The 57,482-nt window shown below is 41.4% G+C and carries 39 protein-coding genes, 1 tRNA gene and 1 pseudogene; 28 read left to right on the top strand and 13 right to left on the bottom strand.

Features of this window, described 5'->3' with window-relative positions:
• The 3 genes from BA1DRAFT_RS11330 to BA1DRAFT_RS11320 all read right to left on the bottom strand — a co-directional run.
• Positions 1-9,647, bottom strand: a 9,647-nt coding sequence (locus BA1DRAFT_RS11330) for a two-partner secretion domain-containing protein (protein ID WP_036779024.1), incomplete at its 3' end; no start/stop codon positions are given.
• Positions 9,644-10,183: a toxin-activating lysine-acyltransferase gene (locus BA1DRAFT_RS11325; protein ID WP_036779021.1), complete on the bottom strand. Its 540-nt coding sequence runs from the start codon at positions 10,181-10,183 to the stop codon at positions 9,644-9,646. The genes BA1DRAFT_RS11325 and BA1DRAFT_RS11330, both read right to left, overlap by 4 nt.
• A gap of 10 nt (positions 10,184-10,193) precedes the next feature.
• Positions 10,194-11,900: a ShlB/FhaC/HecB family hemolysin secretion/activation protein gene (locus tag BA1DRAFT_RS11320; RefSeq protein ID WP_072164793.1), complete on the bottom strand. Its 1,707-nt coding sequence runs from the start codon at positions 11,898-11,900 to the stop codon at positions 10,194-10,196.
• Positions 11,901-12,290: 390 nt separating this feature from the next.
• Between BA1DRAFT_RS11320 and BA1DRAFT_RS11315 the strand changes: the two genes are divergently transcribed.
• Entirely contained in the window at positions 12,291-13,259 is a 969-nt protein-coding gene (locus BA1DRAFT_RS11315; RefSeq protein WP_036779017.1) for an IS30 family transposase, read from the top strand.
• Between the two features lie 333 nt (positions 13,260-13,592).
• Here the strand turns inward: BA1DRAFT_RS11315 and BA1DRAFT_RS11310 are convergent, their stop codons facing one another.
• On the bottom strand, positions 13,593-14,777 hold the full coding sequence (locus BA1DRAFT_RS11310) for a BaiN/RdsA family NAD(P)/FAD-dependent oxidoreductase (RefSeq protein WP_036779015.1): 1,185 nt from the start codon (positions 14,775-14,777) through the stop codon (positions 13,593-13,595).
• Between the two features lie 269 nt (positions 14,778-15,046).
• Here BA1DRAFT_RS11310 and pitA point away from each other — a divergent pair, with 269 nt between their 5' ends.
• Positions 15,047-16,537 (top strand): inorganic phosphate transporter PitA, encoded by a 1,491-nt coding sequence (pitA, locus tag BA1DRAFT_RS11305; RefSeq protein ID WP_036779012.1) that lies wholly within the window; start codon positions 15,047-15,049, stop codon positions 16,535-16,537.
• Between the two features lie 54 nt (positions 16,538-16,591).
• Here pitA and uspB read toward each other — a convergent pair whose 3' ends face one another.
• On the bottom strand, positions 16,592-16,927 hold the full coding sequence (uspB, locus tag BA1DRAFT_RS11300) for a universal stress protein UspB (protein WP_036779010.1): 336 nt from the start codon (positions 16,925-16,927) through the stop codon (positions 16,592-16,594).
• Between the two features lie 464 nt (positions 16,928-17,391).
• Here uspB and uspA point away from each other — a divergent pair, with 464 nt between their 5' ends.
• Positions 17,392-17,823 carry a universal stress protein UspA gene (uspA, locus tag BA1DRAFT_RS11295; protein ID WP_036779007.1) on the top strand — a complete coding sequence of 144 codons (432 nt, stop codon included), beginning with the start codon at positions 17,392-17,394 and terminating at the stop codon, positions 17,821-17,823.
• Positions 17,824-18,084: 261 nt separating this feature from the next.
• Positions 18,085-19,428, top strand: a complete 1,344-nt coding sequence (gene gdhA, locus BA1DRAFT_RS11290) for an NADP-specific glutamate dehydrogenase (protein ID WP_036779005.1) — start codon at positions 18,085-18,087, stop codon at positions 19,426-19,428.
• 51 nt (positions 19,429-19,479) lie between these two features.
• Here the strand turns inward: gdhA and rsmJ are convergent, their stop codons facing one another.
• Positions 19,480-20,223: a 16S rRNA (guanine(1516)-N(2))-methyltransferase RsmJ gene (gene rsmJ / locus BA1DRAFT_RS11285; RefSeq protein WP_036779002.1), complete on the bottom strand. Its 744-nt coding sequence runs from the start codon at positions 20,221-20,223 to the stop codon at positions 19,480-19,482.
• A gap of 6 nt (positions 20,224-20,229) precedes the next feature.
• Positions 20,230-22,272, bottom strand: coding sequence for an oligopeptidase A (gene prlC, locus BA1DRAFT_RS11280; protein WP_036779000.1), 2,043 nt, complete (start codon positions 22,270-22,272; stop codon positions 20,230-20,232).
• 236 nt (positions 22,273-22,508) lie between these two features.
• Here prlC and BA1DRAFT_RS23105 point away from each other — a divergent pair.
• The 6 genes from BA1DRAFT_RS23105 to BA1DRAFT_RS11265 all read left to right on the top strand — a co-directional run bounded on the left by BA1DRAFT_RS23105 (position 22,509) and on the right by BA1DRAFT_RS11265 (position 25,843).
• Positions 22,509-22,603: transfer RNA gene (locus tag BA1DRAFT_RS23105), tRNA-Sec, on the top strand.
• Between the two features lie 142 nt (positions 22,604-22,745).
• Positions 22,746-23,783, top strand: coding sequence for a hypothetical protein (locus BA1DRAFT_RS11275; protein WP_036778997.1), 1,038 nt, complete (start codon positions 22,746-22,748; stop codon positions 23,781-23,783).
• Between the two features lie 31 nt (positions 23,784-23,814).
• Entirely contained in the window at positions 23,815-24,006 is a 192-nt protein-coding gene (locus tag BA1DRAFT_RS21975) for a hypothetical protein (RefSeq protein ID WP_072164792.1), read from the top strand.
• A 171-nt stretch (positions 24,007-24,177) separates the two neighbouring features.
• On the top strand, positions 24,178-24,801 hold the full coding sequence (gene ycaC / locus BA1DRAFT_RS11270) for an isochorismate family cysteine hydrolase YcaC (RefSeq protein WP_036778995.1): 624 nt from the start codon (positions 24,178-24,180) through the stop codon (positions 24,799-24,801).
• A gap of 458 nt (positions 24,802-25,259) precedes the next feature.
• A complete protein-coding gene (locus BA1DRAFT_RS23100) occupies positions 25,260-25,421 on the top strand; it encodes a hypothetical protein (RefSeq protein ID WP_235201046.1) in 162 nt (53 codons plus the stop codon).
• On the top strand, positions 25,418-25,843 hold the full coding sequence (locus BA1DRAFT_RS11265) for a hypothetical protein (RefSeq protein WP_036778992.1): 426 nt from the start codon (positions 25,418-25,420) through the stop codon (positions 25,841-25,843). Before BA1DRAFT_RS23100 ends, BA1DRAFT_RS11265 begins: the two co-directional genes overlap by 4 nt.
• On the opposite strand, the gene BA1DRAFT_RS11260 is transcribed toward BA1DRAFT_RS11265, so the two are convergent.
• Complete coding sequence (locus BA1DRAFT_RS11260; RefSeq protein WP_036778990.1) at positions 25,826-26,104, bottom strand: hypothetical protein; 279 nt, start codon at positions 26,102-26,104, stop codon at positions 25,826-25,828. The two genes, BA1DRAFT_RS11265 and BA1DRAFT_RS11260, sit on opposite strands and share 18 nt — an antisense overlap.
• Entirely contained in the window at positions 26,104-27,003 is a 900-nt protein-coding gene (locus tag BA1DRAFT_RS11255) for a DNA-3-methyladenine glycosylase family protein (protein ID WP_036778988.1), read from the bottom strand. Before BA1DRAFT_RS11255 ends, BA1DRAFT_RS11260 begins: the two co-directional genes overlap by 1 nt.
• A 153-nt stretch (positions 27,004-27,156) precedes the next feature.
• Between BA1DRAFT_RS11255 and BA1DRAFT_RS11250 the strand changes: the two genes are divergently transcribed.
• The 7 genes from BA1DRAFT_RS11250 to BA1DRAFT_RS11220 all read left to right on the top strand — a co-directional run bounded on the left by BA1DRAFT_RS11250 (position 27,157) and on the right by BA1DRAFT_RS11220 (position 35,880).
• Positions 27,157-28,110, top strand: coding sequence for an alpha/beta hydrolase family protein (locus BA1DRAFT_RS11250; RefSeq protein WP_036778986.1), 954 nt, complete (start codon positions 27,157-27,159; stop codon positions 28,108-28,110).
• A 793-nt stretch (positions 28,111-28,903) separates the two neighbouring features.
• Entirely contained in the window at positions 28,904-29,209 is a 306-nt protein-coding gene (locus tag BA1DRAFT_RS11245) for a hypothetical protein (protein ID WP_036778983.1), read from the top strand.
• 723 nt (positions 29,210-29,932) lie between these two features.
• A complete protein-coding gene (locus tag BA1DRAFT_RS11240) occupies positions 29,933-31,033 on the top strand; it encodes an amidinotransferase (RefSeq protein ID WP_036778981.1) in 1,101 nt (366 codons plus the stop codon).
• Positions 31,034-31,041: 8 nt separating this feature from the next.
• Positions 31,042-32,049: a fatty acid desaturase family protein gene (locus BA1DRAFT_RS11235; RefSeq protein WP_036778978.1), complete on the top strand. Its 1,008-nt coding sequence runs from the start codon at positions 31,042-31,044 to the stop codon at positions 32,047-32,049.
• Positions 32,050-32,140: 91 nt separating this feature from the next.
• A complete protein-coding gene (locus BA1DRAFT_RS11230) occupies positions 32,141-33,004 on the top strand; it encodes a 2OG-Fe(II)-dependent halogenase WelO5 family protein (RefSeq protein ID WP_036779036.1) in 864 nt (287 codons plus the stop codon).
• 159 nt (positions 33,005-33,163) lie between these two features.
• On the top strand, positions 33,164-34,045 hold the full coding sequence (locus BA1DRAFT_RS11225) for a DMT family transporter (protein ID WP_036778977.1): 882 nt from the start codon (positions 33,164-33,166) through the stop codon (positions 34,043-34,045).
• A gap of 242 nt (positions 34,046-34,287) precedes the next feature.
• Positions 34,288-35,880 (top strand): serine hydrolase domain-containing protein, encoded by a 1,593-nt coding sequence (locus BA1DRAFT_RS11220; RefSeq protein ID WP_036778974.1) that lies wholly within the window; start codon positions 34,288-34,290, stop codon positions 35,878-35,880.
• A gap of 153 nt (positions 35,881-36,033) precedes the next feature.
• On the opposite strand, the pseudogene BA1DRAFT_RS21970 reads toward BA1DRAFT_RS11220, so the two are convergent.
• Positions 36,034-36,666, bottom strand: a pseudogene (locus BA1DRAFT_RS21970) (transposase).
• A 155-nt stretch (positions 36,667-36,821) separates the two neighbouring features.
• On the opposite strand from BA1DRAFT_RS21970, the gene BA1DRAFT_RS11210 reads away from it, so the two are divergent.
• From BA1DRAFT_RS11210 to BA1DRAFT_RS11170, 9 genes are all read left to right on the top strand, one after another.
• A complete protein-coding gene (locus tag BA1DRAFT_RS11210; protein ID WP_036778972.1) occupies positions 36,822-38,414 on the top strand; it encodes a serine hydrolase domain-containing protein in 1,593 nt (530 codons plus the stop codon).
• 365 nt (positions 38,415-38,779) lie between these two features.
• The gene (locus BA1DRAFT_RS11205; protein WP_036778969.1) at positions 38,780-40,372 is read left to right on the top strand and encodes a serine hydrolase domain-containing protein; all 1,593 of its coding nucleotides are present in this window, start codon (positions 38,780-38,782) and stop codon (positions 40,370-40,372) included.
• Between the two features lie 435 nt (positions 40,373-40,807).
• Positions 40,808-42,397 carry a serine hydrolase domain-containing protein gene (locus tag BA1DRAFT_RS21290; protein WP_051560748.1) on the top strand — a complete coding sequence of 530 codons (1,590 nt, stop codon included), beginning with the start codon at positions 40,808-40,810 and terminating at the stop codon, positions 42,395-42,397.
• Between the two features lie 305 nt (positions 42,398-42,702).
• A complete protein-coding gene (locus BA1DRAFT_RS21285; protein ID WP_051560747.1) occupies positions 42,703-44,295 on the top strand; it encodes a serine hydrolase domain-containing protein in 1,593 nt (530 codons plus the stop codon).
• A 308-nt stretch (positions 44,296-44,603) separates the two neighbouring features.
• Positions 44,604-46,199, top strand: coding sequence for a serine hydrolase domain-containing protein (locus tag BA1DRAFT_RS21280; protein WP_051560746.1), 1,596 nt, complete (start codon positions 44,604-44,606; stop codon positions 46,197-46,199).
• A gap of 306 nt (positions 46,200-46,505) precedes the next feature.
• Positions 46,506-48,101 carry a serine hydrolase domain-containing protein gene (locus tag BA1DRAFT_RS21275; RefSeq protein WP_051560745.1) on the top strand — a complete coding sequence of 532 codons (1,596 nt, stop codon included), beginning with the start codon at positions 46,506-46,508 and terminating at the stop codon, positions 48,099-48,101.
• 144 nt (positions 48,102-48,245) lie between these two features.
• Positions 48,246-49,835 carry a serine hydrolase domain-containing protein gene (locus tag BA1DRAFT_RS11180; protein WP_036778967.1) on the top strand — a complete coding sequence of 530 codons (1,590 nt, stop codon included), beginning with the start codon at positions 48,246-48,248 and terminating at the stop codon, positions 49,833-49,835.
• A 488-nt stretch (positions 49,836-50,323) separates the two neighbouring features.
• On the top strand, positions 50,324-51,823 hold the full coding sequence (locus BA1DRAFT_RS11175; RefSeq protein ID WP_036778964.1) for an anti-phage dCTP deaminase: 1,500 nt from the start codon (positions 50,324-50,326) through the stop codon (positions 51,821-51,823).
• Complete coding sequence (locus tag BA1DRAFT_RS11170) at positions 51,820-51,999, top strand: hypothetical protein (RefSeq protein ID WP_036778963.1); 180 nt, start codon at positions 51,820-51,822, stop codon at positions 51,997-51,999. Before BA1DRAFT_RS11175 ends, BA1DRAFT_RS11170 begins: the two co-directional genes overlap by 4 nt.
• A gap of 186 nt (positions 52,000-52,185) precedes the next feature.
• On the opposite strand, the gene uxuA is transcribed toward BA1DRAFT_RS11170, so the two are convergent.
• The 3 genes from uxuA to BA1DRAFT_RS11155 form a co-directional block, all read right to left on the bottom strand.
• Positions 52,186-53,373: a mannonate dehydratase gene (gene uxuA / locus BA1DRAFT_RS11165; RefSeq protein WP_036778960.1), complete on the bottom strand. Its 1,188-nt coding sequence runs from the start codon at positions 53,371-53,373 to the stop codon at positions 52,186-52,188.
• Positions 53,374-53,439: 66 nt separating this feature from the next.
• A complete protein-coding gene (locus BA1DRAFT_RS11160; protein WP_036778958.1) occupies positions 53,440-54,183 on the bottom strand; it encodes an FCD domain-containing protein in 744 nt (247 codons plus the stop codon).
• A gap of 117 nt (positions 54,184-54,300) precedes the next feature.
• Entirely contained in the window at positions 54,301-55,281 is a 981-nt protein-coding gene (locus BA1DRAFT_RS11155; RefSeq protein ID WP_036778956.1) for a TRAP transporter substrate-binding protein, read from the bottom strand.
• A 296-nt stretch (positions 55,282-55,577) separates the two neighbouring features.
• Between BA1DRAFT_RS11155 and BA1DRAFT_RS11150 the strand changes: the two genes are divergently transcribed.
• Complete coding sequence (locus BA1DRAFT_RS11150; protein WP_036778954.1) at positions 55,578-56,084, top strand: TRAP transporter small permease; 507 nt, start codon at positions 55,578-55,580, stop codon at positions 56,082-56,084.
• A 27-nt stretch (positions 56,085-56,111) separates the two neighbouring features.
• Positions 56,112-57,413, top strand: coding sequence for a TRAP transporter large permease (locus BA1DRAFT_RS11145; protein WP_036778952.1), 1,302 nt, complete (start codon positions 56,112-56,114; stop codon positions 57,411-57,413).
• The last annotated feature ends 69 nt before the right edge of the window (positions 57,414-57,482 follow it).

The raw sequence follows: 57,482 nt of genomic DNA, 5'->3' as shown, positions 1-57,482 counted from the left end.
CCCGCCGTGACACCCGCTGCGCGAAGATTAACATCGCGCCCGGAGCGCAGACTGATCTGTCCGGCACTGTTAATGTCAGTGCCCGTTTCGTTTGATTCCGTGTGAGTCAGATAATTATCCCGGCTCCACTCAAGGTGTTCACTCTGCGCGGTTTTCGCCGTGCTTAACTGAATATCCCGGCCCGCATCTAACTGAATTTCACTGTTTTTCCCCTGTGACGTCAGCTGTGCAGCCGAAGCACGAATATCATTTCCTGCCCGCAGGTGCAGTTTGCCATCCGCACCCTGAACATAAACGCTGGCGACATTATCCACATAGGTGGCACTGAAACGGTTATTGTCCGCCTGATTTTCACCGCTGCGGGTGGTGCTGGCGATATCGATATTGTGGCCTGCGTCTATCGTCAGTGACTGATGGGCTCCGATTGCCCCGCCCCGTTGTACCATATCAGTACGCGCCTGCAAGCTGAGGTTGTTACCCTGTACCTGCCCGCCTTGATTACGGATATTTTCTGCCAGTACGTTAATATCCTGACCGATAATCCGCCCCTGATTGAGCAGGTCGCCGCTTAGTTGTATATTGACTTTGCTGCCACTGAGTAATGCGCCGGAGCCATCCAGTGAACCCGCCTGTATGCGTACATACACCTGAGGGGCCAGCACGGTTTGCTGACGTCCGTCCGGTAATGTCACGGTGGTATTGACCAGCCAGACCATATCCTCGGTGAGTTTTGCCATTTGATCAGGACTCAGGGCAATGCCGGGCGCCAGATTAAAGGCTTGTTGGGCGCGTACTCCGGCATTCATCAGCGCCTTAAATTGCTCCTCATCATTCTGGTGTCCCGGCAGATGACGTTTACCGGTCAGATTAATGACCTGATCACGGATCAGGCGCTGCTCATAGAAGCCATCGCCTAACCGCTTGTGCATGTGATTGTGATCCCAGCGCAGCATCTGCTGCATATAGTCAGTCCCCAGCCATTTTTTCAACTGAGTAAACTGCGGATCAGTTTCAATCAACGGCAGGTTATCGGGTACGGGTGTCATGTAGGTTGATTGGGTGTTTTCCACAGGAAGATGCAGTTTAAACAGGCTGTTATCCGGTAACCGGTAATCCGGTATTTCCGTGCGGATAATCAGCGGTTTTTCGCCCACATTAGGGGTCTTTTCGTCTACATCAGTGAATTTTTCACCCACATTAGTGATTTTTTCATCCGCATCGGCGTTTTTTTCACCAGCACCTGTCAACTTCTCACCCACCGTTGATCTTTCACCCACCGTGAGGGTTTTACCCGGTTCAGTCAGTTTTCCACCTGCGATGACCGGTGTTTCTTCTGTCGAGCGGCTTATTGTCGGCTTTTGCCCCGTGACCGTTTCAGGCTGGCTGATCACTTCCAGCCGCTGTCCCGGTCTTAACGCCACTTCACGCGACGTTGTTTCAGCTTTCGTAAAGCCGGTGTCGATGTGTCCGCCACGGATTTGCGCAATCTGTGCCACGGCTCCCTGATAATCATCCGGTCGCTGACCCTCCAGCGTCACTGTGCCCTGCGAGGATTGTATGGTACCGGGTTTCAGGGTAATGGCTAATTCGCGGGGCGGCGGTGCGTAATCACGAGAACGTCTTCCCTGATCATCACGACCTTTTCTCTTGATACGCCAAAAGGAGGTTGCGCCACGCTGACCATAATCCGTGATCTTCTGGATGCCCGGCACCTCCTCGTTATAGAGGCTACCCGCGGGGATATCTAACATCCCGCCGGCCACGACCTGACTTTTGTCATTGTGTAATGTGTCGGTTTCAATCCGCAGGTTTTTACCCGCGATAATTTTGGCCGGATCGGTTTCCTTGATACGGCTTTCTTCTATCGTGCGGGTATAAGTGTATATTTGAAAATTCTCTTTACATCCCCGTCCTTTGTAACAAACTTCCATGACTTCGCCATCATCACGGTAGATGGACGGGTCATCAAAGTCGAAATGCTCACCCCAGATACCGTATTCTTTCCGGGGGGTTTTTGAAATGAGCTGTACTTCCGTTTCAAAATGATCATTCACATTATTGATGGTGTCTGCCGCCAGCCGCATATCCCCCATTGCTTCAATATAGGCGCTGTGGTTATTGATAACGTTCCCTTTTCCGGCGGCTTGATGCCGGTCATCCAGTTTTCCGCCGAAAGCGAAATCCCCGTCACTGTATATCAGGCTGTGGGTTTGGTTATTTAACTCCGCCACCCCCAGATCAAGACGTTGACGGGCGGCAATCACCGCCGATTTACCTTTGGCAATGATTTCGTTGTAATTGCCTGTTTTTGTTTCGAATAGTTTCTCCAGTTTTGCTTTTGTTTCAGCATCGACCAGATTATTCAGCGTGTCCGCTTCAATGGCGAGATGATCACCGTAAATCCGGCCGGTTCCCTGATTAGTTAGCTCGGCGGCATGCAGGTAGGTTTGGTCGCCATCTAACAACCCGGTGTTGTAGAGTTTATCTTTGACTGTCCATTGATGGTGATTGGCCAGAATCTTACCGCGGGTTTCGTTGGTCAGATTAGCCGCATCGCCGTTTAAGGCAGCGGCACTGATCAGGCCGTTGTTGATCACATTGCCCTGACTGTTCAGTCGCAACGTCCCATTGGCAATGATTTCGCCGGTATGGATAAAGTCTTTCAGCAACGTTAACTGGATATCACCCAGTGAGCGCAATTTTCCGTCACCCGTCACAGAATCAGCGTCTATTGCCAGTGCTTGCCCGGATTTGATCTCACCGTCACTATTGGTGACCGCCAAATGACGGCCTTGTACGGTCGTTTTCTGGTTGGCTTGTAATTGGCCCTGCGAGTTATCAAGCTCTGAAGCGAGCGTTAACGTGGCGTTTTCGGTGGCAAATACTTGTCCTCGGGCATTGTGCAGTTTGTCCGCCGTGATAATGACATTTTTGCCCTCAATCCCTTTATCCTGCTGTTGCGTTTCCTGATTCCGGATTTCCGACGCACTCAGATCGGCATCACCGCCACTGCGGATTAAACCGGCTGTGTTATCAAGATGGTGATTGACGAGCGCTTTCAAATCACTCAGCGCCAGTATCTGCCCTTGGGTATTGAGAAGCTCACCAGTATCAATACGAAGCCCAGTTTCACTTAGGATCTTACCTTGCTGACGGTTATCCAGTTGTTTGGCGGATAAGGTGGTGGATTGACCATGTAATTTCCCGCGCTGGTTTTTCAGATCCCCGCTTTTCACGTTCAGAGCCGCCTGACTTTCAATCACGCCATCGGTGTTATCGAGTGCCTGCCCTTGCGTATCGATAGATAACCCCTGACGGGCGGTGATCCGCCCGGACTGGTTATCCAGCCTTTGGCCTTTCAGAGAGAACCGGGTCTGAGTTTCCAGTAATCCCTGTCGGTTATTGATGTTGTCCGCCGTGATACTCAGGCTGTCTGATGAGGTCAGTACCCCACTTTCGTTATCCAGTGCCCCAGTATTCACGACTGTGGTTTGTTTGCCGATAATGCCGTTATGATCACCACTGTTGCGGTTAATTAAGGATTTCGCGTTGAGTGTCAGTTTACCGCCGCTTTGTAGCAAGCCCTGATCATTATCCAGCTCATCTACACGCAGTTCGGTATCTTTTCCGCCCAGGATCTGCCCGTGTTGGTTGGCAATATTGTTTCCACTGATATTCAGTTGGTCGTAACCTTCAATATGGCCGGAGCGGTTATTCAGGTCAGCGATAGTCAGGCGCAAATTCCCCTGACTGAATACGCCTCCGTCCTGACCACTGTCCCGGTTATCCAGCTTCTGACCGTGAGTATCAATCGTCAGGTTTTGGTTGCTGCGTATCGCGCCATACCGATTCAGTAATTCACCGGTTCGCAACGTCATAGATTGCTCTGTAGCGATAGACCCGGCGGTATTATTCAGTTGTTGCTGATGCGTGTCGATTTCCGCCGTGCCGGCTCTGATTTTGCCTCTTTCGTTATTAATCGCCTGAGTCGTCAGTTGCAGATTATGCTGACCGGTAATTTTTCCGTCAGTATTGGTTAACTGTCCGGTGGTCAGGGCCATATCCCCATTTGAAGCCTTTATCAGCCCCTGCTGGTTATCAATTTCGTCAGCAATCACCGTCATGCCGTTTGAGGCGGCTAACTGGCCTTTCTGGTTGTTCAACCGGTTTTTTACCGTCACCTGAAGCCGGCCATCCTCCGCCGCAATAATCTGGCTTGACAAATGATTCAGCTCACTGTTTTCCAGAACGCCTTTTTGCTTGTTTTCCTCGTCGTTATTCAGTGTGTTTTCCGAGAGGGTGTTGTTATTCAGTGTCTCAGCCTTGATTTTCACCGTGCCATTGGCTGAGATTGCACCGCTGCCATTATCCAGTTCATGCTGGACATCGAGCCTCATTAAATCGGTGCCACGTTGAGTCATCTTCCCTAAACGATGATCCAGTGACTTAATATGCGCCGTGATATGTTGTGCGGATGTCACGTTATTCACCAGATGGTAATCGCCACCGGTCAGTTTTAGCTCACCGTCAGACAGCAAATGACCGGCTTTACCCTGAAACTGGTTGGCATCAATGGACATGACACCGGTTCCGGTATGTTCCAACCGACCTTTTTCATTTGCGATGGTTTGAGCCTTCAGGGTTAAATCCTGCCCGCTCGACTCAATCACCCCGGCCGTATTTTCAATCCCACCTTGGTGATCCAGTACCAGCGACTGCTTGCCGGTCTGGGTGATTTTTCCTTGATTATTTTTCAGTTTCTGGCTGCTGAGCGTCAGTGTCTCAGCACGTAACTCACCCCGATCGTTATTAATCAGTTCCGGTGCAGACAAGGTGAGATGTTGGCGAGCTTTGACATGGGCTCCCTGTAAATTTAATTGCTTGTCAGAAGTGAGTGACAAGTCACCAGCGTTAGTCCGGCTGCCTTCCAGTGAGATATCTTTTGCGTTGACCGATAACTGGTCATGCGCCAGATTCTGCCCGTGAAGCCGGGCAGTCTCTGTGGATTTTAGTGTCAAATTGCCGTTCTGGGTCAGTTTGAGCGTTTTATCCATACCAGCCGCCAGAGTACTGCCTTGATGGCTATACAATGAAGTGCTGTGGCTTTCAAGGTGACGTCCGGCCAGTATACGCCCCTGATTATCGAGGTGATCACGGGTCGTTATCGTAATATCTTGACCGGCGGTTATGTCTTTTTCATTAATCAGATTGCCCTGATCAGGCAGGGTCACATTCCCTGATGCCATGATCACGCCACTGTTGGTCAATTGCTCACGGCTGTGAATAACCAGATTGCCCGATTGTGTTGATTTACTGTGACTGTTAATACCTGCTACCAATATCGCATTTTTTTGGTTGTCCAGTGAGGCGCTGGTGATATCAAGATGCTTGCCAGCCTGTATTTCTCCCTGATTGGTAAGATTATCACGGATTTTGACTGACAGATTCTGGCCAGCGGTCATGTCACCCTGGTTATCGAGTTTGCTCTGCTCTTGAACAGTCATATTATCCGAAGCCGTTATTAGCCCCAGATTGGTCAGCTCACCAGGGCTATGGATCGTCAGATTGCCCGGTTGTGACTGATTGCCTTCTTTATCTACACCGGCAGCCAGTGCACTTTTTTCCTGGTTTACCAGAGAGGCGCTTTGGATATTCAGATGACGGCCTGCTAATACTTTGCCCTGATTAGCGAGGTGTCCGGGCGTTTTGAGTTTGATATCGCGCCCGGTACTTATCTCTCCGGTATTTTCCAGTACCGCCTGATTCTCAATATCGATATCATCCGACGCCGTTATCACACCCTGATTAACCAGTTGACCACGACTGTCGATGGTCAGATTGCCCGGTTGAGTCGGTTTGCCATGATTATCAGTGCCTGCCGCCAGAACACCTTTCTTCTGGTTTGTCAACGCAGTACTGTGGATATCCAGATTGCGGCCTGCCAGCACGTTGCCTTGATTGGACAAGGCTCCGGGTGTGTTGAGCCGGATATCGTGCCCGGAGCTTATTTCTCCTTGATTATTCAGCACTGCCTGATTGTCGATGGTGATATCATCTGATGCCATCAAGACACCCTGATTGGTCAGTTGACCGCGGCTGTCGATGGTCAGATTGCCCGGCTGAGTCAGATTACCATGATCATCCGTACCGGCCGCTAATACGCCATTTTGATGACTGGTCAACGAGGCACTGTGAATATCCAGATGACGTCCGGCCAGCACTTTTCCTGCATTATCGAGATCATCACGCGCTTTTATCGTGATATCGCCACCGGAGGTAATATTACCTGAGTGATTGAAAGCGCCTTCATTCTGAATATGGATATTATCGGAAGCGGTGATAATGCCGTAATTGTCCAGTTTGCCCTGACTCTGGATCTTCAGTTTGCCCGGATGCTTTTTATCTATACCCGCAGCCAGCTTACTTTCTTTCTGGTTTTCTAAATCTGCACTTTGAATATCAAGAGTATGACCTGCCAACATCTTGCCCTGATTGGTCAGATTTCCCGGTGTTTTGATCTTGATATCATGATTAGCGCTTATCTTTCCCTGGTTCTCCAGCGCTGCCTGATTATCGATGGTGATATCATCCGACGCGGTTATTACCCCCTGATTGGCCAACTTACCGCGACTATTGATGATGAGATTGCCCGGCTGGGTCAGATTGCCATGATCATCCGTGCCAGCCGCCAGAACCCCATTCTGATGGCTGACTAACGAGGCGCTGCGGATATCCAGATGGCGGCCTGCCCGCATTTTCCCTTCGTTATCGAGATGATCACGCGCTCTTATCGTGATATCGCTACCGGAAGTAATATCACCTGAGTGACTGAAAGCGCCTTCATTCTGAATATGGATATTATCGGAAGCGGAGATAATGCCATGATTGTCCAGTTTGCCCTGACTCTGGATCTTCAGTTTGCCCGGATGCTTTTTATCTATACCCGCAGCCAGCTTACTTTCTTTCTGGTTTTCTAAAGCTGCACTTTGAATATCAAGAGTATGACCTGCCAACACCTTGCCCTGATTGGTCAGATTTCCCGGTGTTTTGATTTTGATATCATGATCAGCGCTTATTTTTCCCTGGTTCTCCAGTGCTGCCTGATTATCGATATTGATATCGATATCATCCGACGCAGTTATTACCCCCTGATTGACCAACTTACCGCGACTATTGATGATGAGATTGCCCGGCTGGGTCAGATTGCCATGATCATCCGTGCCGGCCGCCAGAACCCCATTCTGATGACTGACTAACGAGGCGCTGTGGATATCCAGATGGCGGCCTGCTCGCATTTTCCCTTTATTATCGAGATGATCACGCGCTCTAATCGTGATATCGCTATCGGAGATGATATTACCTGAGTGACTGAAAGCGCCTTCATTCTGAATGTGAATATTATCGGAAGCGCTGATAATGCCGTGGTTGTCCAGCTTGCCCTGACTCTGGATCTTCAGGTTGCCCGGCCGTTTTTTATCTATACCCGCAGCCAGTACCCCTTTCTGGCCGCTTTCTAACGCCGCACTCTGGATATCGAGGTTATGACCTGCCAGCACCTTACCCTGATTAGTCAGTTGCCCGAGTGTTGTGATATTAATATCACGATCAGCGCTTATCTCTCCCTGATTATCCAGCGTCGCCGGTTCTTCGATAACAATATCATCCGTGGCTGTCATCATTCCCTGATTAACCAGTTGACCGTGACTGTTGATGGTCAGTTTGCCCGGCTGGGTTTTATTTGTTCCCGCAGAAAGTACGCCATTCTGAGCGCTCTTTAAGGATGCACTTTGGATGTCGAGGTGATGACCAGCCAACACCTTGCCCTGATTCGCCAGATTCCCCGGCGTTTTTATCGTAATATTATTTTCGGAGGTGATATCGCCTGAGTTGGTTAACGCATCTTTATTTTGAATGTCGATATTGTCTGAAGCGGTCACAATACCCTGATTATCTAATTTCCCCTTGATATCAAGCGTCAGGTTACCCGGCTGAGTCCGATTACCGTCTTTATCAACGCCTGCGGCCAGTACAATCTGTTGCTGGCGATCAGCCGGAAGTTGAATATTTTTATGGCTTGCCAACGAAGCACTGTGGATATCAAGATGCCGTCCTGCCAACATCCGTCCCTGATTATCAAGATGATTGCGGGTGTTGACGGAAATATCCTGGCCGGCAGTAATATCGCCCTGATTGATGAAATTCCCTTCATTTTCAAACTTAATCTCAGCAGAGGCGTCTATCGTCCCGCTGTTGGCAAGATGACCGCCGCTGTTGAGCTTCAGGCTGCTTGGTTTATTACTACCTGCCGATAGCCGCCCCTGATTCGTTAAATCACCCTGATTTTCGACAGTCAGGTTATCCGATGCTGCTATCGTGCCTTTATTAATGACGATGCCACGACTCTGAATGGTCAGGTTGCCGGATTGAGTTCGATTGCCGTCTTTATCGACACCGGCAATCAATATGCCTTTTTCATCACTTTTTAAGGCAGCGCTTTCAATAACCAGATGACGCCCTGCCAGCATCCGTCCCTGGTTTTCGATCTCATTGCCCGTATTAAGCTTGATATCCTGACCAGCCGTCATATCGCCCTGATTTTCCAGCGCCCCCTGATTATCGATAGTTACATTAGCAGAAGCTGTTATCACACCGCTGTTCATCAATTTGCCCTGGCTATCTAGCGTCAGATTGCCCGCTTGTGCGCCCAGCTGCCCGGCATTATGTACCCCGACGCCCTGTTCTGTGCCGACCAGCTTGATTTTGTTGGCGTACATGCCACCCACCGCCGCTACATCCAGGCTGAATTCGGGTTTATTTTTCTGACGGTCAGACAGCACTTCAGTCACATTGCCTTGGGCATCGACCCGGTTATGTCCGGTCGTCACGGTTAAATCTTTCGCGTATAACTTGGCGTTGATATTGACGGCGCGACCAATCAGACGGGTGTAATCGCTTTTATCGTCATTCAGTCCCATGCCATCAACGGTCAAAATGCCTTTATCGACTTCAAACCCTTCTAGGCGACCGCCTTCCAGTAGGGTTTTACCCGCAGCCAGAGTGGTCTGATTGGCATTAATAAAACCACAGCCTTTACAGGTAATTCCCGCCGGGTTGGCAATAATCACATTGGCTCGTTGACCGGCCACTTCGATAAAACCGTTCAGTTGGCTGGGATTGCTGCTGTTGACCTCATTCAGAATGATCTTCGCTTCACCCTGAGCTAACCACGGGTTTGCGGTGATCAAACCGCCCAGTTTAGTTTCGGTATTGGTGCCACTGTTATTGAGGATCGCACCCCGTTGTTCCACATCAAACTGGCTGTACTGGTTGCGGGAAACTCCATCACTGTTCGGTGTCTGGATGTTGATTTGTGGTATGCCGTTGGCGGTGGAAATGACCGAGGGCTGCTGCGTACCGGGCGCATTGTTGTCCGCCACAATGTCGGCTTGTGCGTTCAGGCTGACCAGCCCCAGAGCCAGTGAAACCCCGAACACTAGAGGCGTCAATGTCACACGGGCTGACGATAATGAAGGAACCGATATTCTGTCTCGTACCTGTCCAGCTGTATGGCTGCTGACTAATTCTGATACCACCATCAGCATCTGGCGGGTTTTATTGAAAATCACGCGGTAGCAATGTTTATTCATCGCGCAGCACCTCTTTCGGGTAAGTCTATGGTCAGGGGATGGTTATTCCACCATTCGGCGGCTTGTTCATGACTGACGCCTGCCCCTCGAAAACGGAGCACTTGTGCCCCACGAGCTGAGCCTTTGTGATAAAGCGCTCGGAAACACTGATAAGGAAAAATGTCATGTTTGATTAAATTAGCCATCACGCGGCTATGGCCAAACGGGGCTACCCAGTCCAACAACCAAATCCGTGCGCCCCGGTTTGATGACAGATGGCGATTGTCTCCGTCATTTGTCGTCAGGTAATGGCGTTCGGTTTCTTCATCAAACCGTGACCAGCTCAGATAAAATATGGGTTGCTCATGCTGACTGACCAGCACATACTGCTGGGCTTTGATAAAAGGCAGAAGCAGTGTGGCAAGCGAACTTAACGGCGCATCCCGGTGCAGGGGGGAGTGCATCCACAGCCAGCTCGCGGCTCCCAGCATCTCCGTGTCATTTTCGTTTCCGCCGAGGATCAGAGGGGCACGTACATCATAATCACCGATTAACATCGCTGCTCCCTTAGTACTGCCAGTTCAGGCTGAAATTGATGTGGGCAAAGTCGGTTTTAAAGCCATCCGGTTTAGAGAGCGGGGTACCAACCGACACGTCATACGCCAGATGCGCTGGGCGGATATTGCCTTTCAGTCCCATTACTCCACCTGCCAATGTGCGACCGATAATGGTTTCCGAACCGTGTCCACCGACCCGGCCGTAATCTGCCCCCAGATAAAGCTGTTGGTCAGGCGCCGGAGTTTGCCATGAGAGCGTATTGCGTAGTGTCCAGCCTTCATCGGCACTGAGTGTACGCTCGCCGTCAAAACCGCGCACCGTCCAGCGGCTGCCAATACTGAATTGATCCTGCGGCGTCAACGGGGTGTTGCTCCATTGCTTCTGGTATTCAATATTGTGCTGAAAGGATTGGCTGCCCAGCTTAAATGGGGTATTTAGTGTCACAGACAACTGGATAATTTCTGATTTTGCTGTGGCGTAATCATAAGAAGATTTATCACGTCGCTCTTCATAAGCCGGTAATGCGCCGAACCAACGGGTACCTTGCTGATAACGTACCCCGGCATCCAGTACGGTAGCGCCGATATAATGGCGGTGATTCAGCCCCAGACTCCAGCTGCTGGTACGGCGTTTCTGGCTACCAATTTCAGTCTGTTTCATAAAATTACGGGTTTCGCGCACATTCACGCTATAAATCAATATGGTTTTTGAGCTGGCATTACGATGCAGGACACGGCTTAATTGCGCGTTCAGGTTGCGGTTTTTTCCGCGATATTTGGCATCTCCGTTTAATTCCGGCACGGTTTGCATGTAGTTGTATTTGCTACCGGTGACCGCAAATTGCCAGTAACCGAACGGCGCCGAATAATGCGCGGTATAGTTGGTGGAATCCTTGCGGTGGGAAAAGGCCAAATCGCGGTTCATCGAGAGATAAAACAGGTCACTCAGCGACATCGGATTATCCAGCGCAAACATCAGCCCGCCTTGAGTCTGCCCGGTGGTTTTGGTACCGCTGTTATCTACCCAAGCACCCACATGCCAGAAGCGTGACTGCTGGCGTTTAATCACGATATCACTCTCACCCGGTTGCTCTCCCGGCACCAGTTCCATCGATGCCTGAACATTCGGGATACGCTGGAGATTTTCCAGACCTTGCTCTATGTCGCGTAGATCCAGTAAATTTCCATCATGGGCAGGCAGTGCGGTATACAAGGTCGCGTATTTATCTGCCTCGTCGGTATAACGCACCTGACGTATTTTGCCGGCCACCAGGTTGAGTTTCAGTTCGCCCTGACTCAAATCCTGCTCCGGTGCCAGAATGCGTGTCGTCACCCAGCCGTGGGAAATCAACCGGTTCTGCATATTGCTCATCAAGAGGTCAATTCCTTGCAAACCCAGACAGTGGCTGTTGGCCTGATCTGCCAGACGTTGCAACGGCACCCAATGTGGCAGGTCTTCCCGGCCGGACAAGGTGACTTTATGGATCACAAAACAAGGCGATTCGTTGGGAAAGCTCAACCCAGAAATGGACGATATTTCATCCGAGAGTCGAACTGTCGGTGCCTTGGCTTCCAGACGCTGCTCTAATGCCTGCTGTTGTTGTTTTTGGTGTTGCTCTTGTTGTTTGAATAAAGGTTGGTCATCTGCATATACAGGCTGAATAACAAATACAGCCCATCCGGCCAACCCTGTCATTATTTTGCTGGGGGATACCATTGCCATAATTAAACCGATTCAGATTCTTATAATTGTGATTAAAATTTTTAGGGGCAGTATTTTAGATTAAGTTATGTTATTTTCAATATAGTAATTTGATTTTGAATCAAAAATGGAAATATTTAGATTAATCAGCTTTAAAGGCACAAAAATACTGCACTAAATTAGCATTAGATCAATCCATTACGAGTCAAGCTAAGTGATTATGTAGTGGCGTATGAATTTTGGACATCTCACAAGCCTGCTATTAACCTTTATCATGTAATTACTATCTCAATTAATTATTACCTAAATTATTATCACAGGCGGATTCGACTAATAAGTGCAATTTTTCAGAAGGGCGGTCAGTTGCTATAAGTAGGCATCTTTCCCGCCACAGGAAAATGCACAATGACCTATATACAACTGACCGAAACAGAAAGATACCAGATTTCCAGTTTAAAAAAAGCAGGTTTTTCACAGCGTTTCATTGCTGAGTCACTTAAGCGAAGCCTGTCGACCATCAGCAGAGAATTGAAGAGAAATCAAGAAGTTCAAACCTATTGTCCTGAACAGGCTCATTTGAAGGGATTAGCTCGTCGTCATTTTGCTAAAAAAGCCGTAAAAATAACGCCGGAAGTCAAAAAATGGATAAAACGGTTAATTTGGCAAGATTTGAGTTCTGAACAGGTGGTTGATTATTTGAAGCGGCATAAAGGGATATTTTTGCATCATGAGACGATTTATAGGCTGATTTATCAAGATAAAATAGAGGGGGGTGATTTATGGCAACATCTGCGAATTGCCAGAAAACCCTATCGTAAACGCTATGGTCGCTATGAAAAAAGAGGCAAAATTAAAAATCGGGTCAGTATTGATGAGCGCCCGGAATTCGTTGATAAAAAAGAACGTATTGGCGACTGGGAAGGTGATACGATAATGGGGAAAGATAAAAAAAGTGTCTTATTAACCTTGGTTGACCGCAAAACGTTGTATACCATAATTGTTAAACTTGATAGCAAGCGGGCATCAGAAGTCGCAAAAGCGGTAGTGAAAGTATTATACCAGTTAAAACAAATGGTTAAGACCATCACATTCGATAACGGTTTGGAGTTCGCAGAGCATGAAATCATGAGTAAAAAATTAGAAACCCAAATTTATTTTGCTCACCCTTACTCGCCCTGGGAAAGAGGGATAAATGAGAATATCAATGGACTCATCAGACAATACTTTCCAAAGGGAACGGATTTTAATGAAGTCTCTGATCAGGAAATAAATTTTGTGGTAAACCGATTAAATAATCGCCCCCGAAAAACACGGGGAGGGAAAACACCGAATGAATTATTTAAAGGAATACGAACATGTTTACTTCCGGATTAACGATGTTGCACTTATTATGTGAATCCAAGCTTTTTTAATCAAAAAAAATAATTAATGGTGGATGTATGAATTGCAATTTTGATGTTGTATTCGATCGTTCTGTTTTTTCATCCACTAAATGGACATACCCTCAAGACCCACTGTATACCGATAACAAGCCAACACCATTATGGGTAGTAGCTTATCAACATTAAATGCGATTACAGACTGGCCAAAAAACAGGTATGACTGGACAATTGAACCTGACTGGATTGTTCAGATCACATATGGTTGCCAGTAAGAACATAAGGAAAATTGCTCTTACGGGCAAACTTTATTGTCTCTCCACAACAGTTACAACGCTTGCGCACATGCCCAGGCGGAGCTCCATGCCCACTGGAAGTTATAGCCACCAAGCCAGCCGGTGACGTCTACTACTTCGCCAATAAAATAGAGTCCTTTTACTTGGTTAGCTTCCATCGTTTTGGATGAAAGCTGGTGAGTATCAATACCGCCCATCGTCACTTCGGCGGTGCGATAGCCCTCCGTACCGTTGGGTTGTACCCGCCATGATTGGAGGTTAGCGGCCAACTGTTTTTGCTGATTTGGGTTCAGTTGTTTAAGAGCAATATCTGGGATTTGGCCGAGTGTTTGCAGGCTCTCTGTCAGCCGCTTTGGTAATAATTTTGCCAAAGTATTTTTTACGCTTTGGTTTGGATGAGAACTCCGCTCTTTCTCCAGAAAAGCTTCCAAATCACTATCTGGAAGTAAGTTAATACTTACAAACTCTCCTGGTTGCCAGTAACTGGAAATTTGTAAAATTGCTGGGCCAGAAAGTCCTCGGTGGGTAAACAGAATATTTTCTTTGAACAGAGTACCGTTTTCGGCGGTGACAATAGCGGGAACGGATACACCAGAGAGCACATGAAGTTGCTCCAGTAGCGGTTTATGCAGAGTAAAAGGCACGAGAGCGGCGCGGGTTGGCAAAACTTTCAAGCCAAACTGTTCTGCAATCCGATAACCAAAAGGAGTTGCTCCAAGACCAGGCATAGACAATCCACCGGAAGCGATAACAAGTGAGCGTGTACTTACTTCTTTTCCGTTAACGATGATAACGAAACCCTGCCCATTTTTTTCTACCTGGCTAACTTCACTGCGCAGGCGAATAGTAACCTGACCGGTTTCACACTCTTTCAGTAACATATCAACTATCTGTTGGGCAGAGTCATCACAGAAAAGCTGTCCCAGTGTTTTTTCATGGTAAGCAATGCCATAACGTTGAACCAGTTCGATAAAATCCCATTGTGTGTAACGAGCCAGAGCAGACTTGCAAAAATGGGGGTTAGCAGAAAGATAAGCTGATGGTTCTGTGTACAGATTCGTGAAGTTGCAACGTCCACCACCGGACATCAAAATTTTACGCCCGGCTTTTTTGCCATTGTCCAGAACAAGTATCCGTAAACCGAGCTGCCCAGCCTGAGCTGCGCAGAACAAACCTGCTGCACCGGCACCAATAATAACCGCATCAAATCTTTCCACTGTTTTTCTCTTTATGACTAAATAATTTAGTGGGGAATTACCCCTAATATGTTGCATTTTTGATAAGTTTGCGGGGAAAAATTCCCTTATAACTTAAATCTGTCAATTTTTTAGAAGATATGTAATTTTATGATATATAAGGAATATTCCTATTTCTTATTGTTACCTAGTTGTCATGAAATCAAAAAAAGTTCATATTTCACTTCCCCCGCTAGCATTTGTCACTGATAATGCGCCGCGTTCATGTCCAACTAACTGGCTTAACGTTTATGCTACATCTTTTTACTGGCTTGGATTTTCACACCAGCCTAATGTTAGTACTGGCACTACTGTTTGTGCTGTTTTATGAAGCCATTAATGGCTTTCATGATACCGCGAATGCGGTAGCAACAGTTATTTATACCCGTGCTATGCGAGCACAGTTCGCCGTCGTTATGGCTGGGGTATTTAACTTCTTTGGTGTTCTTCTTGGTGGATTAAGTGTCGCTTACGCGATTGTGCATTTACTTCCGACCGATCTTCTTCTCAATGTCAGTTCTGCTCATGGTCTTGCTATGGTGTTTTCCATGTTGCTGGCTGCGATTGTTTGGAACCTTGGTACCTGGTATTTCGGCTTACCTGCATCCAGTTCCCATACCCTGATTGGTTCCATCATTGGTATCGGTTTAACCAATGCCATCGTAACCGGTTCTTCTGTGGTTGATGCGTTGAATGTGCCGAAGATGATACAGATTTTCCTGTCGTTGATCCTCTCTCCTTTAATCGGATTGATCATCGCAGGGGCTGTCGTGTTTCTGCTGCGTCGTTACTGGAGTAGCACCAAGAAACGTAAACGTATTCATCTGACTCCCGCTGAACGTGAAAAGAAGGATGGTAAGCGTAAGCCCCCTTTCTGGACACGTACAGCGCTGATTTTGTCTGCGGTAGGCGTAAGCTTCTCTCATGGGGCGAATGATGGTCAGAAAGGTATCGGTTTGATTATGCTGGTGCTAATTGGTGTAGCGCCAGCGGGATTTGTTGTAAACATGAATGCCAATGGTTATGACATCGCCCGTACCTACGACGCTATTACTCACTTGCAACAATATTATCGGCAGCATGGCTCAGCGTTATCCCATGCAATTGAGCTGACGCCATTGGTCGCTGTTGCGGAAGATGAACCGGAAGGGCGATTCCATTGTGATATTACGCGTGCTGTCGTTGTTCTTGATCAGACAGAAAGCCTATTGAAGGGTATTCAGAGCTACAGTGAGCTGAATGCTGAACAGCGTAACAATATGCGCCGTATGTTGATGTGTATTGCTGATACGGCGGAGTCTCTGGCTAAACTGCCGGAAACTCGTGCTGAAGACGCCCGTTTCCTGAATAAATTGCGGAAAGACTTATTACACACCGTTGAGTATGCGCCTGTCTGGATTATCATTGCGGTAGCACTGGCTTTGTCTTTGGGAACGATGGTTGGCTGGAAACGTGTTGCAGTCACTATTGGTGAGAAGATTGGCAAAAAAGGTATGACCTACGCGCAAGGTGTTTCAGCTCAGATGACTGCTGCTGTTTCAATTGGTGTTGCGAGTTATACCGGCATGCCGGTCTCTACTACGCAGGTGCTTTCTTCTGCGGTGGCTGGAACGATGTTGGTCGATGGCGGTGGGGTTCAGGGTAAAACTATCCAGAATATCATGCTGGCTTGGATACTGACGCTGCCGGTTTCAATCGGGCTGTCCGGTACGCTTTATTGGTTCGCTTTGAAACTGATTTAATTGTTTTAATGGATAATTTGAGGGCGGTATGGGTCAACTATACCGCCTTTTTATTTAATACCAAATCAACATAGAAATCAGGCAAATAACAACTAATCCACTCAGTGCGCTGGTCAAAATAAATTGTCTTCTCAACCTTTCACAACGAAGAACAACTTCTGGATCATGATGATCAAGGTAACGTTGTGAATTGATATAGTTCACTAGTCGTATTTGCTTATTAAGTTGCCCATGAGTAGTGAAAAAGCCGTTACCGTCTACTGATTGATAAAGCAAGGGATCAGATTGACGAAGAATGGACAGCAATGCTCGTAGTGAAGAGAAGTAGCGCATCATATTGATAATGCAGACAAAACACAGCGCCCAAAACAGTGCGATTGTACTGAACATAATCCCCTCCTTAGAATGGTTAGCCAGAGCTGTCACAAAAAAGAAAAAATCAAAATCGCAGGTGGTGACACCTTTATATCTATTGTAGGAAAGATAACCAGATAGTACAAAAAACCTGTTCTGCATGAGTTGGGACAAAACTAACAGAAAAACGTCATAAACACTCATCTAGTCAGTTTTATCCAGCCATGAAACCTCAGAGAGACTGGTTAGTTGTTCACGTAACTATATTGGGTATCAAGAAAAGTCATAAATTCAGAGTAGGATTTTGCTATACATCAAGTGGCAGGAAGAGCAATTGTGGTATATGTTGTTTGTTTGGTGGATGTTCTTTGCTCAGTCGCTAAATACGATGAGCTGTGATCGAAACAATCTTGAAGAACATTCTAAGTAGTAATAAACATAGGATAGTGGCAATTTGCCCTGCCAACTCACTAACTCGGCATTATGGAAGGAGTTCGCTTATGGCTTACAAACATATTCTTGTTGCGGTTGATTTATCCCCGGAAAGTCAGGTTTTGGTGAGAAAAGCTGTTTCTATGGCTAAACCGGACAATGCCAAAGTTTCCCTGATCCATGTTGATGTTAACTATTCCGATCTCTACACCGGTTTGATTGATGTTAATCTCGGTGATATGCAGCAACGTATTACTGACGAGACCCGCAGTGCGCTGAAAGCGCTCTCCGCAGATTCAGACTATGACATTCAGGAGACCCTGAGTGGTAGCGGTGATCTGGGGCAAGTACTGGTTGATGCAATCAAGAAATATGACATAGATATGGTTGTTTGTGGTCATCATCAGGATTTCTGGAGCAAATTGATGTCTTCTGCTCGTCAGTTAATTAACACGGTTCATGTTGATATGCTGATTGTTCCTCTGCGTGATGATGAATGACAATAGATTGAAAAGTTATTCGATAAAATCGCCTGCTTATGCAGGCGTTTTTTTTGGTGAAATGGGGGGGTGTTTGGCTTATGCTCGGTGCAATCAAGAAATTTTTTTTACCTTTCTGCGAAAAAACTTCTTGAAAGATGAATATAGAACAATGATATATTCAAAGGGCAAACACAACTTATCTCACATTTTCAACAAAAATAATGATTAGAAAATGACTGAGAATCCATCACAACCGAAGTAGAAATAAGGAATAACTAAATGAGCTGTTTACTATCTTTGTCTTCATTTCTTGGATCGATTCAACGCAGGGATGAATATCAACCAGAATATCTCCAAGCTGTTCGGGAAGTATTCACCTCTCTTTGGCCGTTTCTTGAACAAAACCCGAAATACCGTGAACATAGCCTACTGGAGCGTATGGTGGAGCCAGAAAGGGTTATCCAGTTTCGGGTTTGCTGGGTGGATGATCAGGGTAAAGTGCAGGTAAACCGGGCATGGCGAGTGCAATTCAACTCCGCCATTGGCCCATACAAAGGTGGCATGCGTTTTCATCCATCGGTGAACCTCTCTATTCTAAAATTCCTGGGCTTTGAACAAACCTTGAAAAATGCACTGACAACTTTACCAATGGGTGGTGGTAAAGGAGGTTCAGACTTTGATCCTAAAGGAAAAAGTCAGGGTGAAGTCATGCGTTTTTGTCAGGCATTAATGACAGAATTGTACCGCCATTTGGGGCCAGATACTGATGTTCCCGCAGGCGATATTGGTGTAGGTGGCCGTGAAGTGGCTTTTATGTCAGGGATGATGAAAAAGCTTTCTAACAACACGGCTTGTGTATTTACTGGCAAAGGGCTCTCTTTTGGCGGTAGTTTGATTCGCCCGGAAGCAACTGGTTATGGTCTGGTCTATTTCGTCAATGCCATGCTGAAACGTCATGGCATGGGCTTTGAAGGTATGCGCGTATCGGTTTCCGGTGCGGGTAATGTTGCACAATATACGATTGAAAAATGCATGGCGTTGGGTGCGAAAGTAGTAACCGCTTCTGATTCCGGCGGTACTTTAGTTGATGAGGAAGGGTTTACGCCGGAGAAGCTGGCTCATCTTGAAGAGATAAAAAACCAACGCTATGGCCGTGTGGAAGAATACGCCAGAGAGCGGGGTCTGACTTTCTTGAAAGGGCTACAACCTTGGTCTGTGCCGGTTGATATCGCTTTGCCATGCGCCACTCAGAATGAACTGGACTTGGATGCGGCTAAGGTCCTTATCAAGAATGGCGTCAAAGCGGTTGCTGAAGGGGCGAATATGCCAGCAACTATTTCAGCGACGGAAGCCTTTATTGAAGCAGGTGTGCTATTCGCACCCGGTAAAGCGGCCAATGCTGGTGGCGTGGCAACATCTGGTCTGGAAATGGCACAAAATGCGGCTCGTTTAGGCTGGAAGGCTGAAAAAGTGGATGCGCGTTTGCATCACATCATGCTGGATATTCACCACGCCTGTGTTGAGTATGGTGGCGAGGGAAAACAGACCAATTATGTTCAGGGTGCGAATATTGCCGGATTTGTGAAAGTTGCTGACGCTATGCTTGCTCAAGGCATTCTTTAAACTACATTCTTTAAACTAAAAGATATCAGCCGCAATAACGGCTGATTTTTTTCAACGAGGATAAATATCAAAACGGTGATTTTTCGTGGTGATAGCCGCTGATGCAGCGACTCCAGCTAAGGGTTCTGCATAATCAGGTCGCTTTACCACGACACGGCGTTTTGCCAAAGCGCGTGCAGGGGCTAGCAAACTATCAGCATCTTCATCAGTGCCAACCAGAGATTGGAACACTCGCATCTCTTTTTTCACCAGTGCACTTTTCTGCTTATGTGGATACATAGGATCAAGATAAACGACATCGGGCTGTGGCGTAATATCGGCCAGCGCTGTAATGCTGGAGGCATGGAGCAGCGTCATGCGCTCTTGCAACCAGCCACCAATTTCTTCATCCTGATAACCTCGTTGCAGTCCATCATCCAGCAATGCCGCGACCACAGGATGGCGTTCCAGCATTCTTACATGACAACCCAGTGATGCCAGCACAAAGGCATCGCGCCCCAGGCCGGCGGTAGCATCTACGACTGTTGGTAGATAATCTTTTTTGATTCCTATGGCCTTAGCAACGGCTTCGCCGCGTCCGCCGCCAAAGCGACGGCGATGTGCCATTGTACCTGATACAAAATCGACATAGATGCCGCCTAGCTTTGGCTCATCCCGTTTACGAAGTTCAAGACGTTGAGGGGTAAAGACCAACGCCATAATCGCGCTTTCGTCATGCATCAGCCCCCAGCGCTCTGCCAGTTGAGATAAGGCGCTGTTATCAGCGCCTTGTTCACAGATTAAACAGATTCCCACCTTAAATTACCCTTTAATACCGGCCTTGCGCAGCATTGCATCCAGTTTTGGTTCACGGCCACGGAAGCGTTTGAACAACTCCATTGGTTCTTCTGAACCGCCACGGGACAAAATGTTATCAAGGAAAGATTGCCCGGTTTCGCGGTTAAAAATGCCTTCTTCCTCGAAACGAGAGTAAGCATCGGCTGCCAACACATCAGCCCACAGATAACTGTAGTAGCCAGCGGCATAACCACCGGAGAAGATGTGGGTGAATGAATGTGGGAAACGGCCCCATTCAGGTGAAGGCACTACGGAGACCAATTTCTTCACTTCTTTTAAGGTCTTCATGGTTTGAGCGCCTTTCTTTGGATCGTAGTTAACATGCAGACGGAAATCGAACTGACCAAACTCAAGTTGACGTAAGATCCTCATGGCAGCCTGATAGTTTTTGGCTGCTAACAGATTATCCAACATGGATTGCGGCAGAGGTTCTTTAGTCTCATAGTGACCAGAGATGAATGCCAGTGCTTCTGGCTCCCAGCACCAGTTTTCCATGAATTGGCTTGGCATTTCAACCGCATCCCACGGTACACCATTGGTACCGGAGACACCGGCAGTTTCAATCTTAGTCAGCATCAGGTGTAGACAGTGACCAAACTCGTGGAACAGCGTATTGACTTCATTGTGGGTGAACAGCGCTGGTTTATTGCCAACAGGTTTGTTGAAATTGCAGTTCAGATAAGCAACCGGCTTTTGCAGTTCGCCGTTAGAACGGCGCATGCTGCTGATACACTCATCCATCCAGGCGCCGCCACGTTTATTCTCGCGAGCATACAGATCCATATAGAAGCTGCCGCGCAGCTCATTAGTGTCATCGTACAGATCAAAGAAACGGACATCTGGATGCCAGGTTTCTACATCATGGCGCTCTTTGGCAGTAATACCATAGATACGGCGAACAACTTCGAATAGCCCTTCAACAGCCTTTTGTTCAGGGAAATAAGGACGTAACTGCTCATCATTGATAGAGAACTCGTACTGTTTTTGTTTTTCGCCATAGTAAGTCATATCCCAAGCTTCTAGCTTGTGGGCGCAATGATGCCATTTAGCAAAACCTTTTAACTCATCTACTTCCTCTTCGCCCTGTGGATGCGCGCGTTTTGTCAAATCATTCAGAAAATCCAACACTTCCTTAGGGGTTTTTGCCATCTTGGTTGCAAGGGATTGTTCTGCATAATTTTTGAAACCAAGCAATTGAGCTTGTTCGTGACGCAGCGCAAGGATTTCGGCGATCACTTCGCTATTATCCCATTTACCTGCGTTTGGCCCTTGATCGGATGCGCGGGTATTGTAGGCGTGGTAAATTTCCCGACGCAGTTCACGATTATCTGCATAGGTAATAACCGGCTGGTAACTTGGTGCTTCTAAAGTCAATAGCCAGCCTTTTTGTCCTTTGGCTTCTGCCTGAGCTTTAGCGGCGGCAAGAGCGCTTTCTGGCAGACCAGCCAGATCTTTCACGTCAGTAATTAATTTGGTCCAGCCCATAGTGGCATCAAGCACATTATTATTGAATTGCGAGCTTAAATCGGACAAACGTGCACTGATCTCGCCATAGCGTTTCTGCTTCTCTTCAGGCAGACCAATACCGGATAGTTTAAAATCACGCAGAGCATTTTCGACAACTTTGCGCTGAGGCACAGAGAGCTTCTCAAACTCAGCACTTTCACGTAATGACTTATAGGCTTGATAGAGTCCCTTGTGTTGACCTAACCAGGTACTGAATTCAGACAGTAATGGCAAACTTTCTTCATAGACGGCGCGTAATTCTGGGCTGTTTTTAACCGAATTCAAATGATTGACTGGTGACCATGCACGGGATTGTTTATCACCTGCTTCGGCCAGTGGTTGACACAGATTATCCCAGGTAAAAACGGTATTCTCGGCCAATATTTTTTCGATGGTTTGGCGATAATTGGCAATGACTTCTTTTACAGCGGGAACAACATGTTCGGGTTTAATAGAAGAAAATTTGGGTAAACCTGATGGAACGAGTAACGGATTAGTCATATAAAGCGTCCTTTTTATGTGTTGGGTACATTGCTGAGTGGAGCAACCTTGTATCGTAATGGGTATCGGCTAATAAGATGTAGGTAAAATTCGACAAACTCAACGCGAATGTTGAGTTTATGAACAATAAAATTTAATGCTTTTTAGGAAATTGAGAATGATTTCAGCAAACGGATTCAGAAGCCAGATAATATGCGCTATGATTAGCCCCTTTTCATAATTCTTTGTATTTATATGGAAGATCATCGTCCCCGGTGGGGCGGCTGGATTTCAAATCCAGATGGGGCCGCCAGCGGTCTCTGGCAGGTTCGACTCCTGTGATCTTCCGCCAATTGAGTTCTTTTGAACACCATCAAACTCAACAAATTGTTGTAACATTAATTGGGTAACGTGTGCATCGTTCAACGGATCGCCATTTGCATCTTCCTCTCATTGCCTTAAACTTTTCCTATCTTTGGTACAAGGAAAATCACATGTCGCACTACTGGTGGAAGGATCTTCTCGACCGGAACAACACTTGGCAGGGGCTGGAACTGCATAATCAGGCGGATCCTGCTGCGGTTGCAGCGATGGAAATGTGTAGCGGCCATAATGGCCGCATGACACTGTATATTCGCGAGACGCCGCTATTCTGGGCCTCGATGTTAAAAGATTATTCCGGCGTTTGGCTGGTGTTTAACACAGATCATCTGGACCAGCGCGCACTGTTGCCGCCCATGACTTCGCAGGAGGTGGGGTCGATTCAACGTGCTGGGCCGCAAGCATGGACCGGTGAATGGTGCCGCTATTTTGCCCGTCATCTGCTGGAGTCCTCCGTTACGCTTTTGCCCGCCCGCCGCTGGTTGTTGCGGCCCATGTCACCCGTCGCGCCCACTGCGCCTTATACCCTTGAACGACAGATACCGGTTGAGTGCTGGTGTTTTCACGCGCCTGCCAGCGCCGGGAATATCGGTTGCGATTGGGCACTATACGGCGAAGATTTCCCCGATCTGATAACCCCTAAGCGCATCTCGCTGGTGGATTGGTGGTGGGGCGGCAATCTGTTACTCGGGCGATATCCTCTCCAGCCGGAGGCGGGGCGTCTGAAATGGTGGCGTAAAAAATGCCGAGAAGGCACGTTGCCGCCCATTCTGCTCTGGTACATCGCCGGGCTAGCATCGTTTATCATCCTCGATGGCCACTACCGTTTGCAGGCGGCAATCGAAGAAGGGATCCCACCGCAGTTCCTAGTGCTCAGCGAACTCAGTGAACGGACGTGCGTGCCGGATCCAGAGTATCAGGTACGGGTGCTGCGGGCATTAGAAGTGCAGCAACGCAATAACCTCGGCTGCAATATCGATGGCATTAACCAGACACTAATCAATCTATATGACACGCGCTATCTTTATGCATCTACCCATAGCCGTGCCGTGCTGGGTGATGGCGAATCTTGGGAGAGGGAAGTGAAGGACTACCTACATAGACATCATGCCAATGACTTTCTGGAGAAGATCTTACATCGTATCGCGTAATTCAGGGTAGGGAGACAACATTTATGCGTCTATGCGTCATGTTTTCAATGAGTACCGGGACACTATCCTCGCATTTGTCGGCATCATTATCGTCAGCATTTCACTCGGTTTTGCTCTTTGGCAGGAGAGGGTAGAGATCAAACATCATCATGTTTCCGTTGAACCGCGAATAAATGCTTATTTCTCCAATGATGGTCGGAAAAATATGTCGGGGCATAATTGAGGACTCACGTCAAAATTGCATAGAGAAATAACCAATAAATTCAAAGGGATTGTTGCTCACATACGACTCTGTGATTCAATAAGTGGTAAATCCAACTGAATGGTCTACGTTTAAGTAAGAAATGTTTCATCTGATTTTTTAGTAAAAACGTCCCCAATGAAGGAGGTTAATATGGGTGTACCTTACGTCCGACTCGATAAAAATAATGTAGCCGTTCTGCTGGTTGACCACCAGACCGGATTGATTTCTCTGGTACGTGATATTGAGCCTGACAAATTTAAGAATAACATTCTGGCATTAAGCGATCTTGCTAAGTACTTCCACCTTCCTACAATTCTTACCACTAGTTTCGAAACCGGACCAAATGGGCCACTGATCCCTGAGTTAAGGGAGCAGTTCCCTGATGCGCCTTACATTGCCAGACCTGGTAACATTAATGCTTGGGACAATGATGACTTTGTTAAGGCTGTTAAAGCAACAGGTAAAAAGCAGCTTCTTATTGCAGGTGTTGTCACCGAAGTGTGCGTAGCATTTCCGGCATTGTCAGCGATTGAAGAAGGGTTTGATGTTTTTGTTGTAACCGATGCATCAGGTACATTTAATGAAATGACACGAAACGCAGCATGGGATCGTATGTCACAAGCAGGGGTTCAGTTGATGACCTGGTTTGCAGTTGCGTGTGAGCTGCATCGTGACTGGCGAAATGATATCGAAGGACTGGCAAATCTATTCTCCAGTCATATTCCAGATTATCGTAACCTGATGACCAGTTTTAATCTTCTGACAAAGGAGTAACAACGATGTCATGCAACAGGAAGGGCTGAGTCATGATTACATTAATGGATAATTATGTTACAGGAACCCTATCCGATTACAGTGATAATCCTGCCTTGCAGACTTTCCGGGGATATTATTGATTCTAATAACTGACAGTATATAGTTAAAGGATCTCTATACAGAGGTCCTTTTTTGTTTTCATGAGAGGGGGAATATAAAGATGTAATATCCTTACAATTTCATCTTATTAGGTAATTAAATTATTCATAGGATTATATACTGTGAAATATTATTGTGTTTTCATTGAAATGGATAGCGTAAATGAAACAATTAGGAAAAAGTGAAAAGTAATCTATTGAGCGGCCAAGTTATAAATTCCGTGCTATTAGTCAAGATTTTGTCCATACTACATAGACTATTTTACATGAATATGGGTTTAATGGTGATTATATGATTGGTAGAGTAAAGGAATATGTATGTCTTATTTTTTTGATACAGCAGTTAATATTGAGGGAAATAAGAAATTAAGAACGCCTCAGATTGAGGCATACATCAAGATTAGAGAATATTTTAATAAATCAGATAATAAAAAGGCATTAGCGGGAATACTTGAAGAAGTTAAGAGGATGATACGATGATCGACTCATTAAAAGTAAACGAGATTATAGAAAGAATGGTAGCCTTTTGCTTAGTGAAAGGTGTTCAGCCTGATGAGCTCATAACTGCTATTTTTGAGAGTGAATACGATAGCATTGAAACCATTAAGAAATCTAATGATATTTATATGATTATCACCTATAAAGAAAATGTAGATAACGAGATGAATATTATTAGAATGAAATATATATATAAAGAAAATAAACAGTTACAGAGAATAGAACAAAAGATAAATTCGGGAGCTTATAAAGTCCAATGGGATAGAACGGAGAAGCTAGAATCTATTATTAATGAGCTTTTAGAAGCTATCGGGGCAGACAAAAAAATATTATCAGATATTAAAGACAAAATTCCGGCAGAGTTTCAAAGTATTGTTTATCCTAAGTTAAAACTTGTTTGCTAAGTGTGCACTGATTAAGGAGGGAACACCTCCTTTTTTATCGATAGAATTTTCAGTAGTATATTTAAGAGTATTAGAAATTCTTTCTTTTAATAAATCATCTAAAGAAGAAATGAGAATAGACTCATAACAATTTGATTTATTGGAAACTTTGTCGGTCTTATCATAGAGTTTATATTCACGAAAAAAGTTGTTTTCAAGGTTAATCGTTCTATAACAACAATACACCATACCAGCTAAAGAAATGAAAACTAACAACAACATCAATACCCTGCACTTGATTCTTGTCGCCATAAATGTGCAGCTAATAGGGCTTTCCAGGGAGCGAAGTCTGCCAACCATTTTTCTGCCTGTTCTGCGGAAACTTTTTCATTTTGATTGAATAATCTTTGGATATTACGTCTTACTGCGACGTCGCCATGCAGTGAGCCATTTAAATAGTTAAATCCCCGTAACAGGGAATAATTAATTGTCCACATACCAATGCCTTTTATAGTGAGTAGATTATTTGTTAATTGCTGAATATCTTGCTCATCATTAGAGATGGCTAATGTTAATTCACCAGATTCAATTAATTGGCTTAAGCGGAGTAATGCTTTGGCTTTGCTGACAGAAAATCCGCATTGGCGTAATTCATCTTCTGAATGGTTGATGATTTGTCTGGCGGTTGGAAAGCACCATAGCCCGGAGGAATGCTGAACTCCTATTGCCTGAATAAATCTCCTGCGAATAGAGATGGCTGCGCTAACACTGATCTGTTGGCCTATAACCGCCCAACTTAATGCTTCAAACGGTGTGGCCGATTGATAAATTCTTAGACCTGATTGTCTGGCAATAAGTGAACCAATAACCGGGTGTTCTTTATATAAACACTCAAATATATGAACTGGTTGTAGAAGCCCTAGCATATGCGATGCTAAAGCAGATAAGCGCTCATCAGGGCCTGTGGTGTCACCATCAACTTTAAGTTGTATATGTGCGGTTTTTGCATTAATCGCTATGGTTAATTCCGCCGGTTTGTCATCCCACATCATTCCTTTTTGAACTTTATTCTGTTCCACAATTTCAGCGATATTTTGTTTATCTCTTTGATGAAGGGCGAAAAAATCGTGGGTATGATAATTATCGGGTAATGCGATTTTGCTGGATAAGGTGGTTTGCATTTCTTTTCTCCAAATGTATGGGTATTTTAGTGATTATAGTTAGCATGCTGGATAAAAAACTCTGAAGCTTGTTCGCAAATTTTAAAAATTTTTCTGACAGGAACAATATCGTAAATTTGTGGTCTTTGTATATGTCAATTAAAGGAGAGACTAATGAAAACATATCGTTTTAATCTACGACAGAAAATTATGACATCTGTTTTGCTTTTTTCATGTTGTATAAGTTTCGCTTACTCAAATACAAATGTACATAAACAGTTTTTGCGTCATGATGGTAGTGAAATAACTTACTATCTTAAACAAAGAGGTGGTAAAAATCTATTAGTGCTGATACAGGGCTCTGATTGTAATAGTATCGCTAATAATAAGTTTGTGAATGATACGTTCAGTGATATTTATCCTGATAGTGATGTTCTGACTGTGGAAAAATATGGCATTAATTCATCACTCCCTTGGTCTGATGCTGTTGAACGTTCAGATTGTCCTAAGGCTTATATGAGCTCGGATACACCAGAACAAAGGGTTAGGGATTATATTCAGATCATTGATTATCTGAAACATCAGAATAAATATAAGAAGATCGTTATTTTGGGTGGAAGTGAGGGGGCAATTGTTGCTAATTTAATTACATCACAAGTCAATTATATTGATAGAACCGTGTCACTGAATGGTGGTGGGCGGTATTTCGCTGATGATGTTATTCATAGTATAAGGAGTGAGGTGTCACCAGAATATCTCAATGAGGCAATTAAAGGGTTTAGGGATTTTCAGCAAGAAATAGCTACCGGGAAGAATATGAGTCATATAGAAATGAGTAATCACGGTGCTAATTGGTGGAGGGTTTCTCTTGGTATTGATCAATATAAAGTGTTAAATCAGACTAAGAGTCCTATCTTGATTATTCAAACGCTAAATGATAATTCAGTCAGCTCTGGTTCAGCGATAAAAATGAAAGAACAATTAAAGAAAGATAATATTACCTTTTATCAATACCCAGGTTTAAATCATGGATTCAGGAATAGTGAAGGTGTTTTGCAGATTACTCCTATTGTTGAAGATATAAAGAATTGGTTATCTAGGGATTATGGAGAAAAGTCTGTTATCTAAAATGGTATTAATTCGTTGGTTTTTATATATTGGGAGGTGATATTAAATTTGGAAATAAAACGTGGTATAGTAAAAATTGACACCACGTTTTTTTAGGATTATTTTCGCATAGTAACTGTTGTTAATTTTATATCTCATTTGGCAATAAAGATATATATAAATAAAAAGTTGGTGATTAATGGTTTATAATAAATTTAATAATAATATAATTTCCTGAGATTTATTTTATATTCTTGTTATTATAATGGAAAGATGGGGTGAAATTATAATATTTCCTATAAATCATCACTTGATTAATATACCGCTTGTTATTTCAAAAAAATATAGTGCTAAAACGTTATGAATTATTCTTCGTTTCTTAGGTGATTTTCTCGGTTTTACCTTTTGTAGTATAGAAGGGAAGTAGCTGTTTATTTTCCATTATCATTTGTCTCTGTCATTATATTCGATTGAAAAAATTACTAAAATATCCGGTTCATTACAGGATGTAATATCTTTTTTATTTTTTGTTGGGTAATAAAATATTGATTTTAAATTAATTAAATTTATTTTTTTATTTTATTGACAATACATTAATCGCATCTATAGTTATATATATTAGATAAAGCGTCAATATGGCATAAAAAATGCTGTATATGTTATCTAAGTGCTGGATAAATTCCTGATAAACACCTTGTTTTCTAGTGAAAATGGTTACCGTTTTGTATGGGCAAGATGAATGGCTTATTGTATGTATTCTTGAATGATATAAGTTATTTATCAATTGGTTAGATTAAATTTTGGAGTTTATGTCATGATAATTAAGAAAGATATTTTGTTAAATGAAGAGCTGATTGTCGATGATGAGCTTAAAGTGGGTAAAGTTGAGAAGGTCAATATTGATATTCTGTCACCCAGTTCAGTTATTGTTAGTCTGAATATTTTAGGCGTAGTTGATGATTTTCATCTATTACTAGTTGACGGTGATAAAGATAAAGACAAGATTGTGCTGCTCTATCTTTCTCTTTTACGTGTTCTTCATGAAAAATTAGAAGTGAAAGTAAAAGTCGCAAAAAGTAATCTTACTAAGCTAAAATATATAGTAGGTGTTGAAATTTAAGAATTATTTGTTAAATTTCTAAATGAGTGTTTGAAAAAATATTCTGTAGAATAACCTGATTTAGTTTGAGTGATATAATCAGTTGCCAAATACAGCATGATTGCTAATTGAAATTAAATGTAGTGTTTCTTTATAGCATGGGACTGGTTTTATTAAAAACATAAATGTGTTTTCTACCAAATGCACCTAAAATTAGGAAGAACGTAAATATTTACGTTCTTCCTGTTACTATTTAAATAAATTATTTTGAAATTAAAGAGTCTATATCTTATAAATAAATGTGGTTTATTTTAGGTAATGTTTTAACGGTAATAATTATATAGCAAACAATCACATTAACTCTATTTTACAATCCTTAAATTTAATTCCTTTACAAATTTAAATGTCCATATATTATTGCTCGCAGACAAATTTATATTCTTATTTTAGAGTTATAAAATTACAGTGAAACTATAAAGTTGTTTTTTATATTATTACCTTGGTTGAACGTTTTATAACGGAAAAATAAATTTTTTAACAGTTTTTTACTGTTTTAAATAGCCAATATTATGATTTGTTGTTGGATTTTTTAAGCGAGAAGATATGTAAATTCACAATATTATGTATGATGATATATTGAAATTGAATTTTTTCTAAGAGGTTTATATTGATGGAAATAGGGTCGCGATTAATACAATTGTTATAGTTTTAAAGCGACATAATATTAAAATATCAGGAGACGACATGCTTGATTCAAATGTAACAGATTGTAATAGTAAGAATACTTCCCCAGTTTGTTCTTTTAATGAATGGGACCCACTTGAGGAGGTTATTGTCGGTGTAGTTGATGGCGCCAGATTTCCCGGCTGGCATATGGCGATAGAGCCGATATTGCCACCGAATCAAATTACTAATTTTTATCGGTATGCAGGTCGGGCATTTCCGCAAGAACAAATTGATGCAGCATCTAGAGAGTTAGAAGAATTTGTCCATATTCTTGAAGGTGAAGGTGTGACAGTACGTCGTCCAGATCCGCAAGACCAATCTCAGGTATTTGGTGCGCCAGGCTGGAGTAGTACAGGGTTTTATTGTGCAATGCCTCGCGATGTGCTGTTAGTTATTGGAAATGATATTATTGAATGCCCGCTAGCATGGCGTTCCCGTTATTTTGAGACGGCGGCATATAAGACTTTACTTAAAGATTACTTTAAGAAAGGTGCAAAATGGAGCGCCGGGCCAAAACCACAGCTGATCGAGGAACAATATAATTTCGAATGGCATCAGCCTAATAGCGAGGAGCGTGTTCCCCTTGCGATAACTGAATTTGAACCGACTTTTGATGCTGCGGATTTTATCCGATGTGGGCGAGACATCATTGCTCAAAAGAGCCATGTCACAAATGAATTTGGTATTGAATGGCTTCGTCGTCATATAGGTGATGAGTATCGTATTCATGTTTTTGAATTTAACGATGATAGCCCTATGCATATTGATGCTACCTTTGTTCCTATGGCGCCAGGAAAACTGTTGATTAACCCCAAAAAGGTGTTAAAAATTCCTGAACTGTTTAGGAACTGGGACGTATTACATGCGCCTGATCCAGTTATTCCTGATGATCACCCTCTATATACCACCAGTAAATGGATCAACATGAATATTCTGATGTTGGATGAGCAGCGAGTGATTGTTGAAAAACAGGATGAGCCAATGATTGCTGCCATGAAACGTTGGGGCTTTACGCCTATTCCATGTAATTTCAGGAATTTTAATACCTTCGGTGGTTCTTTCCATTGTGCAACCGTGGATGTAAGACGGCGCGGAACTTTACAATCTTATCTTGACTAGGAGTAAAGATGGCTATCTGGAGATATTCCCTTTGGGATGCAGGAATGTTTGCATTAAGTATCTTGCATACGGTAGCCACTATTACGCTAGTTGTGTATTGGAATGGTTTCACTATTATGGGGTGGTTGACTAATGTTATTCTCCTTACATTGATGATAACTTACAACATAATAGTGATCTCGCATTTTTTTACCCATACTCCCTGGTTTGTTTCTAATGCTATGAATATGTTTGTGTCTATATTGAATTCAATGAATATTGGGCAATCTATACAGTCTTATCATTTATCCCATGTTCGTAATCACCACAAATATAATAACGACCGGGGAGTCGGCGAAAGTGGACCTCAGGATACTTCTTCAACCTTTATCAATGGAAAAGAAATAGGGGAACATAATACTCTTTGGAGTTATTCTACCATTGGTGGAATATTTACTCTTTATAACAGTTTAATTCGTATGTTATGGGCTATATTTATATGGCATAAACCGCTTAGTAAAGCTGATAAAGGATATGAAAAACTTCTTTCAAGAGTAAAAGTTAGGAGAATGAAAGAGTTGTGGCAATTGAGACTGGATAGACTATTTCAAGCGATGTGGGTTATTATCTTATTCACTTGCTCTTGGGAATGGACCTTATTTTGCTATCTACCTTCTCTATATTTTGCCTTTGTTCTGGTTAATATACAAAATTATTATGAACATTATGGTGCATTGCCGGAAAATAAATTTTCAAATTCAGTGAGTTACTATGGTCGTGTCTATAATTTTTTGATGTTTAATGATGGCTATCACCAAGAACATCATATCTCAGGAAACACGCATTGGAGGCTATTACCTGATTTACGTAGGAAATATTCGACTCAGCTTTCTGCACAGAAGAGAGTTATTAGTCCGGTACCTGCAATATTGGGTTTTTTACATAGACGTAGATCTTTACTTCATAGATCTATAAACCCTATGGATTTTAAGATGGATCGCGACGGCAAGGGAGTGAATCCCCGGGAGCATAGGTAACTATGTGACCGGGGTGAGTGAGTGCAGCCAACAAAGAGGCAACTTGAAAGAGGACGGGTATAAACCAAAAATAATGGGTGAATCGACTATAATGCAAAAAAAATTCGAGATTAGAGGAGCAACGCTGGCAGAATCGGAGTTTATGATATATGAAACATCAAACAATATATCTATACACGCACTTTCTGCCCTTTTGGATGGTCGCCTTGCGGCTTGTCGGGTTCGTAATTTTCTTCCGTCAGAACAAAGCAGGAAAATAATTGAGAACTTTTGGCGTTCCTCGGCACGGACTCCTCGTTACGGAGAAGGTATTGAAGGTGTTGAGGGATATTTCATTGGAGCATCGCATATTGAAAAAGATACCCGCCAATATATTGAAGAAGCGGAACATTTCCGTTCTTCAATTAATGAGGTGTTTCAAGATACGATCAATCCAATTGATCGTTTCATTGATCAAGTAATTCATTTTAGTAGTAATGCCTTACGGGTAATACGTCCTGCAATGTATCATGGTGTTGCGGCGGGTAATGTAAAAATTGTGTATTGGAATAATTTTGGCGAATTCCTTTTATTACCTCATGATGATCTTGCACAGTTAAGTGATCCGAGCCAGAGTGATTTTGAGATCCAACAGATTAATCGTGTTATGGCGGTAAATTTTTACGCTGACGTTCCTCAAAATGGCGGACAATTAAAAGTATGGAATATTCAACCTGATGATCAATCGCGTAGTGCCCTTGGTTTAGCTTACAGTGGTTTTCCATATCCGTCGGAGTTATTGGAAGATCATGCAAGTATGGTGATTAATATTGAGGCGGGAGATTTGGTATTACTGAATGGGAACTTGGTCCATGCGGTACTGAATAGTAATACTATCTCTGCACCAGAAAGGCGTTTACTGGTGACCTGTTTTATGGGATTACAGCAAAATGGTGATCTTATTTGGTGGACCTAACGTAACGTGATCATAGAGATTGAAAACTGCTCACAGATATTTATCCATAATCGTGTAATATGATTGCCTCTGGGAGAGGGTTGATATTTAATCGGTGTCAGATTTGGCTAGCTGCGTTGACTTGTGTACATTAAATGTAAGACAGGGTGTGGATTCTCTATGATTTCTAAAGCTCAATGGATCTCTTATAGCTCGACTTTGATTTTTGTTTTATTGTGGAGCAGTGGTGCGATTTTTTCTCGGTGGGGACTCGATCATAGTACCGCGTTTGCCATTCTCACGATGCGTTTTGCTATTGCGCTTATTTTTTTGATATTTCTGGGATTATTATTCAGGCATAAGGGCTATTATTTACCTGAGCATGGTACTCGCAAACAGATAGCGGGCACCGGTATTTTGTTAATTGGCGGTTATTCTATTTGTTACTTTTTTGCTTTGGATAATGGGATCACGCCTGGCGTTTTGGCTACAGTTATGGGAATTCAACCGATTATCACATTGTTGGTGATCGAACGTCGTTTCTCGGTTGTACGTTTAGCGGGTTTATTATTAGCATTACTGGGCTTGGTATTAGTGGTGTATCAAAGCTTGGTGCTGTCTCGGTTTTCTATTGCTGGTATTACTTTTGCCTTAGCAGCATTGGCTTGTATGAGTATTGGTGCGATTTTACAGAAACGAATTCATCAAGCTCCCTCTGCGGTTTTACCCCTGCAATATAGTGTTAGCCTACTACTTTGTTTATTGTTTGTTCCTTTCCAACCTTTTGAGTTTCAACTGGTGCCTGGCTTTATTATTTCATTGCTATGGTTAGGGTTAATTATCTCTGTTGTGGCTCAGTTATTACTTTACCGACTCATTCGAGCAGGTAATTTGGTGAATGTAACCAGTCTTTTTTATCTCGTCCCTGGTGTAACCGCTGTAATGGATTATTTGTTTCTGGGAAATTCGTTACCTGCTCTAAGTTTGTTGGGAATGGTAGCCATTTTATCAGGACTTGTATTAGTCTTTCGTACAAAGAGAGTCTCCCTTGCCACTGAATAAATCTGGGTTACCGGGCTTACAATTAGTCCGGTAATTGCTTTTTTATGAATGTTGAAATCAGTACTAGCACGAATTCACCTATTCCGATGAGTGACCGCAGTCACTTTCTGTTTCTCTTTGATATTAAATGATAATCATTATTGCTTGGATGTTGGTTATTTCCGTCTTACAGTACTGCCCATATATATTGCTATTAGATTGCATATATATGTCTTGTTTTATAAATTTATATAAGGAAATTAATGATGGGATCAATGATATCTACAGATAATGTTCAATTGTTTATCAAAAAAATAGATGAACTGGTTAATATTGAAAATGAAAAAAAAGGTGGGGCTCTCGCAGTCGCTATTATTCACGATGATAAGATAATTTATCAGCGTCATATCGGGCAAGCTAGCATTGAACATGCTGTTGCTATACAGCCTAATACTAAGTTCTATTTAGCGAGTGCTTCAAAGCAATTCACAGCTTTTTGTATAGCTTTGCTGGAGAAAGAAGGAAAGCTCAACGTCAAGGATAAAGTCAGACAATATTTGGATTATTTACCCGCGCATTTCTCTGATATTACCATTGAGCATCTTATTCATCACAGCAGCGGATTACGGGATGTATTTTTACTTTATAGTCTGGCAGGTAAAAACTCAAGTTTTGACTACTGCCATGCAGATTTAGTGAAAAAACTGATCCAACGACAACAAACACTTAACGCCCCCATTGGGGAATATAATATTTATAGCAACACGGGCTATTATTTATTGGGGGAAATCGTCAGCGTAGTTTCAGGAAAGTCGTTAAAAGAATATGCAGAAGAAAATGTTTTCGCTCCATTAGAGATGAAAGATACTATTATCTGTGATGATATAACCGAGATTATCTCTAATCGGGCGATGGGTTACACTTATAATGAAAATTCGCAACAGTGGATAAGAAGTGATATTAACAATTCTGTGATGGGTAGTGCAGCGGTTCACTCCACAGTGAATGATTTATGTCGTTGGGCTAAAGCGTTTTATTCGCCATCTATTGTTCAGGAGCTACTGCCTCAATTATCCCGTACACCAGATTTAACTAATGGCAATCGTAACAATTATGGTTACGGTTTGATTATCGACCAACGTGCAGGGCAAACGATAATACAACATAGTGGTACCTATGCTGGTTTCAGAGCTAGTATTTGTATTTTACCAAACGCTAAATTAGGTATCGCGATGACTGATGCACGCGATGTTGATGTTGGTAAATGGACGGATCAGTATATTGATATATTGCTTAATACTGATGTTGAGCCAGAAAAACCACATTGCCTAACCAGTGATATTGATATCACCGGTATTTTCCGAGGGTTAGAGCCTTATCCTTATATTATTACCAAAGAAGATGTTTATTTATTAGGTAATTTATTTACAAAAGGTAACCCGATTATTTTTAACTCTGACGGTACATTTCAAGAACAAGGAAGTAGAATCCAGTTCAGGCCCGTCGTTGAAAATGACAGTGTTATCGCACTGGAACATATTGATGAAGTTGGTAACATTTTTTATTTGAAGAAGATGAACAATGAAAGTAGCGTCGATATTAAACTATTGTCAGGGCGCTATTATAGCCATGAAACAGAGGCGATAATTAATATTATATCGTCTGGTGATGACATTTATATTGATGGGATTATCCATCCTGTAAAAAAAGAGGCTTTGCGACATATTTATGGGAATAGTTATTTCTCACCCAGTGCTGAGTTTGTTGTTGATTTTAAATTTGATCCTGATACCAATAAACCTCGTCTCTATGTCGGTAATGCGCGTTGCTTGAATGTAGAATTCGTTGCAGTTTAATTGTCAGATTAGTAAATATAAATTTAGAACAGCATTTCATTAGCAGGATAGAACTAATGTTATTGAGGGCCTAAAGATATTTTCTATTAGATGCACTTTGTTCCAGACAGAACTATTATATTTATGTTCTGTCTGTTTTTTATAAATAAGGTCTTATAATAGTGCTACACTCATTTTTTGTCTTCCTGGCTTTGGCTGTAATGAAAACGATGCCAAAAAGGCATTAACATAATTAAGCAACTGCCACATCAAATTGACAACAATGATTTCGCGTTATTGTCTCATGGAGCGATTGCCATAACCGTTCTATTTTATTTAGCCACGGTGAATAGACGGGTGAAAACAACAGGGTAATTTTGGGGTGTCGTGCCGGCCAGTCCTATTAGTCCGCGCCGATTTTCGGGTTTGAATCAATATCCACCTCATCTTCATAGAAAACGGGATGTTTTTCTGAAATATTCGCTTTGGCTTCCGTGATCTTTGCCATTTTCTCATCATATTCAGGATCGGGTTGTTTTATTGTTGTGCCGCTCTGCGCCAGACAATACCCATCTTAGCAAAGCAGAGAGAGGGGATATCCCAGACAGCAGGTCGGCTAGCCGGTAAACTTTTGAGCCCTTCGAGTCCATATAATGTAAACCACTCAACCCAACGATTGATGGAAGAACGTGCGGCATGAAGAGTTTTGGCGATATAAGTTACCGTCAATCCCTCATTGAGCATCAATAATGTCGTCAATCGACGGGAATAATTCTTATCACAGGTTTTATGGATAAGTTTTCTCATTTTCTGGCATTCATTTTAAGGTATGGGTACTATGATAGGCATCACTCAGTCCGTGTTGAGGTTTGAGATTTTTCGCAATTAATCAGATCGCAAAAATCAGACTGAGTTCCCTTCCAACGATCTACTATTTTGAAAGTTTATTTATTAGGAGATTGATGATGAAACTGACAATATCCGCAGATAATATTAAACTCTTTATCAAGAAAATAGACGAATTAGTTAATATTGAGAATAAAAAAAAGGGGGGCGCTCTCGCCGTTGCGGTTATCCACGGCAATAAAATCATTTATCAGCGTCATATCGGAAAAGCTAGCATTGAACATGCTGTGGTTGTAAAACCTAAAACTAAATTCTATTTAGCGAGTGTTTCAAAACAATTCACGGCTTTCTGTATAGCTTTGCTGGAGAAAGAAGGAAAGATTAACGTCAAGGATAAAGTCAGACAATATTTGGATTATTTACCCGCGCATTTCTCTGATATTACTATTGAACACCTTATTCACCACACCAGCGGGTTACGGGATATATTTTTACTTTATGGTCTGGCAGGTAAAAACTCAGATTTTGACTACTGCCATGCTGACTTAGAGAGAAAGCTGATTCAACGACAACAGGCACTTAACGTCCCGTCTGGGGAATATTATCTTTATAGCAACACCGGCTATTATTTGCTGGGGGAAATCGTCAGCGTGGTTTCAGGCCAGTCGTTGAAAAAATATGTAGAAGAAAATGTTTTCGCCCCATTAAAGATGAAAAATACCTTTATCTGCGATGATGTAACCGAGATTATCTCTGACAGGGCGATGGGTTACGCTTATAATAAGGATTCAAAACGGTGGATAAGAAGCGATATCAACAATTCCGTGGTGGGTAGTGCAGGGGTTCACTCCACCGTGAATGATTTGTGTCGTTGGATGAGAGCATTTTATTCACCATCGATTGTTCAGGATCTGTTGCCTCAATTATCCCGTACACCAGATTTAACTAATGGTAATCGTAACAATTATGCTTATGGTTTGATTATTAACCGACGTGCAGGGCAAACGATAATACAACACGGTGGTACTTATGCTGGCTTCAGAGCGAGTATTTGTATTTTACCGGATGCTAAATTAGGTATCGTGATTACCGCTGCAATAGGTGTTGATGTTGCTAAATGGATAGATCGGTATATTAATATATTGCTTAACTCCGATGTTGAGCCAGAAAAGCCGCATTACCTAACCAGTGATATTGATATCACCGGTATTTTCCGGGGAATAGAGTCTTATCCTTATATTATTACCAAGGAAGACTGCTATTTATTAGGTAATGTATTTGAGAAAGGCAATCCGATTATCTTTAACGCTGATGGTACATTCCAAGAGCAAGGAGGTAAAGCTCGGTTCAGTCCTATCATTGAAAATGACAATGTTATCGCACTGAAACAGATTGATGAAAATGGTAATATTTTTTATTTTAAAAGAGTGAACGATGAAGGTAGTATCGATATTAAGCTATTGTCAGGGCGCTATTATAGTCACGAAACAGAGGCGATAATTAATGTTATAACGTCTGGTAAAGATATTTATATTGATGGGATTATCCATCCTATAAAAGAAGAGGCTTTGCGGCATATTTATGGGAATAGTTATTTGTCCACAAAAACTAAGCTTATTGTTGATTTTAAGTTTTATCCTGATGAAAATAAATATTGCCTCTATGTCAGTAATTCGCGTTGCTTGAATTTGGAATTCATTGCAGTTTAATGGACAGGTTAGTAAATACAAATTTAGAACAGTATTTCGCTAGCAAGATAGGATTGATGCTATTGTGAGAGTCTGGAGATATTTTCTATTAGATACACTTCATTCTAGGCAGAACGGTTATATTTATGTTCTGCCTGTTTTTGTAAATATTAGATCCAAAATGATTTCTGAAAGAAAATAATGTTTATAAAATTTAGATAATTTTAATTTTCGTCCGCAGTTACTTTATATTGTCATTCACACATTAAATGATAGTCATTATTACTTGGATATTTCTTGTTTACGTCTTACAGTACTGCCCATATATGTACTGATATCAAGTTGTATATATATGTTCTGTTTTGTAACCTTAAATAGAGAAATTAATGATGGAATCGATGATATCTAAAGATAATATTCAGTTGTTTATCAATAAAATAGATGAGCTGGTTAATATTGAAAATGAAAAAAAAGGTGGAGCTCTCGCAGTCGCTATTATCCACGATGATAAGATAATTTATCAGCGTCATATCGGGCAAGCTAGCATTGAACATGCTGTTGCTATACAGCCTAATACTAAATTCTATTTGGCGAGTACTTCAAAACAATTCACGGCTTTTTGCATAGCTTTGCTGGAGAAAGAAGGAAAGCTCAACGTTAAGGATAAAATCAGACAATATTTGGATTATTTACCCGAACATTTCGCTGATATTACTATTGAGCATCTTATTCATCACACCAGTGGATTACGGGATGTATTTTTACTTTATAGTTTGGTAGGTAAAAACTCAAGTTTTGACTACTGCAATGCTGATTTGATGGAAAAACTGGTCCAACGACAACAGACATTTAACGCCCCTGCTGGGGAATATTATATTTATAGCAATACGGGCTATTATTTATTGGGGGAAATTATCAATGTGGTTTCAGGTAAGTCGTTAAGAGAATATGCAGAAGAAAATATTTTCGCTCCATTAAAGATGAAAGATACCATTATCTGTGATGATATAACCGAGATTATCTCTAATCGGGCGATGGGTTACACTTATAATGAGAATTCGCAACAGTGGATAAGAAGCGATATCAACAATTCTGTGATGGGTAGTGCAGCGGTTCACTCCACTGTGAATGATTTATGTCGTTGGGCTAGAGCGTTTTATTCGCCATCGATTGTTCAGGATCTACTGCCTCAATTATCCCGTACACCAGATTTAACCAATGGCAATCGTAACAATTATGCTTACGGTTTGATTATCGAACAACGTGAAGGGCAAAGGATAATACAACATAATGGTACCTTTGCTGGCTTCCGAGCGAATATTTGTATTTTACCGGATGCTAAATTAGGTATGGCGATGACTTCTGCAACTGATGCTGATGTTGATCAATGGACGGATAAGTATATGGATATCTTGTTTAACACCCATATTGAACCGGAAAAACCATATTGCCTAACCAGTGATATTGATATCACCGGTATTTTCCGAGGGATAGAGCCTTATCCTTATATTATTACCAAAGAAGATGTTTATTTTTTAGGTGATTTATTCGAAAAAGGTAACCCGATTATTTTTAACTCTGACGGTACGTTCCAGGAGAAAGGAAGTAAAATTCAGTTCAGACCCGTCATCGAAAATGACAGTGTTATCGCACTAGAGCATATTGATGAAAATGGTAATGTTTTTTATTTGAAAAAGATGAACAATGAAAGTAGTGTCGATATTAAGTTATTATCAGGGCGCTATTATAGTCACGAAACAGAGGCAATAATTAATATTATATCATCTGGTGATGATCTTTATATTGATGGGATTATCCATCCTGTAAAAAAAGAGGCTTTGCGACATATTTATGGCAATAGTTATTTCTCATCCAGTACTGAATCTGTTATTGATTTTGAGTTTGTTCCTGAAACAAATAAATATCGTATTTATATTGGTAATTCACGTTGTTTGAATCTGGAATTTGTTGCAGTTTAATTGGCTAGTTAATATACCCTATGGATTTCAAGATGGATTGCGACGTCAAGGGAACGAATCCCCGGGAGCATAGATAACTATGTTACCGGGGTGAGTGCAGCCAACAAAGAGGCAACTTGAAAGATGGCGGGTATAAATATAAATTTAGAATAGAGTTTCACTAGCAGGATAGCATTAATGCTATTGAGAGATTAAAGATATTTTCTATTAGATGCACTTTGTTCCAGACAGAACTATTATATTTATGTTCTGTCTGTTTTCTGTAAATATCAGCTTCGGTAGTTACTTTATATTGTCCCTCATATATTAAATGATAATCATTATCGCTTGGATGTTTCCTGTTTACATTTTACAGTACTGCCCGCATATGTATTGCTATTAGATTGAATATATATGTTCTGTTTTATACCCTTAAATGAAATGAGGAAATTAATAATGGAGTTCACTATATCTACAGATAAGATTAAGTTGTTTCTCAAGAAAATAGACGAATTAGTTAATGTTGAAAATAAAAAAAGAGGTGGCGCTCTTGCCATTGCTGTTACCCACGGTAATAAAACCATTTATCAGCGTCATATCGGGCAAGCTAGCATTGAACATGCTGTAGCGATAAAACCTAATACTAAATTCTATTTAGCAAGTGTTTCAAAACAATTCACCGCTTTTTGCATAGCTTTATTGGAGAAAGAAGGAAAGCTCAGCGTCAAGGATAAAGTCGGACAATATTTGGATTATTTCCCCGCAGAATTCTCTGACATTACCATTGAACATCTTATTCACCATACCAGTGGGTTACGGGATGAATTTTTACTTTATCACCTGGCAGGTAAAAATTCAGACTTTGATCACCGCCATATTAATTTGGTGAGAAAACTGGTCCAACGGCAACAGGCACTTAATTTCATGTCTGGGGAGTATTATCTCTATAGCAACACGGGCTATAGTTTACTGGCGGAAATAGTCAGAGTAATTTCAGGTAAATCGTTGAGGAAATATGCGGAAGAAAATATTTTCGTCCCATTAAAGATGAAAGATACCTTTTTCTATGATGACATAACCGAGATTATTTCTGATCGAGCTATGGGTTGTGTTTATAACGAGAAGCTGCACCAGTGGGTAAGAGATGATATCAACAATTCTGCTGTGGGTGGCGGCGGGGTTCACTCCACCGTGAATGACTTGTGTCGTTGGATTAGAGCATTTTATTCACCATCGATTGTTCAGGATCTGTTGCCTCAATTATCCCGTACACCAGATTTAACCAATGGTAATCGCAATAATTATGCTTACGGTCTGATTATCAGTCAACGCGAAGGGCAAAAGATAATACAACATGGTGGTGCTTATGCTGGCTTCAGGTCTCACGTTTATATTTTACCGGATGCTAAATTAGGTATCGCAATTACCGCTGCAACAGGTGTTAATGTTTCTGCATGGGTGGAGCAGAATATTGATATATTGTTTAACACCCATATTGAACTGGAAAAACCGCATTGCTTAACCAGTGATATCGATATCACCGGTATTTTCCGAGGGGAAGAACCTTACCCTTATATTATTACCAAGGAGGATTGCTATTTATTGGGTAATGTATTCGAAAAAGGCAATCCGATTACTTTTAACTCTGATGGTACATTCCAAGAGGAAGGGGGTAAAATCCGATTCAGACCTATCATTAAAAATGACCGTGTTATCGCATTGGAACAGATTAATGAAAATGGCAATGTTTTTTATCTTGAAAAGAGGGTTGATGAAGGTGGTGTCGATATTCAGCAATTATCAGGACGTTATTATAACGGTGAAACAGAAGCAACGATGATTGTTTCCGCTTCTGGCAATGGGATTTATATTGATGGAGTTGTCTATCCTGGCAAAAAGGAAGTCTTACGTCGGATTCACGGGAATAGTTATTTTTCTCCCAGCACTGAACTGATTATTGATTTTGAATTAGATCCTAATACCAATAAACCTCATCTCTATGTCAGCAATTCACGTTGTTGGAAGATAGAATTTATCACAGTTTAATTTATAAAGTGATAAATTAGAATGAAGAACGACATGGTTATAGCAGAATGGAATTAATGCTATTGAGGGACTAAAGATATTTTCTATTAGATGCATTTTACTCCAGGCAGAACTATTATATTTATGTTCTGTCTGTTTTTTTAAACATCATCTCCGGTAGTCACTTTATATTGCCCACCATATATTAAATGATAATCATTATCACTTGGATGTTTCCTATTTACGTTTTACAGTACTGCCCACATATGTATTGCTATTAGATTGAATATATATGTTCTGTTTTATAACCTTAAATAAGGAAGTTAATGATGGAAGTTACTATATCTACAGATAAGATTAAGTTGTTTCTCAAGAAAATAGACGAACTGGTTAATATTGAGAATAAAAAAAAGGGTGGAGCCCTCGCCGTTGCTGTTACCCTCGGCAATAAAACCATTTATCAGCGTCATATCGGACAAGTTAGCATTGAACATGCTGTTGCAGTAAAACCTAATACTAAATTCTATTTAGCTAGTGTTTCAAAACAATTCGCCGCTTTTTGTATTGCATTGTTGGAAAAAGCAGGGAAGCTTTGCGTCAAGGATAAAGTTGGACAATATTTGGATTATTTCCCTGCCGAATTCTCTGACATTACCATTGAACATCTTATTCATCATACCAGCGGGTTACGGGATGAATTTGGGCTTTATGAGTTGGCAGGTAAAAATTCAGACTTTGACCACCGTCATATTGATTTGGTGAGAAAACTCACTCAACGGCAAAAAGCGCTTAATTATACGCCTGGCGAATACTATCTCTATAGTAATACGGGCTATAATTTGCTGGCAGAAATAGTTAGAGTGGTTTCAGGTAAATCGTTAAGAGAATATGCGGAAGAAAATGTTTTTGCCCCATTAAAGATGAAAGATACTTTTTTCTATGATGACATAACTGAGATTATTCCTGATCGAGCGATGGGTTACGCTTATAACGAGGAGTTGCACCGGTGGGTAAGAGATGATCTCAACGATGTGGTAGTCGGTGGTTCAGGGCTTCATTCTACGGTAAATGATTTGTGTCGTTGGATGAGAGCATTTTATTCACCATCGATTGTTCAGGATCTGCTGCCTCAATTATCCCGTACACCAGATTTGACTAATGGTAATCGTAATAATTATGCTTACGGTTTTATTATCAGCCAACGAGAAGGGCAAAAGATAATACAACACGGTGGTTCCTATACTGGTTTCAAATCCCATATTTGTATTTTACCGGATACTAAATTAGGTATCGCGATTACCGCTGCAACAGGTGTTGATGTTTCTGCATGGGTGGAGCAGCATATTGATATCTTGTTTAACATCGATATTAAGCCAGAAGAACCGTATTGCCTAACTAGTGATATCGATATTACCGGTATTTTCCGAGGGGCAGAGCCTTATCCTTATATTATTACCAAGGAAGAGACTTATTTGTTAGGTAATTTATTCGAAAAAGGCAACCCGATTACCTTTAACTCTGACGGTACATTCCAAGAGAAAGGTGGTAAAATCCGGTTCAGGCCAATTATTGAAAATGATAGTGTTATTGCATTAGAACAAATTGATGAAAATGGCAATGTTTTTTATTTTAAAAAAATGATTGATGAGGGTGGTGTCGATATTCAGCGATTGTCAGGGCGTTATTATAATCATGAAACAGAAGCAACGATGACTGTTTCCGTTTCTGGCGATGGGATTTATATTGATGGAGTTGTTTATATTGGTAAAAAGGAAGTCTTACGGCGAATTTATGGGAATAGTTATTTCTCGCCCAGTACTGAACTGATTATTGATTTTAAATTAGATCCTGATACCAATAAACCTCATCTCTATACCAGTACTTCACGTTGTTGGAGGATAGAATTCGTTGCAGTTTAATTTTCAAAGTGATAAATCAGAATGAAGAATGGCATTGTTATAACAGGGTGTAATTAATGCTATTGAAGGTCTAAAGATATTTTCCATTAGATGCATTTTATTCCAGGCAGAACTATTATATTTATGTTCTGTCTGTTTTTTGAAAATATCAGCTTCTGTAGTTACTTTATATTGCCATTCATATATTAAATGATGATGATTATCACTTGGATGATTTGCTATTTACGTCTTACAGTAATTACTTGTATATGATATTGCTATCAGATCGTATATATGTTCTGTTTTATAATCTTAAAATAAGGAAGTTCATGATGGAATCTACTATACCTACAGATAAAGTTAAGTTGCTCCTCAAGAAAATAGATGAATTGGTTGATATTGAAAATAAGAAAAAGGGTGGCGCTCTTGCTATTGCTGTGACCCACGGTAATAAAACGATTTATCAGCGCCATATCGGAAAGGCTAATATTGAACATGCTGTGGCTGCAAAACCTAATACTAAATTCTATTTAGCGAGTGTTTCAAAACAATTCACCGCTTTTTGCATAGCCTTATTAGAGAAAGAAGGAAAGCTCAGCGTCAAGGATAAAGTCGGGCAATATCTGGATTATTTCCCGGTAGAATTCTCTGATATTACTATTGAACATCTTATTCATCATACCAGTGGATTACGTGATGAATCTTTACTTTATCGTCTGGCAGGTAAAAACTCGCGTTTTGATTACCATAATATTGATTTGATAAGAAAGCTGACGCAGCGGCAACGAGCACTTAATTTTACACCTGGCGAATATTATGCTTATAGCAATACTGGCTATTATTTGCTGGCTGGAATAGTCAGTGTGGTTTCAGGTAAATCATTGAGAGAATATACAGAAGAAAATATTTTCGCTCCGTTAAAGATGAAAGATACTGCTTTCTATGATGATGTCACAGAGATTATTTTTGATCGGGCGATGGGTTACACTTATAACAAGGAACCGAACCGGTGGGCAAGATATGATCTCAATGGTTCCGTAGTAGGTGGCACAGGGCTTTATTCTACGGTGAATGATTTGTGTCGTTGGATCAGAGCATTTTATTCACCATCGATTGTTCAGGAGCTGTTGCATCAATTATCTCGTACACCAGATTTAACTAATGGCAATCACAATAATTATGCTTACGGCTTGATTATCAGCCAACGAGAAGGGCAAAAAATAATACAGCATGATGGTTCCTATGCTGGTTTCAAATCTGATGTTTGTATTTTGCCTGACGCTAAATTAGGTATCGCTATTACCTCTGCAACAAATATTAATGTCATTCAATGGATTGAACAGTGTCTTGATGTGTTGTTTAACACGAATATAATTGAACCGGAAAAACCACATTGTCTAACCTGTGATATCGATATCACAGGAATTTTCCGAGGGGCAACGCCTTATCCTTATATTATCACCAAGGAGGATTGCTATTTATTGGGTAGTTTATTTGGAAAAGGCGAGCCGATTACTTTTAACTCTGATGGTTCATTCCAACAGCAGGGAAGTAAAACCCGATTCAAACCTATCATTGAAAATAATAGTGTTATCGCATTGGAACAGATTGATGAAAATGGCAATGTTTTTTATTTTAACAAGATGACTGATGACGATATTATCGATATTAAGAGATTGTCAGGGAATTATTATAGTCATGAAATAGAAGCAACGGTGACTATTTCTGCTTCTGGAGATGAAATTTATATTGATGGGGTTACTTATCCTGAGAACAAAGAGGTTTTACGGCGGATTTACGGTAATAGTTATTTCTCCCCGAGTACTGAATTTGTTATCGATTTTGAATTGGACTCTGATATGAATAAGCCTCACCTTTATATCAATGACTGGGGTTGCTGGAGGGTAGAATTTGTTGCAGTTTAATTTTTAAAGTGATAAATCAGAATGAAGAATGGTATTGTTATAACAGGGTGTAATTAATGCTGTTGAGGGCCTAAAGATATTTTCCATTAGATGCATTTTGTTCCAGGCAGAACTATTATATTTATGTTCTGTCTGTTTTTTGAAAACATCAGCTTCCGTAGTTACTTTATATTGCCATTCATATATTAAATGATAGTCATTATCACTTGGATGTTTCCTGTTTACGTCTTATAGTACTGCCCATATATGTATTGCTATTAGGTTGAATATATATGTCCTGTCTTATAACCTTAAATAAGGAAATTCATGATGGAATCAACGATATCTGCAAATAATATTAACTCTTTTATCAAAAAAATAGACGAACTGGTTAATATTGAAAATAAAAAAAAGGGAGGCGCACTCGCTGTTGCTGTTACTCACGGTAATAAAACAATTTATCAGCGCCATATCGGAAAGGCTAACATTGGACATGCTGTTGCTGTGAAACCTAATACTAAATTCTATTTGGCGAGCGTTTCAAAACAATTCACGGCTTTTTGCATTGCTTTGTTGGAGAAAGAAGGAAAGCTTTGCGTTAAGGATAAAGTTGGACAATATTTGGATTATTTCCCCGCAGAATTCTCTGATATTACCATTGAGCATCTTATTCACCATACCAGTGGATTACGTGATCAATTTTTACTTTATAGCCTGGCAGGTAAAAATTCAGCCTTTGACCACCGTCATATTGATTTGGTGAGAAAACTGACGCAACGACAACAAGCGCTTAATTTTACGCCTGGAGAATATTATCTCTATAGCAACACGGGTTATAATTTAATGGCGGAAATAGTCAGAGTAGTTTCAGGCCAGTCGCTGAGAGAATATGCAGAAGAAAATGTTTTCGTCCCATTAAAGATGAAAGATACCTTTTTCTATGATGACGTTACCGAGATTATTTTTGACCGGGCAATGGGGTACTCCTATAACGAGGACTCGAACCGATGGATAAGAGAAGATCTCAATGATGCGGCGGTAGGAGGTTCGGGGCTATATTCTACAGTGAATGATTTGTGTCGCTGGATGAGAGCGTTTTATTCGCCATCGATTGTTCAGGATCTATTGCCTCAATTATCTCGTACGCCAGATTTAACTAATGGCAATCGTAACAATTATGCTTACGGTTTTGCGATCAGCCAACGTGAAGGGCAAAAGATAATACGACATGATGGTGGTTATGGTGGCTTCAGATCAGAAGTTTGTATTTTGCCTGATGCTGAATTAGGTATTGCTGTTACTTCTGCAATGAATACTAATGTCTCTAAGCTTGTTCGACAATGTTTTGACGTATTGTTTAATCCCAATGGTACTAAACTAGAAAAACAGCCTTGTCGGACTGGTGATATTGATATTACGGGTATATTCAAAGGAATACAACCTTATCCTTATATTATTACCAAAGAAGATTGCTATTTATTAGGTAATTTATTCGAGAAAGGCAACCCGATTATCTTTAATTCTGATGGAACATTCCAAGAGGTGGATGGGAAAATTCGGTTCAGACCTATCATTGAAAATGACAGTATTATTGCATTGGAGCAGATTAATGAAAATGGCAATGTTTTTTATCTAGATAAGATGATTGATGATGGTGGTACCGATATTCAGCTACTATTAGGATATTATTATAACCACGAAACAGAATCTGTGCTCACTGTTGCAGCTTCTGAAGATGAGCTTTATATCGATGCCATTATTTCTTCTGAAAGAAAAGAGGTCTTACATCGGATTTATGGGAACAGTTATTTTTCTCCTAGCACAGAGATTATTATTGATTTTGAATTAAACTCTGACACGAATAAACCTTATCTTTATCTCAGTAATGGTCGTTGCTGGAATATAGAATTCGTCCCAGTTTAATTGATAGTGTTGTGAACACGAGTTGAGAATAGTGTTTTTCTGGTAGAATTGATTGAATTATATTAGGCAGAATTTCCATATTATTATTCTGCCTTATCACACTGTATGTATGTTATTTTTATATAACCTTAAATAAGGAAATTAATGATGGAATTGACGATATCTAGAGATAATATTAAGTCTCTTGTTAATAAAATAGACAATTTAATTGATATTGAAAATAAGAAAAATGGCGGTGCCCTCGCGGTTGCTGTTACCCACGGAAATGAAACCATTTATAAGCGCCATATCGGGCAGGCTAGTATTGAACATGCTGCTGTCATAACCCCAAATACGAAATTCTATATGGCGAGTGTTTCAAAACAATTCACCGCTTTTTGTATTGCTTTGTTGGAAAAAGAAGGAAAGATCAACGTCAAGGATAAAGTTGGAAAATATGTGGATTATTTCCCGGCACATTTCTCTGATATTACCATTGAGCATCTTATTCATCATACCAGTGGGTTACGGGATAAATATGCCCCTTATGGCTTGGCGGGTAAAAACTCAGATTTTGATCACCGCAGTATAGATTTATTAAGAAAATTGATTCAACGGCAACAAAAGCTTAATTTCATGCCTGGGGAATATTTTCGCTATACCAATATGGGTTATAATTTGTTGGCAGAAATCATCAAAGTGGTTTCGGGTAAATCGTTAAGAGAATATGCGAAAGAAAATATCTTTATTCCATTAAAGATGAATAATACCTCTTTCTATGATGATGTTACTGAGGTTATCTCTGACCGGGCGATAGGTTATGTCTATAACGAAGATTCAAATCAATGGATAAGATCGGATCACAACGATTCAACTATAGGTAGTGCGGGGCTTCGTTCTACAGTGAGTGATTTATGCCGCTGGATGAAAGCATTTTATTCACCATCGATTGTTCGGGATATGTTGCCTCATTTATCTCGTATGCCAAATTTAGCCAATGGCAATCGGAACAATTATGCTTATGGTTTGATGATCAGCCAACGTGAAGGGCAAAAGATAATACGGCACGATGGCGCCTATGGTGGTTTTAAAGCTGATGTTTGTGTTTTACCTGATGCTAAATTAGGTATTGTGATTACGGCTGCAACAGGTATTAATAGTGTTGAGTTTACTAATCAATGTCTTAATGTATTATTTAACACTGATATGACTGAACCAGAGCATTGCCGAACTAGTAATATTGATATTACCGGTATGTTCAAGGGGGCTGATCCCTATCCCTATATTATTACCAAGGAAGATTGCTATTTATTAGGTAATTTATTCGAGAAAGGTAATCCGATTATCTTTAACGCCGATGGAACATTCCAAGAGAAGGGCGGAGAAATCCGGTTCAGACCGATCATTCAAAATAACAGTGTTATCGCACTGGAACAGATTGATGAAAATGACAATGTTTTCTATTTGAAGAAGATGACTGGTAAAGGTGATATTGATATTCATCGATTATCAGGTCGCTATTATAATAACGAAACGGAATCAATTGTCAATATTGAAGCATCCGGTCATGATCTTTATATTGATGCAGTTGTCTTGCCTGGAAAAAAAGAGGTCTTACGATGGGCTTATGAGAATAGTTATTTATCTACCAGTACTCAACTTATTATTGATTTCGAATTAAATCATGACACAAATAAACCTCGTCTTTATGTCAATGATTCACGTTGTTGGAAGATAGAATTCGTCCCGGTTTAATTGATAGGGTTATAAATATGAATTAATGGCCGTGTTTTTTGGGAAGGATGAGAAGATTAGATTGAGATCATAAAGATATTTTCTATCTAATCTATTTATTTTCAGGCAGAACTATTATGACGATGTTCTGCCTGTTCGGCATGATTACGATATTTTAATTGCTTCATAGATTGTTTTTGGTTTATATTCTCATCGTCCTTGATAGGTTAAGGATAAATCTTCCCTCTAATTAGATATATAATTTAGTCTTTATTATAATAGAAGGGAGGTAAATTTATGAAAAAGGGTAAATCATGTGATGTTAATTCATATTTCCTAATCTGGTGTTAGAGGAATAATTTAAATCAGAATGTACAGGGTATAGTAAATAAAAAATCTATATTTAGTTACGAAATTATATTTGTTCGAATGTTATTGTCCATTTTTTATAAATGTAATTAACGGCTATTTTAAATAGAGTAAAACGATAATAGGCAGAAATATTTAACATGGTTAATATAAATAAAACATATCTATCTGAGGATGATCAGAGATCTTGGGATTTTGATTCTGAGGTCGTTATTGGGTTAGTTGGCGCTGTAGGAACGGATCTGGAAATAATTAAAGATTCTATAACACAGAAACTTAATGCATTCAGGTATGATGTACAGGAATTAAGAATATCTTCTGAAATTATTTCAGTATTAAGAGATATTCCCTCAACAAAGGATAATTACGAAAGGATAAGTTGTTTAATGTCGGAGGGTAATTACTTAAGAGAGGTTAGTCAGGATAATTCTATATTGGCGTTAGCCGCAGCAGCAAAAATAAATAAAGGAAGAGATAAAAGATCTTGTTTTTCAACGCCATCTTATAGAAAAGCATATATTATAAATTCTCTTAAACACCCGGATGAGGTCAATGCGTTAAGGGATATTTATGCAAATGGTTTTTTCCTGATAGGTGTATATACTGGCGAATCGCAAAGATTAAAAAATCTTATTGTTGATAAATGTATTGATGAGGTAAAGGCTAAAAAGTTGATCGATCGTGATTCCAATGAGGGGAATAAGTGGGGACAGCATACCAGAGATACCTATGAGTTATCAGATTTCTTTATACATTATGATGGAAATAAAAATAGGACCGACAATAATATATGGAGAATATTAGATCTTATTTTTGGTAATCCATATGTCACACCAACCTTTGATGAATACGCAATGTTTATGGCTTTTTCTGCTTCTTTACGATCAGGGGATCTTTCCCGTCAGGTTGGTGCTGTATTAACGAAAGATAAGAACATAATCTCAACGGGAGCTAATGATGTACCACGATTCGGCGGAGGATTATATTGGCCTGATTATGTAGGAGATGCAATTGAAGATGCTGAAAATGGTAGAGATTATAAGATAGGCGAGGATTCAAATGCGAAACAGAAAAGGTTAATTATTGAAGATGTACTTAAAGATATTGTAGATGAACAAAAGGAAGTATTTAAGGAATATCTCCTAAAAAGCAAGATAAAAGATATTACCGAATATGGAAGGGTTGTGCATGCTGAAATGGAGGCAATCTTGGCATGTGCAAGAAGTAATATTAGTACTCATAATGGAATATTGTATTGTACTACATTCCCTTGCCATAATTGTGCAAAACATATTGTTGCCAGTGGTATAAAACGAGTTGTCTATATTGAACCTTATCCTAAAAGCAAAGCTTTTGATTTTCATCCTGATTCTATTTCAATACCTGAAGAAGATATTTCTGATAGTAAAGTGATTTTTGAGCCATTCGTGGGAATTGGACCTCGCTGTTTCTTTAACTTGTTCTCAACAAATCTAGGGATAGGATATAAAGTAAGAAGAAAAGATAAAAATGGTAAAGCTGTTAAATGGTATAGAAAAGATGGCAGACTTAGGATGCAGATGCTACCATTATCTTATGTAGAAAAAGAGTCACAATCAGTAATTAACGTAGATAACTTAATAAAGGAGTTAAAAAAATGACTGAGAAAGAAGAGTTTTTGGCTTATATAGCGGAGATGAGAAAAATAGTTGAGCAATGGCCAGATTGGAAAAAAGTTGGATTGAGAACTCCTCGTAACCCGTATATATCCGGTAGAGATAATATTGCGTTAAAACCTGGAGATCATGAGGCTTTCACTAAAAATAAATTGGTATAACTTATTTTTACTTATTGAAAAGCAGAGTACTTGATGAGGTCTTTTTGTTTTCTGTTGTTAGAAAACTAATTAAAATAATAGAGTAAGATTTTATTTCAACACCTTGATAGCCACATCGATGTGGGAAAACATAAAAAGTAACCCTTTTTAGGGTTACTAGTAAATATAGTGAATAACGTAAACTCATTATTTATTTTCAAAAAACGCTCGTCTTAAACCTAATTCCAGACCACGAATTTCTGCCAAACCTTTTAATCGGCCAATACAGGAATAGCCGGGATTAGTCTGTTTTTTCAAGTCATCAATTATTTGATGGCCGTGATCAGGGCGCATAGGTATCAAACGGCTATCTCCAGCCTTCTTACGGCGATATTCTTCACGCAGGATTTCCATAACGACATTATACATATCCACATCACCTGCCAGATGAGCGGCTTCATGGAACGTTTTGCTGTTTTCTTCCCGTTGGGTGGAGCGCAGGTGAGTGAAATAGATTCGGTTGCCATAGCGTTTAATCATCTCAACCAAATCATTATCACCACGAACGCCATAGGAGCCGGTACACATCGTAATTCCATTAGCCGGGCTTGGTTCAATGGTGGTCAGCCATTCAATATCTTCAATAGTGGAAATAATACGCGGTAAGCCCAGAATAGGACGCGGCGGATCATCCGGGTGAATTGCCAGACGTAAACCATATTCTTCACATACAGGAACAATCTGGTGCAGGAAATAAGCCAAATGTTCACGCAGTTTATCGCGGGTAATATCTTTGTAGCGATCTAATTGCGCCTGAAATTCTGCTAACGTATAACCTTCTTCGGCTCCCGGCAGACCGGCAATAATATTAGTGGTGAGTTTCTTAATATCAGCAGCAGACATGTTGTCGTAATAGACTTTTGCCTGAGCTTGTTCTTCGACGGTGTAATCAGCTTCTGCATCTGGACGTTTGAGGATATAGATTTCAAATGCGGCAAAGGCAATTTGATCAAAACGTAGGGCTTTAGAACCATCAGGGAGTGTGTATTCCAGATCGGTGCGTGTCCAGTCCAGCACAGGCATAAAGTTATAGCAGACGGTATCGATGCCGCATTCCGCTAAATTTTTCAGTGAAGTTTTGTAGTTATTAATCCATTGCTGATAGTGACCGGTCTGGGTTTTAATCTCTTCATGGACAGGCACACTTTCAACAACTGACCAGATAAGCCCCTTATTTTCGATGAGGGTTTTACGGGCCAGTATTTCATCTTTGTTCCAAATGTGTCCGTTAGGAATATGGTGTAATGCGGTAACGATGCCGGTTGCACCAGCCTGACGGATATCATCTAAAGAAACGGGATCATTTGGGCCGAACCAACGCCAGGTTTGTTCCATTGTTATCTACCTTATATACAAACGTCAGAATAAAAAACAGTCATCAGAACAACTGGATATAAAAACTTATTTACAGGGATATGAGTTAAAGAGATAACCGTCGAAATAGGGATCGTCAACATCAGACAATTCCAGTAAACGTAATTTCACATTCTCCAAATGTTGCCACATTGCTTGTTTGGCTGCCGCCGGATCTTTCTTGATCATGGCGGATAAAATGATCTGATGGTCATGCAGCCACTCTTTACGATAATCTTTATCGGTAATTCGCGTGTGCAGTTTCTGCCACATGGGATTATTTTCCCGCCATGCCCAAGATTGTTTAAGCAGTTCAACTAACATACTGTTATGGGTTGCTTCCGCAATCGCCAGATGGAATTCTCTGTCGCCGGATTCATCTTCACCGGAGGCCAAATCTTCGGATTCCTTTTGCAATGCCCGACGCATATTAGCAATGTTATTTGGTGTCACTTGCATAGCGGCAAATTCGGCAATATTACTTTCCAGTAATTGGCGAGCTTGTAATAGCTCAAAAGGCCCGGCTGCGTTAACTGAGCATGAAGAGGAAGCTGGCAGGTGAGGGCGGTTAATAATATAGATTCCGGAACCTTTACGGACTTCAATAAGGTTTTCGAGTTCGAGCATAATTAATGCTTCACGCACAACGGTTCTGGAAACTCCTAATAATTCAGCAAGCTCTCGTTCTGGGGGGAAGCGATCCCCAATACGATATTTCTGGTTGGCAATCATCTCTCTTAATGAGATGCCGACTTCTTGATAAGGACGTTTTGGCTCAAATAAGTGCTTCATGGTGTCACTATTGTTGTCATGATTATTGATGTTATTGTGTAGATAATAGTCAAAAACAGAAATTGGTCAACCAAAAGTGCCGCTTAAAGGCGAAGGCCATTTGGCCTTCGCCAATGATTATCTGACTGCGCGGATGCGTTCTACCATACGGTAAAGCATTGGATCGCTTTTCTTCATGTCGTCATACATAGGTTTGACCGCTTCTTCAAACGATTTTTGATCTACATCGACGAATTGGACTCCAATTTTCTCTGCATTCTGGCGCTCTTTCTCTTCTGATTTTTCCCATAATTTCGTCATATATTCCGAAGAGTGGGTTGCCGCATTGATGAGGATTTTTTGTTGTTCCGATGACAGCTTATTTAGCGATTTAGTAGAAATAACAAGAACGTCTGGCACCATCGTATGTTTATCCAGTGAGAAGTATCTGGCAACTTCACTGTGACGGCTCAGGCTAAAAGAGGGAATATTATTTTCTGCGGCATCGACGACACCTTGTTGTAGAGCAGTATACAGTTCACCGTAAGCCAGCGGAGTTGGATTACCACCTAAATTTTTCACCATTGAAATGGCTGTTGGGCTAGGCTGAACCCGAATTTTCATGCCTTTTAGATCCTCGGGCGTGCGGATCGGTTTTTTGGCGTAGAAGCTACGTGCTCCGGCTTCATAGTAGGTTATGCCAATAAAGCCGCGGTTTTTGCTGGATGCCAGAATCTCTTTGCCAATCTCGCCGTTTTTAACTTTTTCGTAATGGGCTTTATCACGGAACAGATAAGGTAAGTTAAAAGCAGAATAAGCGGGCGAGAAAGCTTCCAGTTCTGCGGCATTGGATTTGACTAAATCCAGTGCGCCATTTTGCATCAGTTCCATCGATTCCCGTTGATTACCCAATTGTGCGTCTGGATAGATCCGAATACGAACATCACCATTCGTTTTTTGGCGAACTTCATCAGCAAACTGAGTCATTGCCTTGTGTACTGCATGGTCGCGGTTGTGGTTATGGCTGAGTTTTAATGTTGTTACTGCCATAACTTGTGACGCGCCTAAGGCAAATATCGCTCCGATTACAGTAGATAAAATACGCTTAGCATTGCTCATTATTCGTTCTCCAATTGTTGTAAATAGGTTACGGGTACAACTGAACTGACGGTCAAACCATAAGCATCACTTCGGATTTCGTCAAAAAGTAAAAGCAATTTGGTTGACCAATATCACAAAATAATCGGCACAATGGGTGAACCAGTCAGTTTGTGATCCCGCTCACTGGATGTTTTTTTGACCTGGATCTTATAATCCAAGCAACGTAAAGCTTCCTTTACTGATTTTGGTCAGACAGTTTGTCCATTTGGTCAATCAAATAGGGCGTACATTGAGGCCAATAAGGATAAAGCCCCGTGAAAAACCTTGTGTATTGCATCAATAAAGGTTTGGCATTTTTTACCGTCAGCCTTTCCGTTTTTTTGGTGTTTTGTGTCACATGGCAGGTGGTTTCCCGCTATGTGTTTGGTATGCCGAGTACGGTAACGGATGAACTCGCTCGTTATCTGTTTATGTGGGTCGCCATGATTGGCGCGGCGTATACCACAGGTCAGCATCGCCATTTAGCTATCGACCTGTTAACGATGAAACTTAAGGGGATAGGCAAAAATAGTGTGGGTTTGGTGATCCAGGCCGCGATCGCGCTGTTTGCTTCGATCGTGTTGGTATATGGCGGATCGATATTGGTGATCTCAACTCTTAAAACCGGACAAATTACGCCCGCGCTAGGGCTACCGATGGGATATGTCTATTTATGTCTGCCAATTAGCGGTGTTCTGATGATTTGCTATGTGCTGGTAGACATTGTTGAGCTTATTCAGAATTTTTCAGGTAAAGACACGGTTGTTTCTGAAAATCAATAAAGTCACCAGGCGGAAGAGGATGAGCTTATGGACTGGCAAGTGGTTTTAGCGTTGTTCGGTAGTTTTGCTGTGTTGTTGGCACTGGGCGTACCGGTATCCTTTGCGATTGGTCTGTCATCATTACTGGCAATTATGATGACGTTGCCAATGGAGGCGGCGATTACGGTGGTTGCTCAACGTATGGCAGTAGGTGTTGATAATTTCTCTTTACTGGCTATTCCATTCTTTATTCTGGCGGGAAATATTATGAATCAGGGGGGAATCGCTGCCCGCCTGATTAATCTGGCAAAAGTTATGGGCGGCCGTTTGCCCGGCTCTCTGGTGCACGTCAATATTATGGCGAATATGTTTTTCGGCGCGATTTCAGGCTCAGCGGTGGCATCGGCTGCGGCGGTCGGCGGAACGATGGCGCCAATGCAGAAAAAAGAGGGTTATGAACCGGAATACTCCGCGGCTGTAAACATTGCTTCCTGCCCTGCGGGTTTGTTGATCCCGCCAAGTAACACCCTGATTGTTTACTCACTGGTTTCTGGCGGCACATCAATTGCCGCACTGTTTTTGGCGGGTTATATTCCCGGCATTTTGATGGGCGTATCCTTGATGGTTGTGGCGGCAATTATTGCCAAACGCCGTGGTTATCCAGTGTCACCCAAGCCTACATGGAACGAGTTTTTCACCACCTTGGTTCGCGCATTGCCTTCCCTGATGCTGGTTGTGGTCATTATGGGAGGGATCATTGCCGGTATTTTTACCGCCACAGAAGCCTCGGCGATTGCCGTGTTATACAGCTTTGTATTAGCAGTATTGATTTACCGTGAAGTCAGTATCACCAAACTACCAAAAATCATTCTCGATTCTGCGGTGACTACCTCCATTGTTTTGTTGCTGATTGGTGCATCGATGGGAATGTCTTGGGCAATGGCGAATGCGGATCTGCCCTATTTGATCGCTGATGCGCTAATGGCGGTTTCTGAGAATCCACTGGTTATTCTGCTGGTCATTAATATCATTCTGTTGCTGGTCGGAACTTTTATGGATATGACTCCGGCGATTCTTATTTTTACGCCGATTTTCCTGCCGGTAGCGCAGAATATGGGGGTTGATCCGGTACATTTCGGTATCATTATGACCTTCAACCTGGCTATTGGTATTTGTACGCCGCCGGTAGGGAGTGCGCTGTTTGTGGGTTGTTCCATCGGTGATGTCAGCATTAATAAGGTATTGAAACCTTTGGTACCCATGTATTGCGCTTTGGTTATCGCGTTGATGTTGGTGACTTTTATACCGCAACTGAGCTTGTGGCTGCCTCAGATGTTACTGAATTACTAAGCATTTATACCCGTCATCTTTCAAGTTGCCTCTTTGTTGGCTGCACTCACTCACCCCGGTCACATAGTT

This window comes from Photorhabdus aegyptia, assembly GCF_000612035.1.
Taxonomy (GTDB): Bacteria; Pseudomonadota; Gammaproteobacteria; order Enterobacterales; family Enterobacteriaceae; genus Photorhabdus; species Photorhabdus akhurstii.
Note: the sequence above shows the minus strand (reverse complement) of the source record. Positions and strands in the feature narration are given on the sequence as shown.

Excerpts from the sequence above, each read along its gene's own strand:
- BA1DRAFT_RS11170 (WP_036778963.1), top strand. The coding sequence starts at position 51,820 with ATGACTGAGAAAGAAGAGTTTTTGGCTTATATAGCGGAGATGAGAAAA.
- BA1DRAFT_RS11315 (WP_036779017.1), top strand. The coding sequence starts at position 12,291 with ATGACCTATATACAACTGACCGAAACAGAAAGATACCAGATTTCCAGT.
- gdhA (WP_036779005.1), top strand. The coding sequence starts at position 18,085 with ATGAGCTGTTTACTATCTTTGTCTTCATTTCTTGGATCGATTCAACGC.
- BA1DRAFT_RS21275 (WP_051560745.1), top strand. The coding sequence starts at position 46,506 with ATGATGGAATCAACGATATCTGCAAATAATATTAACTCTTTTATCAAA.
- BA1DRAFT_RS11320 (WP_072164793.1), bottom strand. The coding sequence starts at position 11,900 with ATGGTATCCCCCAGCAAAATAATGACAGGGTTGGCCGGATGGGCTGTA.
- prlC (WP_036779000.1), bottom strand. The coding sequence starts at position 22,272 with ATGACTAATCCGTTACTCGTTCCATCAGGTTTACCCAAATTTTCTTCT.
- uspB (WP_036779010.1), bottom strand. The coding sequence starts at position 16,927 with ATGTTCAGTACAATCGCACTGTTTTGGGCGCTGTGTTTTGTCTGCATT.
- BA1DRAFT_RS11145 (WP_036778952.1), top strand. The coding sequence starts at position 56,112 with ATGGACTGGCAAGTGGTTTTAGCGTTGTTCGGTAGTTTTGCTGTGTTG.
- uxuA (WP_036778960.1), bottom strand. The coding sequence starts at position 53,373 with ATGGAACAAACCTGGCGTTGGTTCGGCCCAAATGATCCCGTTTCTTTA.
- BA1DRAFT_RS11220 (WP_036778974.1), top strand. The coding sequence starts at position 34,288 with ATGATGGGATCAATGATATCTACAGATAATGTTCAATTGTTTATCAAA.
- BA1DRAFT_RS11265 (WP_036778992.1), top strand. The coding sequence starts at position 25,418 with ATGATCGACTCATTAAAAGTAAACGAGATTATAGAAAGAATGGTAGCC.
- BA1DRAFT_RS11205 (WP_036778969.1), top strand. The coding sequence starts at position 38,780 with ATGATGGAATCGATGATATCTAAAGATAATATTCAGTTGTTTATCAAT.
- BA1DRAFT_RS11225 (WP_036778977.1), top strand. The coding sequence starts at position 33,164 with ATGATTTCTAAAGCTCAATGGATCTCTTATAGCTCGACTTTGATTTTT.
- BA1DRAFT_RS21280 (WP_051560746.1), top strand. The coding sequence starts at position 44,604 with ATGATGGAATCTACTATACCTACAGATAAAGTTAAGTTGCTCCTCAAG.
- BA1DRAFT_RS11235 (WP_036778978.1), top strand. The coding sequence starts at position 31,042 with ATGGCTATCTGGAGATATTCCCTTTGGGATGCAGGAATGTTTGCATTA.
- BA1DRAFT_RS11275 (WP_036778997.1), top strand. The coding sequence starts at position 22,746 with ATGTCGCACTACTGGTGGAAGGATCTTCTCGACCGGAACAACACTTGG.
- BA1DRAFT_RS11230 (WP_036779036.1), top strand. The coding sequence starts at position 32,141 with ATGCAAAAAAAATTCGAGATTAGAGGAGCAACGCTGGCAGAATCGGAG.
- BA1DRAFT_RS11240 (WP_036778981.1), top strand. The coding sequence starts at position 29,933 with ATGCTTGATTCAAATGTAACAGATTGTAATAGTAAGAATACTTCCCCA.
- BA1DRAFT_RS11250 (WP_036778986.1), top strand. The coding sequence starts at position 27,157 with ATGAAAACATATCGTTTTAATCTACGACAGAAAATTATGACATCTGTT.
- pitA (WP_036779012.1), top strand. The coding sequence starts at position 15,047 with ATGCTACATCTTTTTACTGGCTTGGATTTTCACACCAGCCTAATGTTA.
- BA1DRAFT_RS11325 (WP_036779021.1), bottom strand. The coding sequence starts at position 10,183 with ATGTTAATCGGTGATTATGATGTACGTGCCCCTCTGATCCTCGGCGGA.
- BA1DRAFT_RS11155 (WP_036778956.1), bottom strand. The coding sequence starts at position 55,281 with ATGAGCAATGCTAAGCGTATTTTATCTACTGTAATCGGAGCGATATTT.
- ycaC (WP_036778995.1), top strand. The coding sequence starts at position 24,178 with ATGGGTGTACCTTACGTCCGACTCGATAAAAATAATGTAGCCGTTCTG.
- BA1DRAFT_RS23100 (WP_235201046.1), top strand. The coding sequence starts at position 25,260 with ATGTCTTATTTTTTTGATACAGCAGTTAATATTGAGGGAAATAAGAAA.
- BA1DRAFT_RS11160 (WP_036778958.1), bottom strand. The coding sequence starts at position 54,183 with ATGAAGCACTTATTTGAGCCAAAACGTCCTTATCAAGAAGTCGGCATC.
- BA1DRAFT_RS11260 (WP_036778990.1), bottom strand. The coding sequence starts at position 26,104 with ATGTTGTTGTTAGTTTTCATTTCTTTAGCTGGTATGGTGTATTGTTGT.
- BA1DRAFT_RS11210 (WP_036778972.1), top strand. The coding sequence starts at position 36,822 with ATGATGAAACTGACAATATCCGCAGATAATATTAAACTCTTTATCAAG.
- BA1DRAFT_RS11245 (WP_036778983.1), top strand. The coding sequence starts at position 28,904 with ATGATAATTAAGAAAGATATTTTGTTAAATGAAGAGCTGATTGTCGAT.
- BA1DRAFT_RS11255 (WP_036778988.1), bottom strand. The coding sequence starts at position 27,003 with ATGCAAACCACCTTATCCAGCAAAATCGCATTACCCGATAATTATCAT.
- BA1DRAFT_RS21975 (WP_072164792.1), top strand. The coding sequence starts at position 23,815 with ATGCGTCATGTTTTCAATGAGTACCGGGACACTATCCTCGCATTTGTC.
- BA1DRAFT_RS21290 (WP_051560748.1), top strand. The coding sequence starts at position 40,808 with ATGGAGTTCACTATATCTACAGATAAGATTAAGTTGTTTCTCAAGAAA.
- uspA (WP_036779007.1), top strand. The coding sequence starts at position 17,392 with ATGGCTTACAAACATATTCTTGTTGCGGTTGATTTATCCCCGGAAAGT.
- BA1DRAFT_RS11180 (WP_036778967.1), top strand. The coding sequence starts at position 48,246 with ATGATGGAATTGACGATATCTAGAGATAATATTAAGTCTCTTGTTAAT.
- BA1DRAFT_RS21285 (WP_051560747.1), top strand. The coding sequence starts at position 42,703 with ATGATGGAAGTTACTATATCTACAGATAAGATTAAGTTGTTTCTCAAG.
- BA1DRAFT_RS11175 (WP_036778964.1), top strand. The coding sequence starts at position 50,324 with ATGGTTAATATAAATAAAACATATCTATCTGAGGATGATCAGAGATCT.